Here is a 45,967-nt window from a genome sequence, read left to right as displayed (position 1 = left end):
TACCTGAAATCAGCGACGGTCTGATATCAGTACAGAATCGGTGGAGCGGTAGTTCAGTTGGTTAGAATACCTGCCTGTCACGCAGGGGGTCGCGGGTTCGAGCCCCGTCCGTTCCGCCACTTAAATTGAGAAGCCCTGACTGTGAAGTCAGGGCTTTTTCATGTCCGCTAAAAACCCGCCATTGTTGAGTAAAACGCAAAATTCCTCTGCTCATAAGCGGATTTTTCAGCAACAATAATCCTGCCACAATACGCCTCATCGCAACATTCAACGCAATAATGAGGAAAACATGACAATCCCCGCTTTTGGTTTAGGAACATTTCGTCTGCAGGACGATGTCGTTATTCATTCAGTGAAAACCGCACTGGAACTCGGTTATCGCACCATCGATACCGCACAAATTTATGAAAACGAAGCTGCCGTAGGTCAGGCTATTGCCGAAAGCGGCGTGGCACGTGATGAGCTGTTTATCACCACTAAAATCTGGATTGAGAATCTCGCCGCCGACAAACTGATCCCCAGCCTGCAGCAGAGCCTGGCGAAACTGCGTACCGACTATGTCGATTTGACGCTGATCCACTGGCCATCGCCGGGTGCAGCGGTATCGGTCAAAGAGAGCATGCAGGCATTGATGGCCGCGAAAGAGGCGGGCCTGACGCGTCAGGTTGGTATCTCTAACTTCCCGATTGCCCTGATGAAAGAGGCCATTGCCGCTGTGGGCGCAGAGAACATTGCGACCAACCAGATTGAACTGCACCCGTTCCTGCAAAATCGCCAGGTCGTGGACTTCGCGAAACAGCAGGGCATTCATATCACTTCATACATGACGCTGGCGTATGGCGAAGCGTTAAAAGAACAGGTGATAATGCAGATTGCGCAGAAACATCAGGCCACACCCGCGCAGGTCGTCCTGGCGTGGGCACTGGCACTGGGTTATGCCGTGATCCCCTCCTCAACCAAACGTGAGAACCTGGCCAGCAATATGGCGGCGCAGGATCTGAAACTGGATGCGGACGACATGGCGCAGATCGCCGCGCTGGATCGTCAGCAGCGTCTGGTCAGCCCGGAAGGCCTGGCACCAGACTGGGATTAATTCTCCGTGCATCAGCCCTGCACGCGCCAGGGCTGATCTCTGACCCACTCGCTGAGAAAATCAATAAAGGCCCGCACGCGCTGGCTCACCCCTAAATCGCTGTAATACACCGCATTAAAAGGCATCTCAACCGGTACCGACTGGTGCGCCAGCACCTCAACAAAAGTGCCCGCCGCAATTTCCGCATTCACCATAAAGTCCGACAGGCAGGCGATACCCTGATCGTTAAGGCACAGCTGCTTGATCGTCTCTCCGCTATTTGATGACATCGCCGCGTCAATTTCATACAGATCGCTGCCATTAGCCGACACGGGCCAGCGATTGAGACGAGGCGTCTCGACAAAGCCGAGGCACTGATGCTGTGCCAGCGCCTCCACCGACGCCGGCGTGCCATATTTCGCCAGATAAGCTGGCGTAGCGACCATTTTACGATAGCTGGTGAACAGCAGCCGGGCACGCAGCGTGGAGTCGGTTAAGTCCCCGGCACGAATAGCGACATCCACTTTACGATCGATCAGGTTGATAAAGCTTTCAGAGGAGATTAGCGATAGCGTGACCGCCGGATAGCGCTCGCGAAAGGGTTTAATCATCGGCATCAGCAGGTTAAGGATCACCGGTGTTGCCGCGTCGATGCGCAGCACGCCCTGTGGCGCCTGCTGGCGCTCGATCAGCTCATTCTCTGCTGTCGCCATCTCAAGGATCAGCTTCTGCACGCGCCGGAAATAGAGTTCGCCTTCATAAGTCAGCGCCAGCTGACGGGTGGTACGCGTCAGCAGCGACACGCCAAGCTTGTTCTCCAGCTTCTTCACCGTGCGGCTCACCGCCGAATTGGCCATCTGTAACTGCTCCGCTGCACGGCTAAAACTGCCGCTTTCTACCACAGCGATAAAGACTTTTAACTCCTCTGAAGATGCCTTCATTATGCCTCCTCAGGCAAAAGTTTATTGTTACTTTGCTTCTTTTTGTTATTAAAGCACGAGTCGATAATGGCGCCCATCAAAACATTATTGGGAGTCAACCATGCCACTTGCACTCTGGGCGCTGACCATCAGCGCCTTCGCTATCGGAACCACCGAGTTTGTTATCGTCGGGCTGATTCCGACCATCGCTGAACAGCTCAGCATTACGTTACCTTCTGCCGGGATGCTGGTATCCATCTACGCGCTTGGCGTGGCCGTCGGCGCGCCAGTGCTGACCGCTTTAACCGGCAAGCTGCCGCGCAAGCAGTTGCTGATGGGGCTGATGGCGCTGTTTACCGTCGGTAATCTGGTGGCCTGGCTGGCACCCAACTATGAAACGCTGGTAATGGCGCGTCTGCTGACCGGTCTGGCGCACGGTGTTTTCTTCTCCGTCGGCTCAACCATTGCGACCAGCCTGGTAAGCAAAGAGAAGGCCGCCAGTGCGATAGCCATCATGTTTGGCGGCTTAACCGTGGCGCTGGTCACCGGCGTACCGCTTGGCACACTGATTGGTCAGCATTTTGGCTGGCGTGAAAGTTTTCTGGCGGTCTCTCTGCTGGGCGTGATTGCACTGGTCAGCAGCATGATACTGGTACCACGTAACATCGCACAGCCGCCTGCCACTTCACTGGCACAACAGGCCGCGGTGATGATCAATCCGCGTCTGCTGCTGATTTACGCGATTACTGCGCTGGGCTACGGTGGCATCTTTACCACCTTTACCTTCCTGGCACCGATGATGCAGTCACTGGCCGGTTTCTCGCCGACCGCCGTCAGCGGCGTGCTGCTGGGGTACGGTATTGCGGTGGCGATCGGGAATATCTGGGGCGGCAGGCTGGCCGATCGCCGCGGTGCGGTACCGGCGCTGACGCTGATTTTTATCGCGCTGGCCATTCTGTTAGTGGTATTCCAGTTCACCGCCAGCATGCATTACCTCGCGCTGCTCACGGTGCTGGTGATGGGCGTCTTTGCCTTTGCTAACGTACCTGGCCTGCAGGTTTACGTGGTGCAAAAGGCTGAACACTATGCGCCAGGCGCAGTTGATGTCGCGTCAGGGCTGAATATCGCGGCCTTTAATATTGGCATCGCACTGGGTTCAACCGTCGGCGGTCACATCGTGGAACATTACGGTCTGGCGCAGACGCCATGGGTGGGTGCCGTCATCGTGTTTGCGGCTCTGCTGCTGGTCCGCCTCAGCGGCCAGCTGGATAAGCCGCGCACGGCAGCCATTACTGAATAAGCCGCACAACAGCCTGCCGCATGGCGGGCTGTTGCCGTTGCTGGCTGTGAGGCGAATTCCGACAATCAATAACAGCAATTGAAACCCCGCGCTAAAATCCCTATAACAGTCAGGTGAAGTTGTAGTCGTAAATCAGCCAGGCGGGACAGTGCGAAAAAAAACTTATGCAATGCGGTATGTAGCAGGTCAGCCTGCTGAGCGGATTTTTCCGCCAGGGGCGATGCTGCATCTTGGGCAGGCGTTACCGCCCGGTGCACCGCTGCCAGCCGACCCAACCCTGCGCGTGCTGGTGTGGAATATCTTCAAACAGCAGCGGGCAGACTGGATGTCAGTACTGCAGGGCTTCGGTAAAGATGCCCATCTGGTGCTGCTGCAGGAGGCGCAGACCACCCCGGAACTGGTGCAGTTCGCCACCAGCAATTATCTTGCGGCCGATCAGGTACCGGCCTTTGTGCTGCCACAACACCCCTCTGGCGTCATGACGCTGGCTTCTGCCCATCCGGTCTACTGCTGTCCGCTGCGTGAACGTGAGCCGCTACTGAGGCTGTCTAAATCTGCTCTGGTCACTGCCTATCCGCTTCCCACCGGCGAAATGCTGATGGTGGTGAACATTCATGCGGTCAATTTCAGCCTCGGCGTTGATGTGTACAGCAAACAGCTGGGGCCGATTGGCGAGCAAATCCAGCATCATCGCGGGCCGGTGATCATGGCCGGCGACTTCAATGCCTGGAGCCGCCAGCGTATGAACGCGCTCTACCGCTTTGCCCGTGAGATGGCGCTGCGCGAAGTAAACTTTACTGATGATCATCGGCGCAAGGCCTTTGGCCGCCCGCTGGACTTTGTCTTTTACCGCGACATGAAAGTCAGCGAGGCGTCGGTGCTGGTGACGCGTGCCTCTGACCATAATCCTCTGCTGGTTGAATTCAGTCCCGGCGCGGCTAAACGTTAAGCCAAGTGCGGCGCGCCAAAGGCGAATGATTCACAGCGCTGATGCCGCACCCTGCTCAATAAGCCACTTCAGACTGCTAAAGGCATGGCGCAGCGGCGAAAATAACGAGGTTTACGCGGGAGTTGTCTGACTGCGGCAACGGGAAAAGGTAAATAATGAAAAAGGCTGACAAAAGTCAGCCTTTTCGGTGCATCAGGTATCAGGTGTTGCGCTATTCTTCACAAACAACGTCAGCTTGTCACCGGGCTGAATGTCTTTAGCGTCACTGTTCCAGCGCATCACGTCTTTGGTGTTAACACCGTGACGTTTGGCGATACTGGCAAAAGAATCACCCTTACGTACACGGTAGGTGATGCTGTTGCCGTTATCCGCCAGCTGCGACGCGCCAGCTTTGCTGCCAACGGTCAGTGTCTGACCGATGCGTACTGACGCGCTGCGCAGGTTATTCTGCTGCTTCAGTGCACTAACGCTCACACCAAGCTTACTGGCAATGCCCGATAAGGTGTCGCCTTTGCGGACCTTATAGCTATTGCCTGCAGCGCTGACTTTCGCCAGCTCGCCGGGCTGTACCGCAGCAATATCACCGGAAGCCAGCGAATTGCGCAGCTGAGCCACGTTGGACTTTGGCACCATAATATAGTGCGGTCCGTTTGGCGCGGTGGTGCCGTTTTTATACCCGGCATTGAATGTCTTCAGCTTGCTGAGCGACATACCGGCCATATCTGCGGCCTGCGTCAGTTCAATCTGCTGTCCCACTTCAACGCGAGCCAGTGCACGGCTCTCATTGGCGGTTGGCAGCTTAATACCGTAACGCTTGCTGTTCTTGAGAATATCACTCAGGGCCAGCATTTTAGGTACGTAAACCGTAGTCTCGCGTGGCAGCGATAAATGCCAGAAGTCGGTCGGCTTACCGCGCGCCTTGTTCTGTTTCATCGCCTTCAGCACACGCCCTTCACCGCTGTTATAGGCGGCGATGGTCAGTAACCAGTCACCGTCAAACATGCCGTTCAGACGTTGCATCATATCCAGCGCAACTTTGGTTGAGGCCACCACATCGCGGCGTCCGTCATACCATTGGTTCTGTTTCAAACCATAGTTTTTGCCCGTTTGCGCAACGATCTGCCAGATGCCAGCGGCATTCGCAGAAGAGGTTGCGTGTGGGTCAAAAGCGCTCTCCACTATGGGTAGCAGTACCAGTTCCATCGGCATTTTACGTTTCTGTATCTGCTCGACAATCCAGTACATGTACGGCTCTGCCCGTAATGTTACATCGTGGAGATAGCTCTTATTTTTTAAGTACTTTGTTTTTTGTTCGCGGATTCGCGGGTTTTCCGGAATCCCCATCTTCAACTCGTCACTAATGTGATTCCAGAGATCAGTGTCTTCTGCGAGGCTGGTTCCATCATCTTGCCAGCGCGGCGACAACAAGCGATCTCCGTACTTTCCATTTTCACCTTGACCAGCTGAAGACAGACTCTGTGCATGCTGTACCGGGATACTGGCGTCATTCCTTGATGCCTGACATCCAACCAGCAAGACCGAGGCGAGTAATATCGCTTTAGCCTTCATGTGTGTGTCAATAGTTCGCTTAAAAGACGAGCAACTATACGTTAGCGACCGGCACAACACAACCAGAAATATCAAAAACGGTCTTTCTTCTCGCGTAGATCGGCAAAAGTCTGCCATAACGGAGCCGACGACACATTAATGCCTAAAGCCTTTTGCAAATCAGGATCTTGCGTACGCAGGAATAAATTTATTTCACGCTCCAGCGCCAGTTTTGTTGGCAAAGTAATGCGATTTTCTGCGCGTAAGTCCTTAATTTGCTGATACCTTGCCAAAATTTTCGGGTCCTGAGGCAGAATAGCCGCAGCAAACTTCATATTGGATAAAGTGTATTCATGCGCACAGCAGATAAGCGTATCGGCAGGGAGTTGATTAAGCGCCTGAAACGACTCAAACATTTGCTGCGCAGTGCCTTCGAACAGTCGTCCGCAGCCACCCGAAAACATCGTATCGCCACAGAAAAGATAAGGTGAGCTGAAATATGAGATATGTCCTAAAGTGTGTCCAGGCGTTGCGATGACGCGGAAATTTAGCCCGAGCAGCGTAAATTCATCACCGTCACTGAGAATAGTGCGCGCGCCTTTATCGGCGGTCTCCTGCGGACCATAAACCTCAAGTTGTGGATAGTGCTCCAGCAGTTCGCTAACGCCGCCCACGTGATCGTGATGATGATGGGTCAGCAGAATGGCCTGCGGCTGCCAGTGATTGGCGTGAATTTTTTCCAGCACCGGCCGGGCTTCACCCGGATCGACGATCAGACAGCGTCCCTGTTCATCGTTCAGTGTCCAGATGTAGTTATCCTGCAACGCGGGAATACTGGTAAGATTCATAAACACCTCTCAGGTCGTAGAAAAAGGAAAATGGTAGAGCATGAAGCCAGCGAAAACACGCCAAATCCTGACTGCGCCGCGCTCCTGGCAGGATATGCCCTGGGGCGACTATTTCCGCGACGCGTTAACCCAGCAACTGCAACCGTATCTCGGCAAGCTGTACGGCTTTCATATGCTTAAAATTGGCAGCCTCAGCGCAGAAATCAATACCCGCCAGTGTGCCATATCGCATCAGGTTAATGTGGGCGATGAGGGCGATGGGCTGCACGTCATCGCCAGCGCAACACAGTTGCCGTTTGAAGCCAAATCGATTGATGCCTGTCTGCTGGCGCACACGCTGGCCTGGAGCCAGGATCCGCACCGCGTACTGCGCGAAGTGGATCGTGTACTGATTGATGACGGCTGGATGATTATCAGCGGCTTCAATCCATTCAGCCTGCTGGGCATCAGTAAAGGCCTGCCCGGATTACAGCGCCGCGCACCGTGGAGCGGACGGATGTTCAGCCAGGTGCGCCTGCTCGACTGGCTGAGCTTACTCAACTATGAAGTGGTGTATCGTACGCGTTTTCAGGTGGTGCCGTGGCACCGCCAGGGCGGCAAGATGATCAGCACGCACCTGCCGGCGCTGGGCTGTCTGAATATCGTGGTTGCGCGTAAGCGCACCTTCCCGCTGACGCCGGGCAAAGTGAAGATGATGCCCGGCAAAACCCAGTTACGGCCAGCGGTCAATGCCACGCGGCAGTTTCGTGAAGCCAGCGATCAGGACTCAACCTGATAGCCAATATCGTCGAGGGAAGGATTGCCGGCAGCGCTGCGTGCCAGTTCATCGCAGCGTTCGTTCTCCGGATGACCGGCATGACCTTTTACCCACTCCCACTGAATCTGATGGGTACTGAGCGCCGCGTCGAGTCGCTGCCACAGATCAACGTTCTTCACCGGCTTCTTTTCTGCGGTTTTCCAGCCGCGCTTTTTCCAGTTGTGAATCCAGCTGGTGATGCCCTGACGCACATACTGGCTGTCGGTGCTGAGCACCACGTCACACGGCTGGGTCAGCGCTTCCAGTGCCACAATGGCCGCCATCAGCTCCATGCGATTATTGGTAGTAAGGCGATAGCCGGCGCTGAATAATTTCTCGTGCTGGCGATAGCGAAGAATGGCGCCGTAGCCGCCGGGACCGGGATTGCCCAGGCAGGATCCATCGGTGAATATTTCTACCTGTTTGCGCATCTCTGGTAGACTTCCTTCTGACAAAACGCCAAGTCTGACATAAAACGAGTCCTATGAGCACTGCAAATAACCGCCAGATCGTCCTCGATACCGAAACCACCGGCATGAACATGATCGGGGTGCATTACGAAGGACATCGCATCATTGAAATCGGTGCGGTTGAGGTGATCAACCGTCGCCTGACCGGCAACAACTTCCATATGTATCTCAAGCCCGATCGGCTGGTGGATCCGGAAGCGTTCGGCGTACACGGTATTGCCGATGAATTCCTCGCCGATAAACCGACCTTTGCGCAAATCGCCGACGATTTCCTCGATTACATTCGCGGCGCGGAGCTGGTGATCCATAACGCTTCGTTCGACATCGGCTTTATGGATTACGAATTTTCCATGCTGCAGCGCGACATCGGCAAGACAGAAACCTTCTGTCAGATCACCGATAGCCTGGCGATGGCGCGTAAAATGTTCCCGGGCAAGCGCAACAGCCTGGATGCGCTGTGTAACCGTTTCGAGATCGACAACAGCAAACGTACGCTGCACGGCGCTTTGCTTGATGCCGAGATTCTGGCCGAAGTGTTCCTCACTATGACCGGCGGCCAGACCTCGCTGGCGTTTTCGATGGAAGGCGAGCAGAGCAATCAGGTGGCAGGCGAGCACATTCAGCGCATCGTTCGTCCGGGCGCCGGCCTGCGCGTGGTTAGCGCCAGCGATGAAGAGATAATGGCGCATGAGAGCCGGCTCGATCTGGTGCAAAAGAAGGGCGGCAGCTGCCTGTGGCGCGCCTGAAGCCGCTGATTTTGCGTGGAAAAGCGTCGTTAAGCTGAAAAAACCGGCAAACGAGAGATTCCCCTGCAAAAAGCGTTGACGAGGGATGAGGCTGCCATTAATATGCGCCTCGTTCCCGACGGGGAACAAAGCGCGGAGCGGTAGTTCAGTTGGTTAGAATACCTGCCTGTCACGCAGGGGGTCGCGGGTTCGAGCCCCGTCCGTTCCGCCAATCTCTTTAAAGAAGCCGATGCAGCAATGCATCGGCTTTTTGCTTTTCTAAATCATACCCATCTGGCGTACGGTCGCCATTCATGGCGACCGCCAGCGCATTAATCCTTCTGTACCGCCACTTCCGCACGATAGGTGGCTTGCGGCACCTCACGTTCAGCGCGCGCCAGCCAGCGGTAGCAGCCAGCGCCCAGTGCCACGCCGATGAACCAGCTGAAGTTCGCCACCGCGTGCAGGGACGGAATAAAGCTAATCACCAGACAAATGCCGACGGAAGGCAGCAGTGCAGCAATCGCTTTCGGATTGAAACCGCCGCGATACCAGTAGCGGCCTTTTGGCGTATCGTTGAACAGGTCATCAACGTATACCTTGCTGCGTTTGATCAGGTAGAAATCGGCGATCAGAATGCCAAACAGTGGCCCGATAAACGATCCCAGCACATCCAGCGTGTAGTGAATCAGTTCCGGCGACTGGAACAGATTCCACGGCGTCAGCAGCACTGAACCCACGGCGGCGATCATACCACCGGCGCGGAAGCTGATCTTCTGCGGTGAGCAGTTAGAGAAATCGAACGCTGGCGAAACGAAGTTCGCCACGATATTGATGCCGATGGTGGCGGTAATCATGGTCAGCAGCCCGATAGCGACCGCCACATCGTTGCCTACCATGCTTACGGTTTCGATCGGGTCGGTGATCATTTTGCCAAACAGCGACTGAGTACCCGAGACAATGACCACGGTCACAATCGAAAACAGCAGGAAGTTAAACGGCAGGCCCCAGCGGTTGCCGCGGCGAATCTCACCCATGCTTTTGCCGTAGCGCGAGAAGTCACCAAAGTTGAGCAGCGGACCGGAGAAATAAGAGACCACCAGCGCGGTCGCGGTAATCATCTGCCAGGTTTGCTCGCCCGCGCTCAGTGATTTACTGGCGAGGGTGAAGGAGATACCGTCAAAACCGGTTTTGTATACAATCCAGCCCGCCAGCGCCACCATCACTACGTATACCGCCGGACCGGCGATATCAATAAAGCGTTTAATCGCGCTCATGCCGTGCCAGAACACCATCGCCTGTAGCAGCCACATTACGCCGAAACAGCACCATCCAAGCTGCGACAGGCCGAGCCAGCTGCTCTGCGTCATGCTGCTTAACGACGGGTAGAACTTCAGCAGCACCAGCATCAGCGCATTCGCCGCCAGATAGGTCTGAATACCGTACCAGGCGAAGGCGATCAGCCCGCGAATCACCGCCGGGATGTTGGCCCCGAACACGCCAAATGCCTGACGCGAAATCACCGCATAAGGCACGCCGGCCATCTGGCTCGGCTTCGCCACCAGGTTGGCGCACAGCTGCACGATGCAAATTCCCACCAGCAGACACAGCAGCACCTGCCAGCTGGCCAGACCGAGGGTGAAGAAGCTGGCCGCCACCACATAGCCCCCCATGCTGTGCACGTCCGACATCCAGAACGAAAAAATGTTGTACCACGACCAGCTCTGGTTGCGGGTCGGTGCCAGGTCGTCGTTACACAGACGCGGGCTGTAATGGGCGTTGGCTTCAGAGGCCACCGCAGAGGTCACTTCAGAATGATTTGGCATGAAACCTGCTCCTCTTAACTTCATGGAAAAATAATGACAGCGTGAAACGGTATTGCAGGATCCAGGCCAGAATTGATTTCTTGTATACAAAAAATGAATTTCACGTATACGATGTCTGCATACAGTCACTTGCCGGAGCGGGTAATGAAGAGTGAAACAGGCCAGAAAACGGCTGCCGATCTGAATGACGGAGACGAACCTATCTATCAGGCGTTGCTGAACGCCATCGTGGAGCACCAGCTGCCGCCGGGCAGCAAATTGCCGGAAGAGGCACTGTCGGAGGTGTTTGGCGTCAGCCGCACCGGCATTCGTAAGGTGCTGCAGCGCCTCGCGGCGGTGCAAATGATCACCCTGTCGCCCAGACGTGGTGCACAGGTGGCGACGCCGGGCGTGGAGGAAGCGCGCGACATCTTCGCCACGCGCAGCCTGCTGGAGTGCGCCAATCTGCCGGCGGTGCTGGCGCATCTGCAGCCGCCGCATCTCGCCGCGCTCAGTGGCTTAATTGCCGACGAGCAGCAGGCGCACCAGCAGCACGACGGGGCGGCCGCCATCCGTCTGTCTGCGGCTTTTCATATCCAGCTGCAGGCGATTTCCGGCAATCAGGTGCTGACTGACATGGTGACGCGCCTGACGCAGCGCTCCTCACTGGTGATCGCCGCTTACGGTGCACCGTGGCAGCGCGGCTGTCGTTGCGATCATCACGATCGGCTGGTGGATCTGCTGCGGCAAAACGATCTGCCGGCGTTAACCACGGCGCTGCAGCATCACTTCGAACATATCGTCGCCAGCCTGCACTTTGAGCGCAGCGGCGAAACCCTGCCTGATTTCACCCGGTTATTTGCCGGTCATAAAGGAGCGGCATCATGAGCCTGATCCAGGTGATCAACCCGAATACCAGCGCCGCCATGACGGCGACCATCGGCGCAGCGGCACGCGCCGTGGCCGCGCCTGGCACGGAGATTGTGGCGGTGTGCCCGAGCGAGGGCGTGCCCTCCATTGAAGGACACTTTGATGAAGCGATTGCCGCGGTGGGCGTGCTGGAACAGGTAAAACGCGGCAAAGAGCAGGGCGTCAGCGGCCATATCATCGCCTGCTTTGGCGATCCGGGACTGCTGGCGGCGCGCGAACTGGCGAGCGGACCGGTGATTGGCATTGCCGAAGCGGCGATGCACACCGCGACGCTGGTGGCGACGCGCTTTTCGATTGTCACCACGCTGCCGCGCACGCTGGTGATCGCCCGCCATCTGCTGCAGCAGTACGGATTCAGCCATCACTGTGCCGCGCTGCACGCTATTGACCTGCCGGTGCTGGCGCTTGAGGACGGCAGCGGCGTCGCGCAGGAGAAAGTGCGCGAGCGCTGCCTGCAGGCGAAACGTGAAGATGGCAGCGGCGCGATTGTGCTGGGCTGCGGCGGCATGGCGTCGCTGGCGCAGGATCTGACTAAAGAGCTGGGCCTGCCGGTGATTGATGGCGTCAGTGCGGCGGTGAAAATGGTCGAGTCATTACTGGCGCTGGGCTTTGGTACCAGCAAACACGGCGATCTGGCTTACCCGATTAAAAAACCGCTCAGCGCGGCATTTCAGCACCTAAACTAAGGGCTGGTTGAGGACTGATGACAGGAACTTGCAGAATGAGTGATGTATCTGAAAAGAAAGAGTACAGCTTCAACAAAAATTATCCGCGCGATCTGATTGGCTATGCGGGCCAGCCGCCGCACGCGCAGTGGCCGGGTGAGGCGCGGGTGGCGGTGCAGTTCGTGCTCAACTATGAAGAGGGCGCTGAAAACAATGTGCTGCACGGTGACGCGGGCTCTGAGCAGTTTCTCTCCGACATCATCGGTGCCGCCAGCTATGCCGATCGCCACATGTCGATGGATTCCCTGTATGAGTACGGCTCGCGTGCCGGTTTCTGGCGCATCCATCAGGAGTTTCAGCAGCGCGGCCTGCCGCTGACCATCTTTGGCGTCGCGATGGCGCTGGCGCGGCATCCGCAGATTGTCGAGGCCATCAAAGCCGCCGATTACGATGTGGTCAGCCACGGCTGGCGCTGGATTCACTATCAGGGGATGGATGCCAAAACCGAGCGTCAGCACATGCAGCAGGCAGTGGACGTGCTCACCGAGTTATTCGGTAAAGCGCCCACCGGCTGGTATACCGGGCGCGACAGCCCCAATACGCGGCGGCTGGTGGTCGAGCAGGGCGGCTTCAGCTACGACAGCGATTACTACGGTGACGATCTGCCGTTCTGGACGCAGGTCACCTGTCAGGACGGCACGGTGAAGCCGCATCTGATCATTCCCTACACGCTGGAGTGCAACGACATGCGCTTCGCCACGCCGCAGGGATTCAACACCGCCGAGCAGTTCTATACCTATCTGCGCGATACCTTTGATGTGCTGTATGAAGAGGGCGCGACGGCGCCGAAGATGATGTCGATTGGCATGCACTGCCGTCTGCTGGGGCGTCCGGGGAAATTCCGCGCGCTGCAGCGTTTCCTCGACCATATCCAGCAGCACGACAAGGTGTGGGTGTGCACGCGTCAGCAGATTGCCGATCACTGGATGAAGACGCATCCGGCTGCCTGAGCGGCCTTACCTTTCACGGATGTCAGGTCGTTTTTGCCCTCTCTTGCCAGGAGAGGGCAACACTCGCGCCTGCGTCAGCTCATCAAACTCACCTGCGCCGCCACGATGCGCCAGCCGCACGGCAGCCGTACCCAGGTCTGCTGCTGACGGCCAGTCTTCTCCACGCCCTCGCGGGTGAACTCGGTGCTGCATACCGCATAGTCATCGCCAAAAGTGGTGATGACCGTATTGCGCAGGGTGCGATCGAGCCCCTTTGACGGACGCGCCGCGCGAAAGGCGCGAATCTCCTCAATCCCGTACAGATTCTCTCCGGCACCGAGTCGCACCGTACGCGCATCGTGCCAGAACAACTCGTCCAGCACGACGACATCATTGCTCACCAGCGCCTGCTCGTAGCGGTAAAACGCGGCGGTGACTTCAGCCAGTATCGCCGGACGATCGATATGTTCAGGTGTCATCTTCAGGCATCCATAAAAGAGGTTTGTGGCAGCGTCACACCCTGCTGCTGCAGTGTCCAGGCGGCGCGCAGCGCCAGCTGTTCGTTAAACGGCGCGGCAATCAGTTGCAGGCCAATCGGTAAGCCGCTGGCAGTGAGCAGCGGTACGCTACACACCGGCAGGCCGAGGAACGAAATCGGCTGCGTCAGCATGCCCATGCTGGCGCGTGTCGGCAAATCCTGACCGTTGATGTGAATGGTTTCCTGGCCGATGGTGGTGGCGGTACAGGGCGTCGCCGGGGCGATCAGCACGTCGTAATGGTCGAACAGCGGCAGCACCTGCTGCTGGAAGTGACGGCGGAAACGCTGGGCCTGCACATACCACGCGGCGGGCAGCATCGTGCCCGCCAGCAGGCGTTCGCGTGAATTCGGCTCAAAGCGTTCTGGCTGGGTGCGCAGCGCTGGCAGATAGTGATTGCCGCCTTCCGCGGCGGTCATGATAAACGCGGCCGAGCGCGCCAGTTCGGCCTGGGGCAGCGTCACTTCTTCTGTCGCGCCGAGCGCGCTGGCCGCTACCGCCACCGCCGCGCGCGCCTCATCGCTGCACCAGTCAGCAAAAAAGCCGCCCAGCACCGCGCTGCGCAGCTTTTCGCTGCCTGCAGAGAGCCTGTCACTGACCGGTTCCGCAGGGCGCGCCGCCTGAAACGCATCGCTGGCGTCGCCGCCTTGCAGCGCATCGTAGACCAGACTCAAATCTTCCACCGAGCGGGCAAACGGACCGATGTGGTCGAGGCTGGCGACAAACGGGTGGCTGCCGCTGCGCGACAGACGACCAAAGGTAGGTTTCAGGCCGAAAATGCCGCACAGCGAAGCAGGCACGCGAATCGAGCCGTTGGTGTCGGTGCCGAGTGAAAAGTGCACCAGCCCGGCAGCGACGGCTGCCGCGGAACCGCCAGATGAGCCGCCGGCCACGCGCGACAGATCGCGCGGGTTGCGGGTGGCACCATAATGGGTGTTCTCGGTGGTAAAGCCGTAAGCGTAGGCGTCCATATTCAGCATGCCGGAGAGCAGCGCGCCGCTCTGCTGCAGCTTAGAGACCGCCCACGCATCCTGCTGTGCCACCGGCCGCTCGCTGAACAGGCTGGCACCGGCAAGCGTGCTGTGACCGGCGACGTCAAACAGGTTTTTTACCGCATAGGGAATGCCAGCCAGCGCCGGCAGCGGCTCGCCGCGCTGACGCTGCTGATCCAGCCGATCGGCTTCCCGCAGCATGCGCTGCGCGGTGACGGCGGTCCAGGCGTTGATGGCCGGGTTATGCTGTTCAATGGCGGCCAGCGTCTGCTGTGCGATGTCGTGCGCGCTGAGATCGCCCTGCGCCAATGCCTGCTGCAGCTGGCTAATCGATAAGGCTGCCAGCGTCATGGATGAAATACTCCCGCCACTTCCAGGCGATCGTCCAGCGGCAGCGCCATCAACGGCTGCGCCATTGCGGCGATACGGTTAAACTGCGTCAGCAGTTCGGCGCGGCGCGTGTCGTCCAGCTCCAGCGCCAGAATCTGTTCCATTTGGGCGATATAGGTTGCCCAGTCCGGTTGTGCACTCATGATTGTCTCCGTTAAAAACCGGCAGCGCTGCCGTTGCTGCGCGGATCAAACGCGCCTTCCAGCATGCCATTGTTGTGTCTGACGATGGCGCCGGCGTGGCCCACCACTTCACTGTATTCAGCCAGCAGTTCGACCTCATGACCGAGCGCGCGCAGCTGCTGCACGGTTTCAGGCGCGATGCGCGCCTCCAGCTTGAGGGAGTCTGAGGATTGGCCCCAGGTGCGGCCAAGCAGCCAGCGCGGTGCGCTGACCGCCTGCTGCAGCGGCTGGCTCTGAATGACATAGCGGGTAAAGATCGCCGCCTGGGTTTGCGGCTGGCCATCACCCCCCATCGAGCCGTACACCAGCGTGCGGCCATCTTTCAGGCGTGCAGCCGCTGGATTGAGCGTATGGAACGGCTGTTTGCCCGGTGCCAGCGTCAGCAGGTGATCCGGCTGCAGGCTGAACGCCGCGCCACGGTTTTGCCAGGTAATACCGGTGCCGGGCAGCACGACGCCGCTGCCAAATTCGTGGTAAATGCTCTGGATAAAGGAGACAGCCAGGCCGCTGCTGTCCATCACTCCCATCCACACGGTATCGCCCGGTCCGCGTCCGGTGCCCCAGGGCGCGGCGCGATCGTCCTGCACCTGCGCGGCCAGCGTGCCGAGATGATCGGCATTCAGCAGCGACTGCACATCAATCGCCATGTGACGCGGATCGGTGATGTGTTGATCGCGCAGGGCAAAGGCCTGTTTGGTGGCTTCAACGATGCGGTGCACTGTCTGCGCTTCACTGGCGTCGGTCATCGCCAGACGATCGGTGATCCCGAGGATCGCCAGCGATACCAGCCCCTGCGTTGGCGGCGTCATGTTCCAGATATCGCCTTCGCTGTGCGCGAGGTGCAGCGGCGTGCAGCGCCGGGCGCGCTGCCGGTGTAAATCGTCCAGCGTAATCGGCATGCCGAGCGCGCCCATTTCGCGTGCCAGATGGTGCGCCAGCTCACCGCGATAAAAGCTCTCCAGCCCTTGCTCGCTCAGCACGCTCAGCGTCTGTGCCAGTGCCGGCTGGGTAAAACGACTGCCGGCGGCGGGCTGTGCGCCATCAGGCAGAAAGGTGGCAGCAAAACCGGGCTGATGTTGCAGCTCATGCTGTTTTGCCGCCGTCGCTGCCGCCTGGGAGGCGGTGACCGGAATGCCATCGGCCGCATAGCGAATCGCATCGCGCAGCAAACGGCTCAGCGGCAGCGGCGTTGCGCCCAGCTCCTGCGCCAGCGTCAGCGCTTCCTGCCAGCCGCTGACGGTGCCGGCGACCGTCAGTGCCGCTTTAGGGCCGCGATGCGGGATATGGCTTTCGCCGTGGTAGAAGTCGGGGTGCGCCAGCGAGCCGGCAGCACCGCTGGCATCGATGGCAACCGGATCACCGCCGGGCGGCACCACCAGCCAGAAGCCGTCGCCGCCAAGGCCATTCATGTGCGGATAGACCACCGCGATGGTCGCCGCGGCCGCCACCATCGCTTCCAGCGCGTTGCCGCCTTCACGCAGTACCGCCAGTGCGCTTTCACTGGCAAGGTGATGCGGCGTCACCGCCATGCCCATCGGGGCCATATTGCTCTGAATCATAGTGAACTGTTCCCGGATTATTCTTTTGTAGCGGCGCGGTTTATCGCGCTGGATAGGGAAAACAAGCGCAATAAATTGTGCCGCTACCTGTCTGTACCATTGGTAAAGCAAGAGCCGTTCCAGTTTTGGTGTTACGCCAGCCTGGATCGATTTATGCTAGCTTGTGATGAAACGAAAGTTACAGGACCGATGATGAAACAGCTCGATGAACGCCTTCGCAGTCACTATCCGCAACTGTCGCCGCAGGAGCAGCGCATTGCTGACTTTGTGTTTGACCATTTTGATGATCTGATTAGCTATAACAGCGCTGAGCTGGCGCGGCTCAGCGGCGTATCAAAGGCCACGGTAAGCCGGCTGTTCAAACGCCTCGGCTATGAAAAATACAAAGACATGCGTGACGAGCTGCGCACCCTGCGCCAGAGCGGAATGCCGCTGACCGATAACCGCGACGCGGTGCAGGGCAACACGCTGCTGTCGCGTCATTATAAGCAGGAGATGGCGAACCTGACGCAGTGGGTCAACAGCATTGACGCCCGGCAGTTTAGCGAGGTGATTGCCGCGCTGGGCGCCGCACGGCGGGTGTTCATCATTGGGATGCGCAACGCGTATCCGGTGGCGCTGCATCTGCGTCAGCAGCTGCTGCAGGCGCGCGCTCAGGTGCAGGTGTTGCCGCAGCCCGGCCAGACGCTGGGCGAAGAGCTGGTGGACATGACGCCGGAAGATGTGGTGGTGGTGATGGCGTTTCGCCGTCGGCCACGCATCATCCGTCCATTGATGCAGCAGCTGCAGCAGAGCGGCATCCCGGTACTGGTGCTGTGCGAACCCCAGGCGCAGGGCATTCTCACCCTGGCGCGCTGGCAGCTGTGCGCACCGCTCGACAGCGTTTCCGCCTTTGACAGCTACGCCTCGGCAATGAGCCTGATCAACCTGCTGGCCAACGCGCTGCTGCACGAAATGCTGTCGCAGGGGCGTCAGCGCATCCATCAGATTGCCGATCTTTACCAGCAGCTCGACGAGCTGGAACACCGCTAAAGGGCACCGTTTTGGTGCTTTGCACCTTTTTTGATCGCGTCTGCTAACGGGGTGATCCTCGTTAAGATGCGCCCTCAGCCGCCTTAAATCCTCCGCTTAGCCGCTGCGTTTGCTGACCGTTGTGGTTGGCACATTAGTTGCAAATCAAATTATCAAGAATCTTTTGTTTCACCATTAACTCACCGGGGTGCATAATGAACAAAGTATTACTGGCAGTAGCAGGGGCAGCATTGCTGCTGGCGCAGGCAGGCAGCGCCATGGCCGATCAGCTGCAGGATATCCAGAAGCGTGGCGTGATTCGCGTGGCGGTGCCGCAGGACTTCCCGCCGTTTGGCTCGGTCGGTACCGATCTGCAGCCGCAGGGCTATGACATCGACATGGCGAAATACCTCGCGAAGCAGATGAAACTGAAGTTGCAGCTGGTGCCGGTGACCAGCGCTAACCGCGTACCGTATCTGCAGACCGATAAAGTCGACCTGGTGATCTCCAGCATGGGCAAAAACGCCGAGCGCGAAAAAGTGATCGACTTCAGCCGCGCCTACGCACCGTTCTTCCTCGGCGTGTTCGGCCCGAAAGGCGAGACGCTGAAAGATGCGGCGGCGCTGAGCGGTAAATCGATTGGCGTAACGCGCGGTGCGGTAGAGGACATGGTGCTGAGCGATGTCGCCCCGAAAGATGCCCAGGTGAAGCGCTACGAAGATAACAACACCACGCTGTCCGCCTATCTCTCCGGTCAGGTGCAATATGTCGCCACCGGAAACCTGGTGGTCGCGGCGATTGCGCGCCAGAACGCGGAAAAAGCCCCGGTGCCGCAGTTTATGCTGAAAGATTCACCGTGCTTTATCGGCCTGAAAAAGAATGAGCCAGCGCTGAAAGAGAAAGTGAACGCACTGATTGAGCAGGGTATTAAAGACGGCACGCTGAACAAGCTGTCGGAAGAGTGGCTGAAAGCGCCGCTGCCTGCCAACCTCGGCGCATAACAGGAACGGCCAATGATTGGGCAACTTAACTTTGCAGATCTCTGGCCGCACTGGCCAGAGCTGCTGGCCGGACTGTGGGTCACGGTGCAGCTTACGGTGCTGGCGACGGTGGGCGGTGTCGGACTGGGTATTCTCGGCGCGGCACTGCGCAGCGGCAAACCGGGCTGGGCCAGCCGCCTGTGGGGCATCTACGTCGAGTTGATTCGCAACACGCCGTTTGTGGTACAGCTGTTTTTTATCGTGTTTGGTCTGCCTAATCTCGGGCTGAAACTGACGGCCGGTGAAGCGGCGCTGCTGGCGATGCTGATTAACCTTGGTGCCTATAGCACTGAAATCATCCGTGCCGGTATCCAGGTCACGCCGCGCGGGCAGTGGGAAGCGGGGCGCGTGCTCGGGCTGAGCCGCACGCAAACCTTCATCCGCGTGGTGCTGCCGCCCTCGCTGCAGCGCATTTATCCGGCGCTGGTCAGCCAGTGCATCATTGTGATGCTCGGCTCGTCGGTGGTGTCGCAGGTCTCGTATGAAGAGCTGACGTTTGCCGCCAACCTTATTCAGTCGCGCACCTTTTTGAGTTTTGAAGTCTATCTGGTGACCACGCTGATCTATCTGGCGTTGTCGATTGCCATGCGTCAGCTGCTGCTGGCGCTGGGTCGCAAATGGTTTGGAGCGCAGCCGGCATGACAACGTTTACTGACTGGGACATCCTGCGCAACCTGCTGCTGGCGGCGCGCTGGACGATTTTGCTGTCGCTGGTGGCCTTTTTCGGCGGCACGCTGGTGACACTGCCGCTGCTGTTTCTGCGTCTGCTGCAGCGTCGCTGGCTCACCCGCCTGATCCGCTGCTACACCGAGCTGTTTCAGGGCACGCCGCTGCTGATGCAGCTGTTTCTCGCTTTCTTCGGCGTCGGCCTGTTCGGCATCGACGTCGCGCCCTGGACGGCAGCGTCGCTGGCGCTGACGCTGTATACCAGCGCGTTTTTACTGGATATCTGGTACGGCAGCATTCGCGCGCTGCCAAAAGGGCAGTGGGAAGCGTCGCGCTGCCTCGGACTGAACTTTGGCCAGACGCTGTATCGCGTGGTGGCACCGCAGGCGATCCGCATCGCCATCGCGCCGACCGTTGGCTTTGCCGTGCAGGTGATCAAGGGCACCGCGCTGGCGTCGATTATCGGCTTTGTCGAGCTGACCAAAGCCGGCACCATTCTCAACAATGTGACGTATCAGCCCTTCAAGGTGTTTGGCCTGGTGGCGCTCGGTTACTTCCTGATGTGTTATCCGCTGTCGCGTTACAGCCAGTACCTGGAGAAAAAATTCAATGCCGCTCATCACCATTAATCAGGTCCAGAAGTACTACGGTGATAACCACGTACTGAAAGGGGTCGATCTGGATATCGACAACGGCGAAGTGATTTCCATCATTGGTCGCAGCGGATCTGGCAAAAGTACCCTGCTGCGCTGCATGAACGGGCTGGAAGGCTATCAGGAAGGCAGTATTAAACTGGGCGGCATGACGATTACCGATCGTGAATCGCAGGCGCGTGAAATCAGCCGCTCGGTGGGCATGGTGTTTCAGAACTTCAACCTGTTTCCGCACATGACCGCGCTGGAAAACGTGATGCTGGCACCGCGCCGCGTGCTGAAAAAGAGCGAGGCGGAGTGCCGCACGCTGGCCACGCAGATGCTGGAAAAAGTCGGGCTCGGCGAACGCCTCAATTACTACCCGGCTAACCTGTCGGGCGGTCAGCAGCAGCGCGTGGCGATTGCCCGCGCGCTGGCGATGCAGCCAAAAGTTTTACTCTGTGACGAAATCACCTCGGCGCTCGATCCGGAGCTGGTGGGTGAAGTACTGAAAGTGCTGGAGCAGCTGGCCGCCGAAGGCATGACGCTGATTCTCGTCACCCATGAAATGAACTTCGCCCGCGACGTGGGCGACCGCGTGGTGTTTATGCATCAGGGACGCGTGTGGGAGCAGGGCGACAGCAAAACGCTGTTTGCGAATCCACAAACCGCCGAGCTGAAGCAGTTTATTTCGACCGTGCGTCTGTAACCGAACAATAAGGAACCCCTCATGGATATCAGCCAGTTCTCGCAAATCAATCCGCCACAGCGTCTGCTGATGGGACCGGGCCCGATCAACGCCGATCCGCGCGTGCTGCGCGCCATGTCGAGCCAGCTGCTTGGGCAGTACGATCCGGCGATGACGCACTATATGAACGAGGTGATGGCGCTGTATCGTGGCGTATTCCGCACTGAAAACCGCTGGACCCTGCTGATTGATGGCACCTCACGCGCCGGTATCGAAGCCATCCTGCTGTCGGCGATTCGTCCGGGCGATAAAGTGCTGGTGCCGGTGTTCGGCCGCTTCGGCCATCTGCTGTGCGAAATCGCCCGTCGCTGCCGCGCGGAAGTCCATACCATCGAGGTGCCGTGGGGCGAGGTATTTACCCCGGATCAGATCGAAGATGCGATCAAAAAAGTCAAACCGCGCCTGCTGCTGACGGTGCAGGGCGATACCTCAACCACCATGCTGCAACCGCTGGAGCAGCTCGGCGCCATTTGTCGCCAGTACGGCGTGCTGTTGTACACCGATGCCACCGCATCGCTGGGCGGCAATCCGCTGGAAACCGATGCCTGGGGGCTGGATGCGGTCTCTGCCGGGATGCAGAAATGCCTCGGCGGTCCGTCCGGCACCTCGCCGATCACCCTGAGCCCGCAAATGGAAGCGGTGATCCGCCAGCGTAAGTGCGTGGAGCAGGGCATCCGCACCGACGCACATCAGGATGGCGACGACGAGATGATCTACTCCAACTACTTCGATCTCGGCATGATCATGGATTACTGGGGACCGGAGCGGCTCAACCATCATACCGAAGCCACCTCGGCGCTGTTTGGCGCACGCGAATGTGCTCGTCTGATCCTGCAGGAAGGGCTGGATAACGGCATCGCGCGTCACAAGCTGCACGGTGATGCGCTGCTGAAAGGTATTCAGGGCATGGGGCTGGAAACCTTTGGCGATCTCAGACATAAGATGAATAACGTGCTTGGCGTGGTGATCCCGCAGGGCATCAACGGCGACCAGGTACGCAAATTGATGCTGGACGATTTCGGCATTGAGATTGGCACCTCGTTCGGTCCGCTGCACGGCAAAGTGTGGCGCATCGGCACCATGGGCTACAACGCGCGCAAAGATTGCGTGATGCTGACGCTGAGCGCGCTGGAGTCCGTGCTGAATCACGTCGGTTTCCGCACCACTCAGGGCGCGGCGCTGCAGGCTGCCTGGGACCACTACGGGAGCCACGCATGAGTCATAGCCTGATGAGCGCCGGTGAGGCGCAGTCAGCGGCGGCGCGGGTGATGGCGCGCTGTGACGCGCTGGCAGCGATCAGTGAAAGCGAAGAGGGACTGACCCGCGTCTATCTGTCGCCGGAGCAGGTGCGCGCCAACGCGCGCGTTGCTGAGTGGATGCAGGCGGCAGGTATGCACACCTGGCAGGATGCGGTCGGCAATATCTGCGGTCGCTATGAAGCGGCGGAGCCGGGCGCACCGGCGCTGCTGCTCGGCTCGCACCTCGATACCGTGCGCAACGCCGGACGCTACGACGGTATGCTGGGCGTGCTCAGCGCCATCGAAACCGTGCAGTGGCTGCACGACCATCAGCAGCGCCTGCCGCTGGCGATTGAAATTGTCGGCTTCGGCGATGAAGAGGGCACGCGCTTTGGCATCACGCTGCTTGGCAGCCGCGGCCTCACCGGCAACTGGCCGGAGAGCTGGGTGTCACATCCGGACGGTAACGGTATTACGGTGGCGCAGGCGATGCAGGACCTCGGCCTGGACGCGGCGCTGATCCCGCAGGCGGCACGTGAGGTGAGCGACATTGTGGCTTATCTCGAACTGCACATTGAGCAGGGACCGTGTCTGGAACAGGACGATCTGGCGCTTGGTGTGGTGACGGCGATTAACGGCGCGCGCCGTCTTAACTGCCGCTTTGTCGGAGAGGCCGGTCATGCCGGCACGGTGCCGATGACGCACCGCAAAGACGCGCTGGCAGCAGCGGCAGAGTGGATGGTGTTTGTTGAACAGGCCACGCAGGATCAGGATGCGCAGCTGGTGGCAACGGTGGGCACGCTGAGCTGTCTGCCGGGCGCCGTTAACGTTATCCCCGGCGAGGTGCAGCTGTCGCTCGACGTGCGCGGACCGCAGGATGAACCGCTGGAACGTCTGCTCTCAAGCCTGCTGACCCAGGCGGAAGCCATCGCGCTGCGGCGCGGGCTCAGCTTCAGCGCTAACGAGTACTATCGCATCGCGGCCACCGCCTGTGATACGCGGCTGCAGCAGGCGCTGAGCCATGCGGTAGAAACCGTGCAGGGGCGCAGTCTGGCGCTGCCCAGCGGAGCCGGTCACGACGCGATCGCGATGGCTGAGCGCTGGCCGGTGGGCATGCTGTTTGTGCGTAACCATCGCGGTATCAGCCATCATCCGGCGGAATCGGTGCAGGTGGCCGATGTGGCGCTCGGCGTGCAGGCCTATCTGCAGGCGGTATGCGATCTGGCGCGCAGCTAAAGGAGCCGGGAAATGGATCTGAACGATTTTAATCAGGCGAGCGTCGCGCAGGCGCAGGCGGCGATTGCCCACTGCGTGGCGATTCCCGCCTGGCAGCAGGCGCTGGTGGCGGCGCGGCCGTTCGCCAGCCTGACGGCGCTGTACACCACGGCGCAACAGCTGGCGCTTGCGTGGCAGGGCGACGCCTTGCAACAGGCGCTGAGCGCCCATCCGCGCATCGGCGAAAAAGCGCAGGGCGCGGGTAAAGAGGCCGCGCTGTCGCAGCAGGAACAGGCAGCGATGCAGCAGGCTAACGGCGCGCTGCAGCTGGCGATGCTGGCCGGTAATGAGCGCTATGAGCAGCGCTTCGGCCGGGTGTTTCTGATTCGCGCCAAAGGGCGCAGCGGTGAACAGATGCTGGCGGAATTGCAGCGCAGGCTCAACAATGATGAAGAGACTGAGCAGCAGGAAGCGCTGGCGCAGCTGCGGGAAATTACCCTGTTACGGCTTAAGGAGAGCATTACATGAGCACCATCACCACCCATATTCTCGACACCGCGCTGGGCAAACCGGCGATTGGCGTCGCGATGTCGCTGGAGCAGAACAGCCCTGAGGGATGGCTGCCAGTGGCCGAGGGCGAAACCGACAGCGACGGGCGCATCAAAGATCTCACGCCTGAACCGCTGGCGCCGGGCCACTATCGCTTAACCGCGGAGATCGGTGACTATTTCGCCGCCGACGGGCGTGATGCGCTGTACGTCAGCGCGCAGATTGATTTTGTGATTGGCTCCGCCGGCAGCCATTATCACCTGCCGTTCCTCATTTCCCCGTGGTCGTGGTCGACCTACCGCGGAAGTTAATCCAGGTCGCCATAAATGGCGCAATGCTTGTCTGTTAAATTGTAAATCCGCTTAACAACGGTTGCGTTTTGGTAGCGGCGCAATTTATTGCGCGATGAATCGCGCCGCTACGAATCTTGTGCGACTTGCAGTACCGGCTTTATACCCTCTCAGGCCCGCTGAAATTCGTGCTCTCTATCACAAACCTCGCGCTTGAAAGCCAGTAACTATCAAAACCTTCGGTCCATCCAAATATATTCTGCAACACGGTGCGGTTATCTTAACCGGACAACGTGAAGCCAATGGAGCCGAGAAATGAGCACGCCCGAAAATAATGATAATGCAGCCGCCTCAGGAAAATGCCCCTTTCATCATGGAGCATCGGAAGAGAAAAGCGTTTTAGCGCGTGGCGCCGGAAGCGGGACCACTAACCGCGACTGGTGGCCAAACATGCTGCGCGTCGATCTGTTAAACCAGCATTCCAGCCGTTCTAACCCCCTCAGTGACACTTTCAACTACCGTGAAGAATTCAGCAAACTGGATTACGCCGCGCTGAAAGCCGACATTCGTGCGCTGCTGACCGACTCGCAATCCTGGTGGCCTGCCGACTGGGGCAGCTACATCGGCTTGTTTATCCGTATGGCATGGCACAGCGCCGGCACCTACCGCACCATCGACGGTCGCGGCGGTTCCGGGCGTGGTCAGCAGCGCTTTGCGCCGCTCAACTCCTGGCCGGATAACGTCAGCCTCGACAAAGCGCGTCGTCTGCTGTGGCCGGTGAAACAGAAGTATGGCCAGAAAATCTCCTGGGCGGATCTCTACATTCTTGCCGGTAACGTGTCGCTGGAAAACGCCGGCTTCCGTACCTTTGGCTTTGGTGCCGGTCGTGAAGATGTCTGGGAACCGGACATGGACGTGGACTGGGGACATGAGACCGAATGGCTGGCGCACCGCCATCCGGAAAGCCTGGCAAACGCGCCGCTCGGTGCGACGGAAATGGGCCTGATCTACGTGAACCCGGAAGGTCCGGAAGCCAGCGGCGATCCGCGCTCGGCGGCACCGGCGATTCGCGCTACCTTCGGCAACATGGGCATGAACGACGAAGAGATCGTCGCGCTGATTGCCGGCGGTCACACGCTGGGTAAAACGCACGGTGCCGCTGCGGCCAGCCACGTGGGCGTCGATCCGGAAGCCTCGCCGCTGGAAGCGCAGGGTCTGGGCTGGCACAGCAGCTACGGCAGCGGTGCCGGTGCCGATGCCATTACTTCCGGTCTGGAAGTGGTATGGACGCAAACCCCAACGCAGTGGAGCAACTACTTCTTCGAGAACCTGTTCAAATATGAGTGGGTACAAACGCACAGCCCGGCGGGCGCGATTCAGTTCGAAGCGGTTGATGCCGAAGCGATTATCCCGGATCCGTTCGATCCAGAGAAAAAACGCAAGCCGACCATGCTGGTCACCGACCTGACGCTGCGCTTCGATCCGGAGTTCGGGAAGATTTCGCGTCGTTTCCTCAACGATCCGCAGGCGTTCAACGAAGCCTTCGCCCGTGCCTGGTTTAAACTGACGCACCGCGATATGGGACCAAAAGCGCGTTACCTCGGTCCGGAAGTGCCGAAGGAAGATCTGCTGTGGCAGGATCCGTTACCGCAGGCCACGCATCAGCCGACGCCGGATGACATCACCGATCTGAAAGCAAAAATTGCCGCTTCGGGTCTGAGCGTCAGCCAGCTGGTCTCTGCGGCCTGGGCGTCAGCTTCCACCTTCCGTGGCGGCGACAAGCGCGGCGGCGCGAACGGGGCCCGTCTGGCGCTGGCGCCACAGAACGGCTGGGCGGTCAACGCCAGCGTCACCCGTGATGTGCTGCCGGTGCTGCAAAAGATTCAGCAGGAGTCAGGTAAAGCGTCGCTGGCGGATGTGATTGTGCTGGCGGGCAGCGTCGGGATTGAGCAGGCGGCAGCAGCGGCAGGTGTCGCGGTGCAGGTGCCGTTCACGCCGGGCCGCGTGGATGCGCGTCAGGACCAGACGGATGTCGAGTCATTCAACGTACTGCAGCCGCTGGCCGATGGTTTCCGTAACTATCGCCGCGTACAGGGCGGTTCTTCCACCGAAACCCTGCTGCTGGACAAAGCGCAACAGCTGACGCTGAGCGCGCCAGAACTGACGGTACTGCTGGGTGGTCTGCGCGTGCTGGGCACCAACTTCGACGGCAGCGCGCACGGCGTGTTTACCGATCGCGTGGGCGTGCTGAGCAACGACTTCTTCATCAATCTGCTGGATATGCGCACCGCATGGCGCGCCACCGATGAGAGCGCTGAGCTGTTCGAAGGCCGCGATCGTCAGAGCGGAGAAGTGAAGTACAGCGCCACCCGCGCCGATCTGGTGTTTGGTTCTAACGCCATCCTGCGCGCGCTGGCGGAAGTTTACGCCAGCAGCGATGCGAAGCAGAAGTTCGTTAACGACTTCGTGGCCGCCTGGACCAAAGTGATGAACCTCGACCGGTTCGATCTGTAATCCCCTGAGCCGCAGCGTCATGCGCTGCGGCTTATTCCTGTTTATGCCTCACGAAATGCCTCAAACGGCAGATTAAAGCGTCGCGCCAGCGCCGCCTTATGCTTATCCGTTAATCTGCGCTCGCCTTTCAGAATGCGATTCACATACGAACGCTGACCGATTTCTGCCACGAAAGAGGATTGATTCAGACCGTGCTGGTCCATCAGCACCCGCAGCAGCGCCACGCCGCCCGGCAGCGCCTGAGTGCGCGCATTAAACGCGGCAAATTCCGCTGCGGTTTCTTCATACTTCGCGACTTTAACGGCCAGCATCTCGATCAGCGGATGCCCCGGCTGATGCTCAACCAGGTATTCCACCAGTTCAAGCGCCTGTTCATAATCGGCTCTGGACTGACTTCCGCCCAGCAGCGGCACGGCTTTAATCAGATTGTTGGAGGCCTGAATCGCTTCGCTAATCATTCTTTGTTCTCCCGGTAATGCTTAACCAGCTTGTCATACTCAGCATGCGTCACGATATGCTTTACGAAGACTCTTTTTGCCACAAAATCCGCAAAGAACATCAGCCGGAGATTGTTGCCGCCGACATTAATTACCCACCATTTTTCCCGATACTTCATGCGATCCAGGCTGGGAAACCAGGCTTTTAACGCCTGTGGATCGGCAAAATCATGGCCGCTTAATAGTCGGTAAGTGGCATCCAGTGCTGCGGCATCATTAGGAAATCTCTGTGTCGCTTCGTTAAACACTTTCCTTGAGATAATGTGCATCATTCCCTCGAACTGTTCCAGGGTGGAAACATTGTAACGCACAACATAGAATGTTTCCACACAGGAAACAACAGGGCAGGAGGAGATGTGGAAGCCGCATCGCAGGGATGCGGCTAAAAGATTACTTCAGCGTATATTCATCGGCGTCGCGCCAGGCCGGGAAGCGTTCGCGATAGTCCTGCAACGCCTCCAGTGATAACTCGGCGTCGAGGCGCGCGCGGGCGAAGGGTTCAGCGGCCGCGAGGATCTCACCCTGCGGCGAGATAATCCGGCTGTCGCCGCTGTATTGATGCTGATTGCCGTCACTGCCGACGCGGTTACAACCGGCTACATAGGCCTGATTCTCAATGGCGCGCGCCAGCAGCAGCGCCTGCCAGTGCAGCGCGCGCGGTGTCGGCCAGTTGGCGACGTACAGCGCCAGATCATAATCATTCTGGTTGCGCGAAAACACCGGGAAGCGCAGGTCGTAGCAAATCTGCGGCAGAATACGCCAGCCGCGCCAGTTGAACACCTTGCGCGTTTCACCGGGCACATAGTGCTGGTGCTCACTGGCCATGCGGAACAGATGGCGTTTGTCGTACTGGTGCAGCGTGCCGTCGGGCTCCACCAGCAGGAAACGGTTTACCGCGCCCTGGTCGCTCTGAATCGCCGCGCTGCCGCCGACCAGGGCATTCAGGGCTTTGGCATGACCGTGCAGCCACGCTACCACCTGATCCTGCGGCAGCGAACTGGCCGCCGCCTCCATGGCGAAGCCGGTGGTAAACATCTCCGGCAGCAGGATGACATCGCGGCCCGTCAAGCCCTGCAGCACCTCATCGAAATGACGCAGGTTGGCTGCGCCATCCATCCAGCTCAGGGTTTCCTGCAATACGGTAAGTTTTAAAGCTGACATAAACGCTCCGCAGCGGCGTCGAGCGTCGCTTCCTGTTTAGCAAAGCACAGGCGAATGAGCTTGTGCGGGAAAGGGTCCGCGCAGAACACCGACAGCGGAATCGCCGCCACGCCCACTTCACGGGTTAACCACTGGCAGAAACTGACATCATCCAAATCGGAAATGGCGCTGTAATCCACCAGCAGGAAATAGGTGCCGGCACAGGGCAGCACCTTAAACCGGCTGGCGGCCAGCGCCTGCGTCAGACGGTCACGCCGGGCGCGATAGAATGCCGGCAGCGCATCAATATGGTCCGGCTGCTGGCGCAGCATATCGGCAATCGCCAGCTGCGCCGGGGTATTCACTGAAAAGGTGAGATACTGATGCACTTTGCGAATTTCGGCGCTGATCGCCGCCGGAGCGATGCAGTAACCCACTTTCCAGCCGGTCATATGAAAGGTTTTGCCGAAGGATGAGACTGCGATGGCGCGCTGACGCAGGTCGGCATGTGCCAGCACGCTGGCATGGCCCTGCTCATCAAAACAGATGTGCTCATAGACTTCATCGCTGAGCACATAAATTTCCTGTCCGGCGATCGCCTGCCACAGCGCGGCGTAGTCGCTGGCGTGCCACACGGTGGCGGACGGATTATGCGGCGTGTTGACGATCACCAGCCGGGTGCGCGCGCCGAGCAGGCTGCTGAAGGCCTGCCAGTCGACCTGAAAAGCGGGCGGCTGCAGCGCGATGCGTTTCAGCACGCCGCCAGCCAGCTGAACCGCCGGCGCATAGCTGTCGTAACTGGGATCGAAGCAGATCACCTCGTCGCCCGGCCGCACCAGCGCGGTGATCGCAGCATACAGCGCTTCGGTCGCGCCCGCCGTCACGGTGATGTCGCTGTTGATATCCGGCCGATGACCGTACATGTCTGCGGTTTTATCGGCGATCGCCTCGCGCAGCGGCAGGGTGCCAATCATCGGCGCGTACTGGTTGGCGCCTTCGCTGACGTGATGTGCCAGCCGCTGCTGCAAATAGCGCGGGCCGTCAAAATCGGGAAAGCCCTGTGACAGATTGATGGCGTTGTGCTGGGCGGCGAGGGCGCTCATTTGGGTAAAAATGGTGGTGCCGAGCGCCGGTAGTTTGCTCTCGGGGATCAGGTTGGGCTGCGTCATCATCGGGTGCCTTAAGCGCGAATGTCGTTGCGGAGTAACCTTGTGCTGCAGCCACTATAAACAGGATGTTAACACTTGGCAATCGAGACGCTTAGACGTCTAAACGTGGCTGGCACAGACGCTGAGTGCGCTTATCCGCTGCCGCAGGCCATAAAAAAAGCCTCCGGCTGGAGGCTTTTTACGATTACGCCGCTTCGCTGGGGCGGGCGCTCGGTTTGGGTTTGCTGTCCGGTTTGGCCACCGCCAGCGCCTCGGGCGCAAAATCATCCACGTTAATGGCCTTCAGCCGGCTGGCTTCGGCCCGCGTCAGCACCTTCGCTTCACTCTCGTCAATCCAGCCTTCTTTCAGCGCGCGCTGGGCCAGCGCATCCAGCCGGGTGAAGGAGAAGTGTTTTTTCTGCTGCTGACACAGACGATCGTGAATCACTTCTGCCGCCATCACATCCTGCAGCGCCTGCTCCAGCTGACCGGCCGGGTTGTGCTCACTCGGCGTCAGATACTGGCCGCGGCCCAGACGGGTGCGGGTTGCGGACGGCAGCTGCAGCATTTTGGCCAGTTTATGATCCAGTTTATCGGACGGTGCCGGGCAGTGTTTGCCGCCGGCGAAAATCACCAGTCGCAGCGCACCTGCAACCAGGCGATTCGGGAAGTTGCGCAGCAGATCGTCCATCGCCACTTCCGCCTGATGCAGCGCATCCTGCACGCCCCAGTGCACCAGCGGCAGATCCGCCTCGTTGCGGCCTTCATCGTCATAGCGTTTCAGCGTGGCGGATGCCAGATACATCTGACTCAGCACATCGCCGAGGCGTGCCGAAATACGTTCGCGACGTTTCAGGCTGCCGCCCAGCACCGCCATCGACACATCCGACAGCAGCGCAAGGTTGGCGCTCAGGCGATTCAGCTGCTGATAGTAGCGGCGGGTCGCGTCACGGGTTGGCGTAGCGCTGGTGCGGCCGCCGGTCAGGCCAAGCCACAGGCTGCGCACTTTATTACTGCCGACGTGGCCGATATGGCTGAACAGCGCGCGGTCAAAGGCGACGAGATCGTTGTTCGCGGCGGCGTTCATCTCTTCCAGCACCCACGGGTGGCAGCGGATTGCGCCCTGGCCAAAGATAATCATGCTGCGCGTCAGGATGTTCGCGCCCTCAACGGTGATGGCGATCGGGGCGCCCTGATAGGCACGCGCCAGGAAGTTGTTCTCGCCAAGCATGATGCCTTTACCGCCGGCGATATCCATTGCATCAATGATGGCGCGCTGGCCGCGATGGGTGCAGTGGTATTTGACAATCGCTGAGAGCACCGCCGGTTTTTCGCCCAGCATAATGCCGCTGGTGATCAGCGTCGCCGCCGCGTCCATCACGTAAGCGTTACCGGCGATGCGCGCCAGCGGCTCCTCAATCCCTTCCATTTTACCGATAGAGACTTTGAACTGGCGGCGAATGTGCGCGTAGGCACCGGTCGCCAGCGCCAGGCTTTTCAGGCTGCCGGTGGCGTTAGACGGCAGGGTAATGCCGCGTCCTACCGACAGGCACTCAACCAGCATACGCCAGCCCTGACCGGCCATCGCCGGACCGCCGATGATGTAATCGATCGGCACAAAGATATCTTTGCCGCGCGTCGGCCCGTTCTGGAACGGCACGTTCAGCGGGAAGTGACGTCTGCCAATCTCAACGCCTGGCGTATGGGTCGGGATCAGCGCACAGGTAATGCCCAGCTCTTCGGTTTCGCCCAGCAGATGATCCGGGTCGGAGAGCTTAAAGGCGAGGCCGAGCACGGTGGCAATCGGCGCCAGGGTAATGTAGCGCTTGTTCCAGGTCAGGCGCATGCCCAGCACCTGCTGGCCCTGCCAGTCGCCCATGCACACCACGCCGGTATCCGGAATGGCGCCAGCGTCGGAGCCCGCTTCCGGGCTGGTCAGCGCAAAGCAGGGGATTTCATCGCCGCGCGCGAGGCGTGGCAGGTAGTGATCTTTCTGCTCATCGGTACCGTAATGCTGCAGCAGTTCACCCGGACCCAGCGAGTTCGGCACGCCGACGGTGATCGCCAGGATCCCGGACACGCCTGCCAGTTTTTGCAGCACACGCGCCTGCGCGTAAGCGGAAAACTCCAGACCGCCGTACTCTTTTTTGATGATCATGGCAAAGAAGCGGTGCTGCTTGAGGTAAGCCCACAGCTCCGGCGGCAGATCGGCCATTTCATGGGTGATTTCGAAGTCGTTAGCCATGCGGCAGGCTTCTTCTACCGGGCCATCCAGAAACGCCTGTTCCTCTTCGGTCAGGCGCGGCTGCGGGTAGTTGTGCAGTTTCTGCCAGTCCGGTTTGCCGCGAAACAGATCGCCTTCCCACCAGGTGGTACCGGCGTCGATCGCCTCTTTTTCGGTGCGCGACATCGGCGGCATCACCTTCTGGAAGCTGTGCAGAGCCGGCTTTGAGAACATGCTGCGGCGCATCGCCGGCAGGTTGAAAGGCAGCAGAATAATGGCCAGCGGCAGCAGCAGCCACGGCGTCCACAGGCCGGTGGCGGCCAGTGCCGCGGTCCACAGCAGCACAATCGCACTGCTGAGCCGCAGTGAAACCTGATGGTAGAAGAGGGCGCTAATTAACACCAGCGTCGCGATGATCGAGGCAAGCAACATAATGAACCGCTCCGTAAGTTGTAAGAGGTCTGACCTGTTAGTGATAAGGTTTAGAGCAGCGCACGAAATTTATCAATCTGTTTACACCGCAATTACAACCGAACTCACAAAATCGCGCCGGCAATTGGACGTCAGCGCGGCGTCGCGCTTTTCCCTGCTGCGGGCGCTTTGCGGCTCTGGCCCATTCCGTTAAACTTGCTGGGTCAATTTTCCTCTAAAGGACATCCCTATGTATCAGGACATTATTCGCTCAGAACTCAATGAAGCCGCCGATACGCTCAATAAGTTCCTGAGTGATGAAGCCAACATTCACGCCATTCAGCGCGCAGCCGTGCTGCTGGCCGACAGCTTCAAAGCCGGTGGCAAAGTGCTCTCCTGCGGCAACGGCGGCTCGCACTGCGATGCCATGCACTTCGCTGAGGAGCTGACCGGGCGCTACCGCGAAAATCGTCCTGGCTATCCGGCCATCGCCATTTCGGATGTCAGCCATCTCTCCTGCGTCAGCAACGATTTTGGCTACGACTATGTGTTCTCCCGCTACATCGAGGCTGTCGGGCGCGAGGGCGATGTGCTGCTGGGGCTGTCCACTTCGGGTAACTCGGCCAACATCATCAAAGCCGTAGAAGCCGCGCGCGCCAAAGGCATGAAAGTGATTACCCTGACCGGCAAAGACGGTGGCAAAATGGCCGGTACGGCCGATATCGAAATTCGCGTGCCGCACTTTGGTTATGCCGATCGCATTCAGGAGATTCACATCAAAGTGATCCACATCCTGATGCTGTTAATCGAAAAAGAGATGGTTAAGTGATGACGTGCTCCTCCCGCGCCCGCGGGAGGTTCTGATAAGGCGGTTGCTATGTGCGAATTGCTCGGGATGAGCGCCAATGTCCCCACGGATATCTGTTTCAGTTTTACCGGTCTGGTGCAGCGTGGCGGTGCAACCGGGCCGCACAAAGATGGCTGGGGCATCACCTTTTACGAAGATAAAGGCTGCCGCACGTTTAAAGATCCGCTGCCGAGCTACAACTCGCCAATTGCCCGCCTGGTGCAGGAGTATCCGATCAAGTCGCACTCGGTGGTGGCGCATATTCGTCAGGCCAATCGCGGCCAGGTATCACTGGAAAATACCCATCCGTTTACCCGCGAACTGTGGGGCCGCAACTGGACTTACGCGCATAACGGCCAGCTAAAGGGCTATCGCCAGCTGGAGACCGGGCATTTCCGTCCGGTAGGCGAAACCGACAGCGAAAAGGCGTTTTGCTGGATTCTGCATAAGCTGGCTGAGCGCTATCCGCGCACGCCGGGCAACTGGCCGGCGGTGTTTCGCTATGTGGCGGAACTGGCGACGGAGCTGCGCCAGAAGGGCGTGTTCAATATGCTGCTGTCTGACGGACGCTATTTAATGGCCTTCTGCTCAACCAATCTGTACTGGATTACGCGCCGCGCGCCGTTTGGCAAAGCGAAGCTGCTCGATCAGGATGTGGAGATTGATTTTCTGCAGCAGACCACGCCGAAAGACGTGGTGACGGTGATTGCGACGCAGCCGCTGACCGGTAATGAAACCTGGCACCGCATCGTGCCAGGCGAGTGGGCATTATTTTACCTGGGTGAGCGCCAGGAATGATTTCGACGCCGCTTCCGGCGTGGTCATGACCGGCGTGTTGTTCACCGCATACTGACCGGTTGCCGTCACGTTGACCGTTGGCGGCACGTGGTATTTGGCGAAGTAAGCATAGCCCGGCTGCAGTTCACGCCAGAAGCTGATGTAAGTCGAGTAACGATGACGCTGCATGTTGCTGTCGGTCATGCGGAACGGGAAGATGTTGACCTGCACATCCTGCTGACCGTTACGCAGCGCGGCGTTCACGTAAGTGAAGATCTCATCCATCGATGCGTTGGTCATGGCATAGCAGCCCACGGACACGCAATCGCCGTGAATCATCAGATAGTTACCGTTATAGCCTTTGGCGCGATCGTACTGATTCGGAAATCCGGTATTGATGGCGCGATAAAAACGGCTGTCCGGCTTAAGCTGATTCATCTTCACGTTATAAAAGCCTTCCGGACTTTTAAAATCGCCCTGACGACGTTTCGGCCCGAGGCCGCCGGAGAAGTTACAGATGCGATAGCTGTCCAGCAGACGATATTCATTACCGATTTTGCCGTACAGTTCCAGCGTACGCTCTTCCTTGAAGATCTGAATAAATACCGGTGTACCCAGTAATTGTTTCTTTAACTCTTTGCTCACCGGAGCCAGCGGCTGCATTGGCTCAGGCGTCATTGCCCAGCTCAGGAGCGGCATAAGAATCATCGCAAACAATAATGCGATTCTGCCCATTCTGTGTGTACCTTGAAGTGAAGAGGAACGCTGACGCAGTGCGTCACTGTATTGCATTATCGGAAATATCCGCTACCGCAGCGCAACATTATCATTGTCTGGCGTTTAATCAAGCCGGAGTCCGAGAAAATGGTGCAATCCTAAAGGGAATACGACCACAAATTTGTAAACTTTAATCGCACGCGCCACAAATATTGCCGTTGTTTTTCTCTGCTGTATACTTATCCAGTATCCGGAGGGGCGTATGCGCAAAATCATTCATGTCGATATGGACTGCTTTTTCGCGGCAGTGGAAATGCGCGACGATCCTTCATTACGTGATATCCCGATTGCCATCGGCGGCAGCCGCGTGCAGCGTGGGGTGATCAGCACCGCCAACTATCCGGCGCGGAAATACGGTGTGCGCAGCGCGATGCCGACCGCCACGGCGCTGCGCCTCTGTCCCCATCTGAAACTGCTGCCCGGCCGCTTTGACGCCTATAAAGAAGCTTCGCAGCAGATTCGCGCCATCTTTACCCGCTATACGCCACTGATTGAGCCGTTGTCGCTGGATGAAGCCTATCTGGACGTCACCGACAGTGAATACTGCCAGGGATCGGCCACGCTGATGGCGCAGGCGATTCGCGCCGATATCCTGCGCGAAACCGGCCTGACCGCGTCCGCCGGCATTGCGCCGATCAAGTTCCTCGCCAAAATCGCCTCAGACATGAACAAGCCAGACGGCCAGTATGTGATCACGCCGCAGGCGATGCCGGACTTTCTGCTGACGCTGCCGCTGAGCAAGATTCCCGGCGTCGGCAAAGTGGCCACCAAAAAGCTCGAAGAGATGGGGCTGCGCACCTGCGCTGACGTACAACAGGCCGATCTGGCGCAGTTGCTGAAGCGCTTTGGAAAATTTGGCCGCGTGCTGTGGGAGCGCAGCAACGGCATCGACGATCGTGACGTGGTGGTGGAGCGCGAGCGTAAATCGCTGGGTGTCGAGCGTACGCTGGGCGAGGACATCCATCACTGGGAGCAGTGTCTGGAGATTATTGATTTTCTCTATGCCGAACTCGATCGCCGTCTCAGCGCGATCCGCCCGGATAAGCAGATTGCGCGCCAGGGCGTAAAGCTGAAATTCAACGATTTCCAGCTCACCACCCAGGAGCATGTCTGGCCGGTGCTGAATAAAGACGACATGATCGCCGTGGCGCGTCAGGCCTGGGACGAGCGCCGCGCCGGACGCGGTGTGCGGCTGGTGGGGCTGCACGTCACGCTGGTAAATCCGCAGCTGGAACGCCAGCTGGTGCTGGGGTTGTAATGGCTGAGCTGCCGCTGGAAGAGCGCTACAGCGCGGTTGCCTGACGCGGCACCGTTACCGTAAATAAAAAATCCTGCCCGGGGGCAGGATTTTTTTTATCGCAACGGCGTTACGCTTTTTCCGGTACCACGTTCAGCAGCGCAGTCAGCAGTTTCCAGTACAGACCGACGCTGTCGATGTGCACCTGCTCGTCCGGCGAGTGTGGACCGGTGATGGTAGGCCCAATCGACACCATGTCCATGTCTGGATACGGTTTTTTGAACAGACCGCACTCCAGACCGGCGTGAATCACCTGAATGTTTGGCGTCTTACCAAACAGCGCTTCATAGGTCTTACGCGTCAGCGCCATGATCGGCGAGTCGGCATCCGGCTGCCAGCCCGGGTAACCACCTTTCGGCGCGGTTTTCGCCCCGGCCAGCGCACCCAGCGAAGTCAGGGTTTCGACCACCCAATCTTTACCGGTGTCGATCAGCGAGCGGATCAGGCAGATGATCTCGGCGCTGTCCTGCTCCATGGTGACCACGCCGACGTTAAGCGAGGTTTCCACCACGCCTTTCGCCACGTCCGAGTTGCGAATCACACCGTTTGGCGTGCTGTTCAGCAGGTTGATGAAGCGATCGCGGCTGTCTGCGGTCAGCGCCTGGCCCTGATGCGCCAGCGGCTCGCTCAGCACGGCGACGTTCTTCTCTTTACTGCCCAGCTCATTCTGCAGCGTGGCCTGGAAATGGGCGGCAGCAGACTTCAGCGCATCCACTTTATGGCTGTCGATGGCCAGCGTAGCGAACGCCTCGCGCGGAATCGCATTGCGCAGCGTACCGCCGGTGAACTCAATCAGACGGATATCCAGCTCAGCAGCGTGCACGGCAAGGAAGCGCGCCAGCAGCTTGTTGGCGTTGCCGAGACCAAGATGAATGTCCGCGCCGGAGTGGCCGCCTTTCAAACCTTTCAGCGTCAGCTTCAGGGTTTCGAAACCGGCAGGCACGGCCTCGCGGCTCAGCGGCAGGGTAGTGATAAAGTCGATACCCCCGGCACAGCCCATGTAGATCTCACCTTCCTCTTCCGAGTCGGTGTTGATCAGGATGTCCGCCTGCAGCCAGTTTGGTTGCAGACCGAAGGCGCCGTCCATGCCCGACTCTTCGGTCATGGTCAGCAGCACTTCCAGCGGGCCGTGGGTCAGGCTGTTGTCCGCCAGCACCGCCAGCGCAGAGGCCATACCGATACCGTTATCCGCACCCAGCGTGGTGCCGCGCGCTTTCACCCACTCGCCATCAACGTACGGCTGAATCGGGTCTTTGGTGAAGTCGTGTACCGTGTCATTGTTCTTCTGCGGCACCATATCAAGGTGCGCCTGCAGCGCCACCGGAGTACGGTTTTCCATGCCTGCGGTAGCAGGTTTACGAATCAGGATATTGCCGACCTGATCGCGTTCAACCCAGAAACCTTGCTCTTTAGCCCAGCCAACAACGTATTCGGCCAGCGCTTCTTCATGGTAAGAAGGGTGCGGAATCGAGCAGATTTTTGCGAAGATGTCCCACAGCGGCTGCGGGGAAAGTTGAGACAATTCAGACACAACGCGTCTCCTGTGTCAGCGCGGCGGACATACCGCTCGCACGCGGGTTTCCAGTGAAAGATCGCCGTCAGCACATCTGACGTGATGGGCCAGAGAATATCACTGTTTCCTGCCGGGTGCGCCATCGGGCGCGCTAAAAACCTGCAACCGATGTGACGGGTGCTGGTTTTTAACGCGTCAGATCCTTATAATCTCGCGCAACCTTTTCCCCCTTGCATATTTTTAAGCCAATTTCATTGGCCGGGATTCCTTTTATGAGCGAAAAATACGTCGTTACCTGGGACATGCTGCAGATTCATGCCCGTAAACTGGCCCAGCGCCTGCTTCCTGTGGAACAGTGGAAAGGCATCATCGCGGTCAGCCGCGGTGGTCTGGTTCCGGCATCGCTGCTGGCGCGTGAACTGGGGATTCGCTACGTCGATACCGTGTGCATCTCCAGCTACGATCACGATCACCAGCGTGAAATGAAAGTGCTGAAGCGCGCAGAAGGCGACGGTGAAGGTTTTGTGGTCATCGACGATCTGGTGGATACCGGCGGTACCGCGCAGGCGATTCGTGATATGTATCCAAAAGCGCGTTTCTGCACCATCTTCGCCAAGCCGGCTGGCCGCGCGCTGGTGGACGACTACATTGTCGATATTCCGCAGAACACCTGGATCGAGCAGCCGTGGGACATGGGCGTGGTGTACATTCCGCCGATTGTAAAAAGCTGATTGATGCAACGCAAACAACGCCCGGTTATGCCGGGCGTTGTGCTTTCTGCGCCTCGCGCCCGTGCGGCGGGTGCAGTACACTCTTAGCCATCTATGCGACTGCCGCAGGAGAAGCTTAAGATGGCCGAGAAAAATCTCAGCGAAGAACTGTTCAAACCCCGCTTCAAACACCCGGAAACCTCCTCGCTGGTGCATCGCCAGCACCACCCGACGGCGCAGGTGCACAATGCCCTGGAAGGCGATACCCAGCGCGGCTGGTATCGCATGCTGAATAAGCTGCTGTGGACGTGGCGCGGCCTGGCGCCGCAGGAGATCAGCGAAGTGCTGGCGCGCATTGCCGTCAGTAAGTTTGAACACACCGACGAAACGCTGCTGGACACGGTGATTGGCTATCGCGGCGGCAACTGGAACTATGAGTGGTCGAAGCAGGCGGCGCAGTGGCAGCAGCGCGCGATGCAGAACGCCGATCACGATGAGGCCGGCCAGCAGTGGCTGCATGCCGCCAGTCTCTACAGCCTGGCCGCGTATCCTTACATTAAAGGTGATGAGCTGGCGGATCAGGCGCAGGTGCTGGCGAATCGCGCTTATGAAGAAGCCACCCAGCGTCTGCCAGGCGAGCTGAAATCTCTGACCTTTCCCATCAGCGGCGGCAGTCCGGTCACCGGCTTCCTGCATATGCCGGCGCAGGCCAGCGCGCCGTATCCCACCGTGCTGCTGTGCGGCGGTCTCGACTCGCTGCAGAGCGACCATTACCGGCTGTTTCATGATTATCTGGCACCGCGCGGCATCGCCATGCTGACGCTGGATATGCCGTCGGTGGGTTTCAGCAGCAAATGGACGCTCAATCAGGACACCAGCCAGCTGCATCAGCAGGTGCTGCGCGAGCTGAGCAACGTGCCGTGGATTGATCACACGCGCGTGGCGCTGTTCGGTTACCGCTTTGGCGCCAACGTGGCGACGCGGCTGGCTTACCTTGAGGTGCCGCGTCTGCGCGCGGTGGCGTCGCTCGGGCCGATGGTGCATCACGTGTTTGTCGATGCGCAGCGCCAGCAGCAGCTGCCGGATATGTATATGGACATGCTGGCCAGCCGGCTGGGCATGTCGTCGACCTCCGACAGCAATCTGCGCATCGAGCTCAACCGCTATTCGCTCAAAGTGCAGGGCCTGCTGGGTCGCCGGACGCCGGTGCCGATGCTGGCCGCTTACTGGCCCAACGATCTGTTCAGCCCGGAAGAGGAGGCGCAGCTGATCGTCAACTCCTCGGCGCAGGGCAAGGCGCTGGCGATTCCCGCCACGCCAGTGTTTGCCAGCTTTGACAAGGCGCTCAATCAAATTTGCGACTGGCTGGCAAAACAGTTGCAGCGCTAACTGGCGAAATACGCAGACTCTGCTACAACTTATCTTCGGGAAAATACGTGCGGTGGCGTTTTGCCGCCGCGCTGCGTTTTATACGGTTTATTTGAGGGAGAGAGTTAGCATGACGTTACCGAGTGGTCACCCCCGTAGTCGCCTGCTTAAGCGCTTCACCGAATTGGGGCCGTACATCCGTGAAGGACAGTGTGAAGAGACGCGTTTCTTCTTTGATTGCCTGGCGGCGTGCGTCAACGTCAAACCGGCGCCGGAAAGCCGCGAGTTCTGGGGCTGGTGGATGACGCTGAACGCCTATGAAGATCACTTCACCTACGAATACCACTTCGGCCTGTTTGATAAAGACGGCGACTGGAGCGTGGCCGCCATCAAGGGCAAAGAGAACAATGAGAAAGTGGAGAGCACGCTGCGTAATTTCCACGAGCGCCTGAAAGCCACGCTGCATGAGTTTAAGCTTGATCTCAGGCCCGCGGCGGGGTTCAAAGAAGAGCCGGTTAAACTCAGCGCCTGAACCTGAGTCAGACCTGAATAAGAAAGAGCCGGTGATGAGCCGGCTCTTTTTTTACAGACACAGACAGGGTAATGCTGACGCTTAGAACTGGTAGGTCAGACCGACCGCCACCACGTCATCGCTGTTGATGCCCAGCGGGTTGTTGTCATCCAGCTGGTTGATTTTGTAGTCAACCATGGCCGACATGTTTTTGTTGAAGTAGTACGTCATCGCCACGTCGACATATTTCACGATGTCCGCATCGCCAATGCCTTCAATGTCTTTGCCTTTGCTCTGCACGTAGCCCAGCGATGGGCGCAGACCGAAGTCGAACTGATACTGCGCAACCACTTCAAAGTTTTGCGTTTTATTCGCCACGCCGCCCGTGATTGGCGTCATGTTACGGGTTTCAGAGTAGGTCGATGCCAGGTAGATGCTGTTCGCATCATATTTGATGCCCGCGCCCCAGGCTTCCGCTTTGTCACCACGGCCCAGACGGGTCGCCACGTCCTGCGAGTTGGTACGGTCAGCAGAGGAGATCGCACTCATCAGGCTGACACCGCTATCGCCGAGGGTGTAACCCAGTGACGCACCGTAACCGTCGCCGTTCTGCTTAGGAATCTCTGAACGGCCGTTGGCGCTGGTGGAATCGTTCTTGCCCTGATACTGAACCGCGAAACGCAGGCCATCAACCAGACCGAAGAAATTGCTGTTGCGGTAAGTAGCGACGCCAGAAGTACGGCCCAGCATGTAGGTGTCGGTGTAGGCACTGTCGCCACCGAATTCTGGCAGCACGTCGGTCCATGCCAGCACATCGTAAACCACGCCGTAGTTACGACCGTAATCAACAGAGCCGTAGTTACCAAACTTCAGACCGGCAAAGCCCAGACGGGTTTTGTTACCGATGTTAGCGTCGGTGTTGGTTTCCGCGCGGTTACCCTGGAACTGATATTCCCACTGACCGTAGCCGGTCATCAGGTCGTTAATCTGCGTCTGCCCTTTGAAGCCCAGACGGATGTAAGTTTTGTCGCCGTCAGCGGCTGCGTTGTCGCTGAAGTAGTGCATGCCTTTCACACGACCGTACAGATCCAGTTTGTTACCGTCTTTGTTATAAACTTCTGCGGCTTGTGCGGTTGAGGCCAGAGCCAGCGCGGAAACGATGAGTGCCAGTGTGCTTTTCTTCATTTTGCTATCAATCCCAATGAGTAAAATTTGTTGTACCCGTGAAAAGGTTTGTAAAACACGGGACGTTTTACCGACTGGCAATGAAGGTTTTATGACATTTTTTCTGATTTCTTGTTAATCGCGAACTTTTGGTCTACCCGCTTGTCAGGCGTTTTTTGTGCTTTTCCCCTTGCCGCTGTTGGCTTCCTTGCTGACTCCTGTTAAAACGTCCCTTCGCAGATTTTTTTCTTACATGGCAGGAAAAACATGAGTGGCAGTCAGACCCTGGTGGTCAAATTGGGTACCAGCGTCCTCACCGGCGGATCGCGCCGGCTGAACCGGGCGCATATGGTGGAGCTGGTTCGGCAGTGTGCACAACTGCACGCCGCCGGTCATCGCATTATCATCGTCACCTCAGGCGCGATTGCCGCTGGTCGCGAACACCTTGGTTACCCGGAACTGCCACCGACCATCGCCTCAAAGCAGCTGCTGGCTGCGGTGGGGCAGAGCCGTTTAATCCAGCTGTGGGAGCAGCTGTTCTCCATCTACGGTATCCATATCGGGCAGATGCTGCTGACGCGCGCCGACATGGAAGACCGTGAACGCTTCCTCTACGCGCGCGATATGCTGCGCGCGCTGCTCGACAACCATATCGTGCCGGTGATTAACGAGAACGACGCGGTGGCAACCGCGGAAATCAAGGTTGGCGATAATGACAACCTGTCCGCGCTGGCGGCGATGCTCGGCGGTGCCGATAAACTGCTGCTGCTGACCGATCAGCCTGGTCTGTTTACCGCCGATCCGCGCACCAATCCCGAAGCAGAACTGATCAGCGATGTGCATCAGATTGATGATGCGCTGCGCACGCTGGCTGGCGGCAGCGTCTCCGGTCTCGGCACCGGCGGCATGGCCACCAAACTGCAGGCGGCGGATGTCGCCTGCCGCGCCGGCATTGACGTGATCATTGCGGCCGGCAGCCGCCCGGATGTGATCGGGGATGTGCTGCACGGCAAACCGGTGGGGACGCGCTTCCACGCGCAGCAGTCACCGCTGGAAAACCGCAAGCGCTGGATCTTCGGCGCGCCACCGGCGGGTGAGATCACCATAGACGACGGCGCGCTGGCGGCGGTGCTGGAGCGCGGCAGTTCGCTGCTGCCGAAAGGCGTCCGTGACGTGCAGGGCAATTTCTCGCGCGGCGAAGTGATCCGCATTCGTAACCTGCAGGGGCGCGATATCGCCCACGGCGTCACGCGCTATAACAGCGATGCGATGCGCATGATCGCTGGTCATCACAGTCAGGAGATTGGTGAGATCCTCGGTTACGAATATGGCCCGGTTGCGGTGCACCGCGACGATATGATCGTCAGTTAAGGAGCGGATGATGTTAGAACAGATGGGTAAAGCGGCGCGTGAAGCGTCGTACAAACTGGCGGAGCTCTCCACCGAACAAAAAAATCAGGTGTTGCTGACCATCGCCGATCGGCTGGAAGCGGAAAGCGCCGACATTCTGGCGGCTAACCAGCAGGATCTGGCCGATGCGCGCACTAACGGCATGAGTGCGGCGCTGCTCGATCGTCTGACGCTCAACCCGCAGCGCCTGAAAGGCATCGCGGACGACGTGCGCCAGGTGTGCCGTCTGGCCGATCCGGTTGGCCAGCTGATCGACGGCGGGCTGCTCGACAGCGGCCTGCGCATTGAGCGACGTCGCGTGCCGCTTGGCGTGATCGGGGTGATCTACGAAGCGCGCCCGAACGTCACGGTCGATGTGGCGTCACTGTGTCTGAAAACCGGCAACGCGGCGATTCTGCGCGGCGGCAAAGAGACTTACCGCACCAACGCCGCCACGGTGCGGGTGATCCAGAACGCGCTCATCGAGCATGGTTTACCGGCAGCAGCGGTGCAGGCGATTGAGAATCCGGATCGCGAACTGGTGAATCAGCTGCTGAAGCTTGATCGCTACGTTGACATGTTGATCCCGCGTGGCGGCGCCGGGCTGCACAAGCTGTGTCGCGAAAATTCCACCATTCCGGTGATCACCGGCGGTATCGGCGTGTGCCATCTCTATCTCGACGAAACCATGGAGACGGACGCCGCGCTGGAGGTGATTGTTAACGCCAAGAAGCAGCGTCCCAGCGCCTGTAACTCGCTGGAAACTCTGCTGATTCATCGCGATCAGGCCGAACGCTTCATTCCGGCGTTTCTGCAGCGCATGGCGCAGGAGAACATTGCGCTGCACGCCGATGAAAACGTGCTGGCGCGGCTGCAGCAGGGACCGGCCAGCGTGGTGGCGGTGCAGATGCACCATTACGACGATGAGTGGCTGTCGAACGATCTGAACGTCAAACTGGTGGCGGACATTGACGAGGCCATCGCTCACATTCGTCAGCACGGCACGCAGCACTCTGACGGCATTCTGACGCGCAGCATTAGCAACGCCAACCGCTTCGTAAATCAGGTCGATTCGTCGGCGGTGTACGTGAACGCCAGCACCCGCTTTACCGACGGCGGCCAGTTTGGTCTCGGCGCTGAAGTGGCGGTCAGCACGCAGAAACTGCATGCGCGCGGTCCGATGGGGCTGGAAGCGCTCACCACCTACAAATGGATTGGCTGGGGCGACGATACGCTGCGCCGTTAGTTTTCTCTCCGGCATCAAAACAGGCACCTGATACGGTGCCTTTTTTTGTCGCTTTCGATCCAGTTATTTCCAGAGCTTTTCGTTTTATTCCTGTCATCTGTGGCGCGCGCGCGGCTTTTCGCCCATTTTTTGCTGTGGGTGCTGGTCTCAGCGTTACAGAACAATCCTGAAAACCCCTGTCAGAACAAGCTGTCAGAGATTCATTACTGGTTTCCACCAGGGCGAAGAGGATAATGATCGTCCAGCTTTATTGATAAAAGCGGTTGGGTAGTAAACTAGCGGTAATATAAAATGAACTGGTAGCAAAAATGAAAATAACATTCAGTCTTTTACTGATGGCAGACTATTAACTGATGGTTAAAAAAGAGAGTACCAGACAAGCTTTTACTGCCAGGCTGATTGCCGCATGCGAGAGCGCGGGAATTGTCGGACATGGACGGAACAAACAGGTCGCTCAGGCACTGCAACAACGGGGATGCAGGATCTCAACTCCAGGGGTCTGGAAATGGTTTAACGCGCAATCCATTCCGGATGACAGTAATCTGCTGGCGCTCAGCCAGCTGTTAGGCGTGCGCGTGGAGTGGCTACAGTTCGGCATGGAAAAACCGGATGTGGCGCTTGCCCGTCAGCGCCTGATCGATCCGCAGCACATGTTCCGCGTCGAAAGCCTGGACATCGGGCAACGCAGCGCACAGGGTATTGTCGCGCGCGACGAACTGGTCGAGACCATTCAGGCGATTGAATACGGTCTGGATGAGGCGCGCGTGCTGTTTAACGGCCGCCCGGCCGAAAATATCCGGCTGATTGCCCTGAACAGTGACTCCATGGCCGGTACCTTCGCACCGCGCGATCAGCTGTTCGTTGATATCAGCGTGCACCGCTTCGACGGCGACGGCATCTATCTGTTCAATCTCGACAACCAGCTCTACCTCAAGCGGCTGCAGTTACAGCACAAGAAGGTGGCGGTGATCTCCGATAACAAACGCTACGAGACCTGGTATCTGACGCTGGACGAAGCGGCGTCGCTGCAGGTGATTGCCCGCGTCATCATGAGCCAGGCGCGTGACTATCAGATTCTGGGCTGAGCAGCAGTGCGCTAACTGGCAAAAAAATAATCCGGCTGAAATCAAAAATTTAACTGTCGGTAAATAAAAAATTAACTGTCAGTGTTTGCCAATGCATTAGAACCTGTTAATAATTTGACCATAGATGGACGACATCTCTGCTCCCGGATGAGCCCGCTCTTAAACAATTGAGGCGCTGCACAAGCGCGAGACAACCCACCCAAAGTCAGTGAATTTTGGGATGGGGTGGATACGCACTTAGCAGCGTCGTCAGTTGTCCTCTGCTTTTACTCTCCTCTGCTTATGCCTGGCCGTTTTTTACGGCCGGGCAAGCCAGTTGCGGGTGATTGCAGAGGGGCCACGGACGTCCCGGTCTGTGCCGAATCGCCGTGCTCACCACCCCATCGCCAAAGACTCATTCACAGGAGGAGTTATGGCGATTATTCAATATGGCAAATCAGTCTTTAGCGGAAACGCGCGCACCCGTCGCCACCGGCGGCGTCAGCCGCTCAGCCGCCTGAAGCGCAGCATCGACAGTGCCCTGGGCCTGGAGTGTGATGAGATCACCCTGCGCACCGCCGAGCGCATCTGCCAGCGGGAAATCCGCTCCCGGGTAGACCGCGCAGTACTGGCGCCCACGCGGCCCTGCAACGACAACCCCAGCTTTGATAACTGCTGTTTGCCCCACGTTCATCTGTACGCCGTGCGTTAATTCTCTGCTGTTTTCCCAGTTCTGAACGGAACGTTTCACCTTTCCTCACTGTTTAGTTGCGCTTGAGCGTTGCGCTTAACGGCTGCCTGTCGCCCGGCGCAACCGATCAGCGAGGTTTATGTGTTGTGGTTATTTGCGCAGCTTTTCATGCCGTTGCGCCCGTCAAAGAGGAACCGTTATGAGCCAAATCATTGCCATTTTGAATTTCGAAGAGGGATACCGCGAAGCGCCTTACCTCGACACGCAGGGGTTTCCCACCGTTGCGGGCGGTATTCGCATCGGGCCGAAAGGCGCGTCGCTCAGCCACTATATCTTCCGCGTGCCGCGCCGCGTTGGCGACGTGTGGAAGCAGTGCATCGTTGAGGGCAAGGTGCAGGAGATGCAGCAACGCGCGCTGGTGCAGCAGGCACTGAGTCAATGCAACGAGGCGCGCAGCGATGTGCTGATCAGCATGGCCTACCAGATGGGCGTCGACGGTCTGGCGCTGTTTCGCGGCATGCTCACCGCGGTGACGCAACGCGATTTCGACGCGGCGGCGAACGCCATGCTCGACAGCCTGTGGGCGCGGCAAACTGCGGGGCGCGCCCGGCGTC

Annotated in this window: 45 protein-coding genes, 2 tRNA genes and 1 pseudogene (1 of these 48 running past the window's edge); 31 read left to right on the top strand and 17 right to left on the bottom strand. The window is 58.7% G+C overall.

The window, feature by feature from the left end; genetic code table 11:
* Positions 1–42 precede the first annotated feature (42 nt).
* Positions 43–119, top strand: a tRNA-Asp gene (locus tag OXR61_RS22330).
* Positions 120–289: 170 nt separating this feature from the next.
* Positions 290–1,093 (top strand): 2,5-didehydrogluconate reductase DkgB, encoded by an 804-nt coding sequence (gene dkgB, locus OXR61_RS22325; protein WP_021507313.1) that lies wholly within the window; start codon positions 290–292, stop codon positions 1,091–1,093.
* An 11-nt stretch (positions 1,094–1,104) separates the two neighbouring features.
* On the opposite strand, the gene yafC is transcribed toward dkgB, so the two are convergent.
* Positions 1,105–2,013, bottom strand: a complete 909-nt coding sequence (yafC, locus tag OXR61_RS22320) for a DNA-binding transcriptional regulator YafC (protein WP_021507312.1) — start codon at positions 2,011–2,013, stop codon at positions 1,105–1,107.
* 100 nt (positions 2,014–2,113) lie between these two features.
* On the opposite strand from yafC, the gene OXR61_RS22315 reads away from it, so the two are divergent.
* The gene (locus OXR61_RS22315) at positions 2,114–3,292 is read left to right on the top strand and encodes an MFS transporter (RefSeq protein ID WP_021507311.1); all 1,179 of its coding nucleotides are present in this window, start codon (positions 2,114–2,116) and stop codon (positions 3,290–3,292) included.
* Positions 3,293–3,440: 148 nt separating this feature from the next.
* Positions 3,441–4,241, top strand: a complete 801-nt coding sequence (locus tag OXR61_RS22310; protein ID WP_031279675.1) for an endonuclease/exonuclease/phosphatase family protein — start codon at positions 3,441–3,443, stop codon at positions 4,239–4,241.
* A gap of 192 nt (positions 4,242–4,433) precedes the next feature.
* Here OXR61_RS22310 and mltD read toward each other — a convergent pair whose 3' ends face one another.
* Together mltD and gloB are read right to left on the bottom strand one after the other, a co-directional pair.
* Positions 4,434–5,810 carry a murein transglycosylase D gene (gene mltD, locus OXR61_RS22305; protein WP_031279674.1) on the bottom strand — a complete coding sequence of 459 codons (1,377 nt, stop codon included), beginning with the start codon at positions 5,808–5,810 and terminating at the stop codon, positions 4,434–4,436.
* A gap of 71 nt (positions 5,811–5,881) precedes the next feature.
* Positions 5,882–6,637: a hydroxyacylglutathione hydrolase gene (gene gloB / locus OXR61_RS22300; protein ID WP_021507308.1), complete on the bottom strand. Its 756-nt coding sequence runs from the start codon at positions 6,635–6,637 to the stop codon at positions 5,882–5,884.
* A 40-nt stretch (positions 6,638–6,677) separates the two neighbouring features.
* Here gloB and OXR61_RS22295 point away from each other — a divergent pair, with 40 nt between their 5' ends.
* Positions 6,678–7,412, top strand: coding sequence for a class I SAM-dependent methyltransferase (locus OXR61_RS22295; protein WP_021507307.1), 735 nt, complete (start codon positions 6,678–6,680; stop codon positions 7,410–7,412).
* Here the strand turns inward: OXR61_RS22295 and rnhA are convergent.
* Positions 7,397–7,964 (bottom strand): annotated as a pseudogene (rnhA, locus tag OXR61_RS22290) (ribonuclease HI). The gene OXR61_RS22295 and the pseudogene rnhA overlap by 16 nt on opposite strands.
* On the opposite strand from rnhA, the gene dnaQ reads away from it, so the two are divergent.
* Positions 7,918–8,649 carry a DNA polymerase III subunit epsilon gene (gene dnaQ, locus OXR61_RS22285; protein ID WP_267412555.1) on the top strand — a complete coding sequence of 244 codons (732 nt, stop codon included), beginning with the start codon at positions 7,918–7,920 and terminating at the stop codon, positions 8,647–8,649. The pseudogene rnhA and the gene dnaQ sit on opposite strands and share 47 nt — an antisense overlap.
* A gap of 134 nt (positions 8,650–8,783) precedes the next feature.
* Positions 8,784–8,860: transfer RNA gene (locus OXR61_RS22280), tRNA-Asp, on the top strand.
* Positions 8,861–8,960: 100 nt separating this feature from the next.
* Here the strand turns inward: OXR61_RS22280 and OXR61_RS22275 are convergent.
* The gene (locus OXR61_RS22275) at positions 8,961–10,454 is read right to left on the bottom strand and encodes an NCS1 family nucleobase:cation symporter-1 (RefSeq protein ID WP_021507305.1); all 1,494 of its coding nucleotides are present in this window, start codon (positions 10,452–10,454) and stop codon (positions 8,961–8,963) included.
* 144 nt (positions 10,455–10,598) lie between these two features.
* On the opposite strand from OXR61_RS22275, the gene OXR61_RS22270 reads away from it, so the two are divergent.
* Genes OXR61_RS22270 through puuE form a run of 3 tightly spaced genes read left to right on the top strand, consistent with a single transcriptional unit; the run spans position 10,599 to position 13,038 of the window.
* Complete coding sequence (locus OXR61_RS22270) at positions 10,599–11,321, top strand: GntR family transcriptional regulator (protein ID WP_021507304.1); 723 nt, start codon at positions 10,599–10,601, stop codon at positions 11,319–11,321.
* Complete coding sequence (gene hpxA, locus OXR61_RS22265; protein WP_021507303.1) at positions 11,318–12,049, top strand: allantoin racemase; 732 nt, start codon at positions 11,318–11,320, stop codon at positions 12,047–12,049. Before OXR61_RS22270 ends, hpxA begins: the two co-directional genes overlap by 4 nt.
* A 35-nt stretch (positions 12,050–12,084) precedes the next feature.
* Positions 12,085–13,038, top strand: a complete 954-nt coding sequence (puuE, locus tag OXR61_RS22260) for an allantoinase PuuE (RefSeq protein ID WP_021507302.1) — start codon at positions 12,085–12,087, stop codon at positions 13,036–13,038.
* 74 nt (positions 13,039–13,112) lie between these two features.
* Here the strand turns inward: puuE and hpxZ are convergent, their stop codons facing one another.
* Genes hpxZ through OXR61_RS22240 form a run of 4 tightly spaced genes read right to left on the bottom strand, consistent with a single transcriptional unit; the run spans position 13,113 to position 16,676 of the window.
* On the bottom strand, positions 13,113–13,496 hold the full coding sequence (gene hpxZ / locus OXR61_RS22255) for an oxalurate catabolism protein HpxZ (protein ID WP_021507301.1): 384 nt from the start codon (positions 13,494–13,496) through the stop codon (positions 13,113–13,115).
* Positions 13,497–13,498: 2 nt separating this feature from the next.
* The gene (locus OXR61_RS22250) at positions 13,499–14,896 is read right to left on the bottom strand and encodes an AtzE family amidohydrolase (RefSeq protein ID WP_021507300.1); all 1,398 of its coding nucleotides are present in this window, start codon (positions 14,894–14,896) and stop codon (positions 13,499–13,501) included.
* Positions 14,893–15,078: an oxalurate catabolism protein HpxX gene (gene hpxX / locus OXR61_RS22245; RefSeq protein WP_010616983.1), complete on the bottom strand. Its 186-nt coding sequence runs from the start codon at positions 15,076–15,078 to the stop codon at positions 14,893–14,895. Before hpxX ends, OXR61_RS22250 begins: the two co-directional genes overlap by 4 nt.
* Before the next feature lie 11 nt (positions 15,079–15,089).
* Positions 15,090–16,676: a gamma-glutamyltransferase family protein gene (locus OXR61_RS22240; protein WP_021507299.1), complete on the bottom strand. Its 1,587-nt coding sequence runs from the start codon at positions 16,674–16,676 to the stop codon at positions 15,090–15,092.
* Between the two features lie 192 nt (positions 16,677–16,868).
* Between OXR61_RS22240 and hpxU the strand changes: the two genes are divergently transcribed.
* The 10 genes from hpxU to katG all read left to right on the top strand — a co-directional run bounded on the left by hpxU (position 16,869) and on the right by katG (position 26,579).
* Positions 16,869–17,708 (top strand): MurR/RpiR family transcriptional regulator HpxU, encoded by an 840-nt coding sequence (gene hpxU / locus OXR61_RS22235; RefSeq protein WP_021507298.1) that lies wholly within the window; start codon positions 16,869–16,871, stop codon positions 17,706–17,708.
* A 194-nt stretch (positions 17,709–17,902) separates the two neighbouring features.
* A complete protein-coding gene (locus OXR61_RS22230; RefSeq protein WP_031279673.1) occupies positions 17,903–18,688 on the top strand; it encodes a transporter substrate-binding domain-containing protein in 786 nt (261 codons plus the stop codon).
* A gap of 12 nt (positions 18,689–18,700) precedes the next feature.
* A complete protein-coding gene (locus OXR61_RS22225) occupies positions 18,701–19,369 on the top strand; it encodes an amino acid ABC transporter permease (RefSeq protein ID WP_021507296.1) in 669 nt (222 codons plus the stop codon).
* Positions 19,366–20,022, top strand: coding sequence for an amino acid ABC transporter permease (locus OXR61_RS22220; RefSeq protein WP_021507295.1), 657 nt, complete (start codon positions 19,366–19,368; stop codon positions 20,020–20,022). Before OXR61_RS22225 ends, OXR61_RS22220 begins: the two co-directional genes overlap by 4 nt.
* On the top strand, positions 20,003–20,734 hold the full coding sequence (locus tag OXR61_RS22215) for an amino acid ABC transporter ATP-binding protein (protein ID WP_021507294.1): 732 nt from the start codon (positions 20,003–20,005) through the stop codon (positions 20,732–20,734). The genes OXR61_RS22220 and OXR61_RS22215 overlap by 20 nt, the downstream gene beginning before the upstream one ends.
* Positions 20,735–20,755: 21 nt before the next feature.
* Complete coding sequence (locus OXR61_RS22210; protein WP_021507293.1) at positions 20,756–21,991, top strand: alanine--glyoxylate aminotransferase family protein; 1,236 nt, start codon at positions 20,756–20,758, stop codon at positions 21,989–21,991.
* On the top strand, positions 21,988–23,247 hold the full coding sequence (gene hpxK / locus OXR61_RS22205; protein WP_021507292.1) for an allantoate amidohydrolase: 1,260 nt from the start codon (positions 21,988–21,990) through the stop codon (positions 23,245–23,247). The genes OXR61_RS22210 and hpxK overlap by 4 nt, the downstream gene beginning before the upstream one ends.
* 12 nt (positions 23,248–23,259) lie before the next feature.
* Positions 23,260–23,754, top strand: coding sequence for a 2-oxo-4-hydroxy-4-carboxy-5-ureidoimidazoline decarboxylase (gene uraD, locus OXR61_RS22200; RefSeq protein WP_021507291.1), 495 nt, complete (start codon positions 23,260–23,262; stop codon positions 23,752–23,754).
* Positions 23,751–24,086 carry a hydroxyisourate hydrolase gene (uraH, locus tag OXR61_RS22195; RefSeq protein WP_021507290.1) on the top strand — a complete coding sequence of 112 codons (336 nt, stop codon included), beginning with the start codon at positions 23,751–23,753 and terminating at the stop codon, positions 24,084–24,086. Before uraD ends, uraH begins: the two co-directional genes overlap by 4 nt.
* Positions 24,087–24,380: 294 nt before the next feature.
* A complete protein-coding gene (gene katG, locus OXR61_RS22190) occupies positions 24,381–26,579 on the top strand; it encodes a catalase/peroxidase HPI (RefSeq protein ID WP_031279672.1) in 2,199 nt (732 codons plus the stop codon).
* A gap of 41 nt (positions 26,580–26,620) precedes the next feature.
* Here the strand turns inward: katG and OXR61_RS22185 are convergent, their stop codons facing one another.
* From OXR61_RS22185 to fadE, 5 genes are all read right to left on the bottom strand, one after another.
* On the bottom strand, positions 26,621–27,037 hold the full coding sequence (locus OXR61_RS22185; RefSeq protein WP_021313564.1) for a transcriptional regulator: 417 nt from the start codon (positions 27,035–27,037) through the stop codon (positions 26,621–26,623).
* Complete coding sequence (locus OXR61_RS22180; RefSeq protein ID WP_031279671.1) at positions 27,034–27,345, bottom strand: type II toxin-antitoxin system HigB family toxin; 312 nt, start codon at positions 27,343–27,345, stop codon at positions 27,034–27,036. Before OXR61_RS22180 ends, OXR61_RS22185 begins: the two co-directional genes overlap by 4 nt.
* 121 nt (positions 27,346–27,466) lie before the next feature.
* Positions 27,467–28,237, bottom strand: coding sequence for an amidohydrolase (locus OXR61_RS22175; protein ID WP_021507287.1), 771 nt, complete (start codon positions 28,235–28,237; stop codon positions 27,467–27,469).
* Positions 28,225–29,385, bottom strand: a complete 1,161-nt coding sequence (locus OXR61_RS22170) for a pyridoxal phosphate-dependent aminotransferase (protein WP_031279670.1) — start codon at positions 29,383–29,385, stop codon at positions 28,225–28,227. The genes OXR61_RS22175 and OXR61_RS22170 overlap by 13 nt, the downstream gene beginning before the upstream one ends.
* Positions 29,386–29,569: 184 nt before the next feature.
* A complete protein-coding gene (gene fadE / locus OXR61_RS22165) occupies positions 29,570–32,020 on the bottom strand; it encodes an acyl-CoA dehydrogenase FadE (protein WP_021507285.1) in 2,451 nt (816 codons plus the stop codon).
* 229 nt (positions 32,021–32,249) lie between these two features.
* On the opposite strand from fadE, the gene lpcA reads away from it, so the two are divergent.
* Positions 32,250–32,828, top strand: a complete 579-nt coding sequence (gene lpcA / locus OXR61_RS22160; RefSeq protein ID WP_021507284.1) for a D-sedoheptulose 7-phosphate isomerase — start codon at positions 32,250–32,252, stop codon at positions 32,826–32,828.
* Between the two features lie 48 nt (positions 32,829–32,876).
* Positions 32,877–33,644, top strand: coding sequence for a class II glutamine amidotransferase (locus tag OXR61_RS22155; protein WP_021507283.1), 768 nt, complete (start codon positions 32,877–32,879; stop codon positions 33,642–33,644).
* On the opposite strand, the gene dpaA is transcribed toward OXR61_RS22155, so the two are convergent.
* On the bottom strand, positions 33,615–34,358 hold the full coding sequence (gene dpaA, locus OXR61_RS22150) for a peptidoglycan meso-diaminopimelic acid protein amidase (RefSeq protein WP_021507282.1): 744 nt from the start codon (positions 34,356–34,358) through the stop codon (positions 33,615–33,617). The genes OXR61_RS22155 and dpaA overlap by 30 nt on opposite strands.
* Positions 34,359–34,602: 244 nt before the next feature.
* On the opposite strand from dpaA, the gene dinB reads away from it, so the two are divergent.
* A complete protein-coding gene (gene dinB / locus OXR61_RS22145) occupies positions 34,603–35,658 on the top strand; it encodes a DNA polymerase IV (protein WP_021507281.1) in 1,056 nt (351 codons plus the stop codon).
* A gap of 109 nt (positions 35,659–35,767) precedes the next feature.
* On the opposite strand, the gene pepD is transcribed toward dinB, so the two are convergent.
* Positions 35,768–37,228, bottom strand: coding sequence for a beta-Ala-His dipeptidase (gene pepD, locus OXR61_RS22140; RefSeq protein ID WP_021507280.1), 1,461 nt, complete (start codon positions 37,226–37,228; stop codon positions 35,768–35,770).
* A 254-nt stretch (positions 37,229–37,482) separates the two neighbouring features.
* On the opposite strand from pepD, the gene gpt reads away from it, so the two are divergent.
* The 3 genes from gpt to crl all read left to right on the top strand — a co-directional run bounded on the left by gpt (position 37,483) and on the right by crl (position 39,820).
* Complete coding sequence (gene gpt, locus OXR61_RS22135; RefSeq protein ID WP_021507279.1) at positions 37,483–37,941, top strand: xanthine phosphoribosyltransferase; 459 nt, start codon at positions 37,483–37,485, stop codon at positions 37,939–37,941.
* A 120-nt stretch (positions 37,942–38,061) separates the two neighbouring features.
* Positions 38,062–39,309 (top strand): esterase FrsA, encoded by a 1,248-nt coding sequence (frsA, locus tag OXR61_RS22130; RefSeq protein ID WP_021507278.1) that lies wholly within the window; start codon positions 38,062–38,064, stop codon positions 39,307–39,309.
* A gap of 109 nt (positions 39,310–39,418) precedes the next feature.
* On the top strand, positions 39,419–39,820 hold the full coding sequence (crl, locus tag OXR61_RS22125; RefSeq protein ID WP_021313042.1) for a sigma factor-binding protein Crl: 402 nt from the start codon (positions 39,419–39,421) through the stop codon (positions 39,818–39,820).
* Positions 39,821–39,901: 81 nt separating this feature from the next.
* On the opposite strand, the gene ompC is transcribed toward crl, so the two are convergent.
* Positions 39,902–40,984, bottom strand: a complete 1,083-nt coding sequence (ompC, locus tag OXR61_RS22120; protein WP_021507277.1) for a porin OmpC — start codon at positions 40,982–40,984, stop codon at positions 39,902–39,904.
* Between the two features lie 246 nt (positions 40,985–41,230).
* On the opposite strand from ompC, the gene proB reads away from it, so the two are divergent.
* The 5 genes from proB to OXR61_RS22095 all read left to right on the top strand — a co-directional run.
* Positions 41,231–42,334, top strand: a complete 1,104-nt coding sequence (gene proB / locus OXR61_RS22115; protein WP_021507276.1) for a glutamate 5-kinase — start codon at positions 41,231–41,233, stop codon at positions 42,332–42,334.
* Positions 42,335–42,344: 10 nt separating this feature from the next.
* Positions 42,345–43,598, top strand: coding sequence for a glutamate-5-semialdehyde dehydrogenase (gene proA, locus OXR61_RS22110; RefSeq protein WP_021507275.1), 1,254 nt, complete (start codon positions 42,345–42,347; stop codon positions 43,596–43,598).
* Positions 43,599–43,951: 353 nt separating this feature from the next.
* Positions 43,952–44,683, top strand: a complete 732-nt coding sequence (locus OXR61_RS23400) for a S24 family peptidase (RefSeq protein ID WP_031279669.1) — start codon at positions 43,952–43,954, stop codon at positions 44,681–44,683.
* 412 nt (positions 44,684–45,095) lie between these two features.
* Positions 45,096–45,374 (top strand): hypothetical protein, encoded by a 279-nt coding sequence (locus OXR61_RS22100; RefSeq protein WP_021507273.1) that lies wholly within the window; start codon positions 45,096–45,098, stop codon positions 45,372–45,374.
* Positions 45,375–45,552: 178 nt separating this feature from the next.
* On the top strand, positions 45,553–45,967 hold the 5' portion of the coding sequence (locus OXR61_RS22095; protein ID WP_021507272.1) for a glycoside hydrolase family protein. The gene runs 53 nt beyond the window's last position; only the first 415 of its 468 coding nucleotides appear in the window; the start codon lies at positions 45,553–45,555; its stop codon lies beyond the right edge, outside the window.

The sequence above is a fragment of the Pantoea sp. GM_Pan_4 genome (assembly GCF_026541005.1).
Taxonomy (GTDB): Bacteria; Pseudomonadota; Gammaproteobacteria; order Enterobacterales; family Enterobacteriaceae; genus Pantoea; species Pantoea dispersa.
Note: the sequence above shows the minus strand (reverse complement) of the source record. Positions and strands in the feature narration are given on the sequence as shown.

Excerpts from the sequence above, each read along its gene's own strand:
- ompC (WP_021507277.1), bottom strand. The coding sequence starts at position 40,984 with ATGAAGAAAAGCACACTGGCACTCATCGTTTCCGCGCTGGCTCTGGCC.
- OXR61_RS22275 (WP_021507305.1), bottom strand. The coding sequence starts at position 10,454 with ATGCCAAATCATTCTGAAGTGACCTCTGCGGTGGCCTCTGAAGCCAAC.
- OXR61_RS22270 (WP_021507304.1), top strand. The coding sequence starts at position 10,599 with ATGAAGAGTGAAACAGGCCAGAAAACGGCTGCCGATCTGAATGACGGA.
- hpxX (WP_010616983.1), bottom strand. The coding sequence starts at position 15,078 with ATGAGTGCACAACCGGACTGGGCAACCTATATCGCCCAAATGGAACAG.
- OXR61_RS22250 (WP_021507300.1), bottom strand. The coding sequence starts at position 14,896 with ATGACGCTGGCAGCCTTATCGATTAGCCAGCTGCAGCAGGCATTGGCG.
- OXR61_RS22225 (WP_021507296.1), top strand. The coding sequence starts at position 18,701 with ATGATTGGGCAACTTAACTTTGCAGATCTCTGGCCGCACTGGCCAGAG.
- uraH (WP_021507290.1), top strand. The coding sequence starts at position 23,751 with ATGAGCACCATCACCACCCATATTCTCGACACCGCGCTGGGCAAACCG.
- OXR61_RS22215 (WP_021507294.1), top strand. The coding sequence starts at position 20,003 with ATGCCGCTCATCACCATTAATCAGGTCCAGAAGTACTACGGTGATAAC.
- dnaQ (WP_267412555.1), top strand. The coding sequence starts at position 7,918 with ATGAGCACTGCAAATAACCGCCAGATCGTCCTCGATACCGAAACCACC.
- OXR61_RS23400 (WP_031279669.1), top strand. The coding sequence starts at position 43,952 with ATGGTTAAAAAAGAGAGTACCAGACAAGCTTTTACTGCCAGGCTGATT.
- uraD (WP_021507291.1), top strand. The coding sequence starts at position 23,260 with ATGGATCTGAACGATTTTAATCAGGCGAGCGTCGCGCAGGCGCAGGCG.
- dkgB (WP_021507313.1), top strand. The coding sequence starts at position 290 with ATGACAATCCCCGCTTTTGGTTTAGGAACATTTCGTCTGCAGGACGAT.
- mltD (WP_031279674.1), bottom strand. The coding sequence starts at position 5,810 with ATGAAGGCTAAAGCGATATTACTCGCCTCGGTCTTGCTGGTTGGATGT.
- hpxA (WP_021507303.1), top strand. The coding sequence starts at position 11,318 with ATGAGCCTGATCCAGGTGATCAACCCGAATACCAGCGCCGCCATGACG.
- OXR61_RS22155 (WP_021507283.1), top strand. The coding sequence starts at position 32,877 with ATGTGCGAATTGCTCGGGATGAGCGCCAATGTCCCCACGGATATCTGT.
- OXR61_RS22315 (WP_021507311.1), top strand. The coding sequence starts at position 2,114 with ATGCCACTTGCACTCTGGGCGCTGACCATCAGCGCCTTCGCTATCGGA.
- gloB (WP_021507308.1), bottom strand. The coding sequence starts at position 6,637 with ATGAATCTTACCAGTATTCCCGCGTTGCAGGATAACTACATCTGGACA.
- OXR61_RS22100 (WP_021507273.1), top strand. The coding sequence starts at position 45,096 with ATGGCGATTATTCAATATGGCAAATCAGTCTTTAGCGGAAACGCGCGC.
- OXR61_RS22240 (WP_021507299.1), bottom strand. The coding sequence starts at position 16,676 with ATGATTCAGAGCAATATGGCCCCGATGGGCATGGCGGTGACGCCGCAT.
- hpxU (WP_021507298.1), top strand. The coding sequence starts at position 16,869 with ATGAAACAGCTCGATGAACGCCTTCGCAGTCACTATCCGCAACTGTCG.
- OXR61_RS22170 (WP_031279670.1), bottom strand. The coding sequence starts at position 29,385 with ATGACGCAGCCCAACCTGATCCCCGAGAGCAAACTACCGGCGCTCGGC.
- hpxZ (WP_021507301.1), bottom strand. The coding sequence starts at position 13,496 with ATGACACCTGAACATATCGATCGTCCGGCGATACTGGCTGAAGTCACC.
- frsA (WP_021507278.1), top strand. The coding sequence starts at position 38,062 with ATGGCCGAGAAAAATCTCAGCGAAGAACTGTTCAAACCCCGCTTCAAA.
- OXR61_RS22180 (WP_031279671.1), bottom strand. The coding sequence starts at position 27,345 with ATGCACATTATCTCAAGGAAAGTGTTTAACGAAGCGACACAGAGATTT.
- lpcA (WP_021507284.1), top strand. The coding sequence starts at position 32,250 with ATGTATCAGGACATTATTCGCTCAGAACTCAATGAAGCCGCCGATACG.
- crl (WP_021313042.1), top strand. The coding sequence starts at position 39,419 with ATGACGTTACCGAGTGGTCACCCCCGTAGTCGCCTGCTTAAGCGCTTC.
- proA (WP_021507275.1), top strand. The coding sequence starts at position 42,345 with ATGTTAGAACAGATGGGTAAAGCGGCGCGTGAAGCGTCGTACAAACTG.
- proB (WP_021507276.1), top strand. The coding sequence starts at position 41,231 with ATGAGTGGCAGTCAGACCCTGGTGGTCAAATTGGGTACCAGCGTCCTC.
- OXR61_RS22220 (WP_021507295.1), top strand. The coding sequence starts at position 19,366 with ATGACAACGTTTACTGACTGGGACATCCTGCGCAACCTGCTGCTGGCG.
- hpxK (WP_021507292.1), top strand. The coding sequence starts at position 21,988 with ATGAGTCATAGCCTGATGAGCGCCGGTGAGGCGCAGTCAGCGGCGGCG.
- yafC (WP_021507312.1), bottom strand. The coding sequence starts at position 2,013 with ATGAAGGCATCTTCAGAGGAGTTAAAAGTCTTTATCGCTGTGGTAGAA.
- puuE (WP_021507302.1), top strand. The coding sequence starts at position 12,085 with ATGAGTGATGTATCTGAAAAGAAAGAGTACAGCTTCAACAAAAATTAT.
- fadE (WP_021507285.1), bottom strand. The coding sequence starts at position 32,020 with ATGTTGCTTGCCTCGATCATCGCGACGCTGGTGTTAATTAGCGCCCTC.
- OXR61_RS22295 (WP_021507307.1), top strand. The coding sequence starts at position 6,678 with ATGAAGCCAGCGAAAACACGCCAAATCCTGACTGCGCCGCGCTCCTGG.
- gpt (WP_021507279.1), top strand. The coding sequence starts at position 37,483 with ATGAGCGAAAAATACGTCGTTACCTGGGACATGCTGCAGATTCATGCC.
- OXR61_RS22230 (WP_031279673.1), top strand. The coding sequence starts at position 17,903 with ATGAACAAAGTATTACTGGCAGTAGCAGGGGCAGCATTGCTGCTGGCG.
- OXR61_RS22175 (WP_021507287.1), bottom strand. The coding sequence starts at position 28,237 with ATGTCAGCTTTAAAACTTACCGTATTGCAGGAAACCCTGAGCTGGATG.
- dpaA (WP_021507282.1), bottom strand. The coding sequence starts at position 34,358 with ATGGGCAGAATCGCATTATTGTTTGCGATGATTCTTATGCCGCTCCTG.
- dinB (WP_021507281.1), top strand. The coding sequence starts at position 34,603 with ATGCGCAAAATCATTCATGTCGATATGGACTGCTTTTTCGCGGCAGTG.
- katG (WP_031279672.1), top strand. The coding sequence starts at position 24,381 with ATGAGCACGCCCGAAAATAATGATAATGCAGCCGCCTCAGGAAAATGC.
- OXR61_RS22210 (WP_021507293.1), top strand. The coding sequence starts at position 20,756 with ATGGATATCAGCCAGTTCTCGCAAATCAATCCGCCACAGCGTCTGCTG.
- OXR61_RS22185 (WP_021313564.1), bottom strand. The coding sequence starts at position 27,037 with ATGATTAGCGAAGCGATTCAGGCCTCCAACAATCTGATTAAAGCCGTG.